The sequence below is a fragment of the Methanimicrococcus hacksteinii genome, assembly GCF_032714515.1.
Taxonomy (GTDB): Archaea; Halobacteriota; Methanosarcinia; order Methanosarcinales; family Methanosarcinaceae; genus Methanimicrococcus; species Methanimicrococcus hacksteinii.
The window spans coordinates 1-57396 of the sequence record NZ_JAWDKC010000020.1; the positions used below are offsets into that span (position 1 = coordinate 1).

General features: G+C 44.1%; 53 protein-coding genes, 3 tRNA genes, 1 rRNA gene and 3 pseudogenes. 28 read left to right on the forward strand and 32 right to left on the reverse strand.

Going from position 1 to position 57396, the window contains the following annotated elements:
* The 8 genes and pseudogenes from rrf to MmiAt1_RS06250 form a co-directional block, all read left to right on the forward strand.
* Window positions 1-102, forward strand: a 5S ribosomal RNA gene (gene rrf / locus MmiAt1_RS06215); the annotation flags it as partial.
* A 626-nt stretch (window positions 103-728) separates the two neighbouring features.
* Window positions 729-1769, forward strand: coding sequence for a DMT family transporter (locus MmiAt1_RS06220; RefSeq protein ID WP_318786030.1), 1041 nt, complete (start codon window positions 729-731; stop codon window positions 1767-1769).
* A gap of 10 nt (window positions 1770-1779) precedes the next feature.
* Window positions 1780-2088, forward strand: a complete 309-nt coding sequence (locus MmiAt1_RS06225) for a hypothetical protein (RefSeq protein ID WP_318786031.1) — start codon at window positions 1780-1782, stop codon at window positions 2086-2088.
* Window positions 2085-2234, forward strand: a complete 150-nt coding sequence (locus MmiAt1_RS06230) for a hypothetical protein (protein WP_318786032.1) — start codon at window positions 2085-2087, stop codon at window positions 2232-2234. Before MmiAt1_RS06225 ends, MmiAt1_RS06230 begins: the two co-directional genes overlap by 4 nt.
* Before the next feature lie 122 nt (window positions 2235-2356).
* On the forward strand, window positions 2357-2995 hold the full coding sequence (locus MmiAt1_RS06235) for a corrinoid protein (protein WP_318786033.1): 639 nt from the start codon (window positions 2357-2359) through the stop codon (window positions 2993-2995).
* A 15-nt stretch (window positions 2996-3010) separates the two neighbouring features.
* Window positions 3011-4417 (forward strand): annotated as a pseudogene (mtbB, locus tag MmiAt1_RS06240) ([dimethylamine--corrinoid protein] Co-methyltransferase).
* 413 nt (window positions 4418-4830) lie between these two features.
* Window positions 4831-5865 carry a methylcobamide:CoM methyltransferase MtaA gene (gene mtaA, locus MmiAt1_RS06245; RefSeq protein ID WP_318786084.1) on the forward strand — a complete coding sequence of 345 codons (1035 nt, stop codon included), beginning with the start codon at window positions 4831-4833 and terminating at the stop codon, window positions 5863-5865.
* Window positions 5866-5932: 67 nt separating this feature from the next.
* Window positions 5933-6271: a hypothetical protein gene (locus MmiAt1_RS06250; RefSeq protein WP_318786034.1), complete on the forward strand. Its 339-nt coding sequence runs from the start codon at window positions 5933-5935 to the stop codon at window positions 6269-6271.
* Window positions 6272-6273: 2 nt separating this feature from the next.
* Here the strand turns inward: MmiAt1_RS06250 and MmiAt1_RS06255 are convergent, their stop codons facing one another.
* The 9 genes and pseudogenes from MmiAt1_RS06255 to MmiAt1_RS06295 form a co-directional block, all read right to left on the reverse strand.
* A complete protein-coding gene (locus MmiAt1_RS06255) occupies window positions 6274-6921 on the reverse strand; it encodes a corrinoid protein (RefSeq protein ID WP_318786035.1) in 648 nt (215 codons plus the stop codon).
* A 15-nt stretch (window positions 6922-6936) separates the two neighbouring features.
* Window positions 6937-8400, reverse strand: a pseudogene (mttB, locus tag MmiAt1_RS06260) ([trimethylamine--corrinoid protein] Co-methyltransferase).
* Window positions 8401-9020: 620 nt separating this feature from the next.
* Window positions 9021-10391: a monomethylamine:corrinoid methyltransferase gene (locus MmiAt1_RS06265; protein ID WP_318786036.1), complete on the reverse strand. Its 1371-nt coding sequence runs from the start codon at window positions 10389-10391 to the stop codon at window positions 9021-9023.
* Window positions 10392-10829: 438 nt separating this feature from the next.
* Window positions 10830-12191 (reverse strand): monomethylamine:corrinoid methyltransferase, encoded by a 1362-nt coding sequence (locus tag MmiAt1_RS06270; protein WP_318786037.1) that lies wholly within the window; start codon window positions 12189-12191, stop codon window positions 10830-10832.
* A gap of 183 nt (window positions 12192-12374) precedes the next feature.
* On the reverse strand, window positions 12375-13040 hold the full coding sequence (locus tag MmiAt1_RS06275; RefSeq protein WP_318786038.1) for a hypothetical protein: 666 nt from the start codon (window positions 13038-13040) through the stop codon (window positions 12375-12377).
* Window positions 13041-13167: 127 nt separating this feature from the next.
* Window positions 13168-13581, reverse strand: coding sequence for a DUF805 domain-containing protein (locus MmiAt1_RS06280; RefSeq protein WP_318786039.1), 414 nt, complete (start codon window positions 13579-13581; stop codon window positions 13168-13170).
* Window positions 13582-13675: 94 nt separating this feature from the next.
* Entirely contained in the window at window positions 13676-14332 is a 657-nt protein-coding gene (locus MmiAt1_RS06285) for a histidinol phosphate phosphatase domain-containing protein (RefSeq protein ID WP_318786040.1), read from the reverse strand.
* A gap of 203 nt (window positions 14333-14535) precedes the next feature.
* Window positions 14536-14856, reverse strand: a complete 321-nt coding sequence (locus tag MmiAt1_RS06290) for a hypothetical protein (RefSeq protein ID WP_318786041.1) — start codon at window positions 14854-14856, stop codon at window positions 14536-14538.
* A gap of 541 nt (window positions 14857-15397) precedes the next feature.
* The gene (locus tag MmiAt1_RS06295; RefSeq protein ID WP_318786042.1) at window positions 15398-16330 is read right to left on the reverse strand and encodes a 23S rRNA (uridine(2552)-2'-O)-methyltransferase; all 933 of its coding nucleotides are present in this window, start codon (window positions 16328-16330) and stop codon (window positions 15398-15400) included.
* A 230-nt stretch (window positions 16331-16560) separates the two neighbouring features.
* Here MmiAt1_RS06295 and coaBC point away from each other — a divergent pair, with 230 nt between their 5' ends.
* The 4 genes from coaBC to MmiAt1_RS06315 all read left to right on the forward strand — a co-directional run bounded on the left by coaBC (window position 16561) and on the right by MmiAt1_RS06315 (window position 20569).
* Window positions 16561-18243: a bifunctional phosphopantothenoylcysteine decarboxylase/phosphopantothenate--cysteine ligase CoaBC gene (gene coaBC, locus MmiAt1_RS06300; protein WP_318786043.1), complete on the forward strand. Its 1683-nt coding sequence runs from the start codon at window positions 16561-16563 to the stop codon at window positions 18241-18243.
* A 25-nt stretch (window positions 18244-18268) separates the two neighbouring features.
* The gene (locus MmiAt1_RS06305; protein WP_318786044.1) at window positions 18269-19267 is read left to right on the forward strand and encodes a pantoate kinase; all 999 of its coding nucleotides are present in this window, start codon (window positions 18269-18271) and stop codon (window positions 19265-19267) included.
* A 93-nt stretch (window positions 19268-19360) separates the two neighbouring features.
* Entirely contained in the window at window positions 19361-20368 is a 1008-nt protein-coding gene (locus MmiAt1_RS06310; RefSeq protein ID WP_318786045.1) for an SPL family radical SAM protein, read from the forward strand.
* 63 nt (window positions 20369-20431) lie between these two features.
* Window positions 20432-20569, forward strand: a complete 138-nt coding sequence (locus tag MmiAt1_RS06315) for a hypothetical protein (RefSeq protein ID WP_318786046.1) — start codon at window positions 20432-20434, stop codon at window positions 20567-20569.
* A gap of 174 nt (window positions 20570-20743) precedes the next feature.
* Here MmiAt1_RS06315 and MmiAt1_RS06320 read toward each other — a convergent pair whose 3' ends face one another.
* The 5 genes from MmiAt1_RS06320 to MmiAt1_RS06340 form a co-directional block, all read right to left on the reverse strand.
* The gene (locus MmiAt1_RS06320) at window positions 20744-22399 is read right to left on the reverse strand and encodes an AMP-binding protein (protein WP_420891290.1); all 1656 of its coding nucleotides are present in this window, start codon (window positions 22397-22399) and stop codon (window positions 20744-20746) included.
* A gap of 69 nt (window positions 22400-22468) precedes the next feature.
* Entirely contained in the window at window positions 22469-23044 is a 576-nt protein-coding gene (locus tag MmiAt1_RS06325; protein WP_318786048.1) for a helix-turn-helix domain-containing protein, read from the reverse strand.
* Between the two features lie 253 nt (window positions 23045-23297).
* Window positions 23298-24542: an adenosylhomocysteinase gene (locus tag MmiAt1_RS06330; RefSeq protein WP_318786049.1), complete on the reverse strand. Its 1245-nt coding sequence runs from the start codon at window positions 24540-24542 to the stop codon at window positions 23298-23300.
* 142 nt (window positions 24543-24684) lie between these two features.
* Window positions 24685-24945 (reverse strand): hypothetical protein, encoded by a 261-nt coding sequence (locus tag MmiAt1_RS06335; RefSeq protein ID WP_318786050.1) that lies wholly within the window; start codon window positions 24943-24945, stop codon window positions 24685-24687.
* Window positions 24946-25066: 121 nt separating this feature from the next.
* Window positions 25067-25906 carry a metallophosphoesterase family protein gene (locus MmiAt1_RS06340; RefSeq protein WP_318786051.1) on the reverse strand — a complete coding sequence of 280 codons (840 nt, stop codon included), beginning with the start codon at window positions 25904-25906 and terminating at the stop codon, window positions 25067-25069.
* 264 nt (window positions 25907-26170) lie between these two features.
* Between MmiAt1_RS06340 and MmiAt1_RS06345 the strand changes: the two genes are divergently transcribed.
* Complete coding sequence (locus MmiAt1_RS06345; protein WP_318786085.1) at window positions 26171-27514, forward strand: amidohydrolase family protein; 1344 nt, start codon at window positions 26171-26173, stop codon at window positions 27512-27514.
* Between the two features lie 1040 nt (window positions 27515-28554).
* On the opposite strand, the gene argF is transcribed toward MmiAt1_RS06345, so the two are convergent.
* From argF to MmiAt1_RS06360, 3 genes are all read right to left on the reverse strand, one after another.
* Window positions 28555-29469: an ornithine carbamoyltransferase gene (gene argF / locus MmiAt1_RS06350; RefSeq protein ID WP_318786052.1), complete on the reverse strand. Its 915-nt coding sequence runs from the start codon at window positions 29467-29469 to the stop codon at window positions 28555-28557.
* Window positions 29470-29667: 198 nt separating this feature from the next.
* Complete coding sequence (gene purD, locus MmiAt1_RS06355) at window positions 29668-31011, reverse strand: phosphoribosylamine--glycine ligase (protein WP_318786053.1); 1344 nt, start codon at window positions 31009-31011, stop codon at window positions 29668-29670.
* Between the two features lie 265 nt (window positions 31012-31276).
* The gene (locus tag MmiAt1_RS06360; RefSeq protein ID WP_318786054.1) at window positions 31277-31561 is read right to left on the reverse strand and encodes a hypothetical protein; all 285 of its coding nucleotides are present in this window, start codon (window positions 31559-31561) and stop codon (window positions 31277-31279) included.
* Window positions 31562-31835: 274 nt separating this feature from the next.
* Between MmiAt1_RS06360 and MmiAt1_RS06365 the strand changes: the two genes are divergently transcribed.
* The 3 genes from MmiAt1_RS06365 to MmiAt1_RS06375 all read left to right on the forward strand — a co-directional run bounded on the left by MmiAt1_RS06365 (window position 31836) and on the right by MmiAt1_RS06375 (window position 34853).
* Window positions 31836-32360, forward strand: a complete 525-nt coding sequence (locus MmiAt1_RS06365; RefSeq protein WP_318786055.1) for an Rrf2 family transcriptional regulator — start codon at window positions 31836-31838, stop codon at window positions 32358-32360.
* 227 nt (window positions 32361-32587) lie between these two features.
* Window positions 32588-33124 carry a flavodoxin family protein gene (locus MmiAt1_RS06370; RefSeq protein ID WP_318786056.1) on the forward strand — a complete coding sequence of 179 codons (537 nt, stop codon included), beginning with the start codon at window positions 32588-32590 and terminating at the stop codon, window positions 33122-33124.
* A 670-nt stretch (window positions 33125-33794) separates the two neighbouring features.
* Window positions 33795-34853, forward strand: coding sequence for an NAD(P)-dependent alcohol dehydrogenase (locus MmiAt1_RS06375; RefSeq protein WP_318786057.1), 1059 nt, complete (start codon window positions 33795-33797; stop codon window positions 34851-34853).
* Between the two features lie 268 nt (window positions 34854-35121).
* Here the strand turns inward: MmiAt1_RS06375 and MmiAt1_RS06380 are convergent, their stop codons facing one another.
* From MmiAt1_RS06380 to tsaD, 4 genes and pseudogenes are all read right to left on the reverse strand, one after another.
* The gene (locus MmiAt1_RS06380) at window positions 35122-35649 is read right to left on the reverse strand and encodes a hypothetical protein (RefSeq protein ID WP_318786058.1); all 528 of its coding nucleotides are present in this window, start codon (window positions 35647-35649) and stop codon (window positions 35122-35124) included.
* A 106-nt stretch (window positions 35650-35755) separates the two neighbouring features.
* Complete coding sequence (locus MmiAt1_RS06385; protein WP_318786059.1) at window positions 35756-36337, reverse strand: XTP/dITP diphosphatase; 582 nt, start codon at window positions 36335-36337, stop codon at window positions 35756-35758.
* A gap of 25 nt (window positions 36338-36362) precedes the next feature.
* Window positions 36363-37007, reverse strand: a complete 645-nt coding sequence (locus tag MmiAt1_RS06390) for a Kae1-associated kinase Bud32 (protein ID WP_318786086.1) — start codon at window positions 37005-37007, stop codon at window positions 36363-36365.
* A gap of 24 nt (window positions 37008-37031) precedes the next feature.
* A pseudogene (gene tsaD / locus MmiAt1_RS06395) lies at window positions 37032-38168 on the reverse strand (tRNA (adenosine(37)-N6)-threonylcarbamoyltransferase complex transferase subunit TsaD); the annotation flags it as partial.
* Window positions 38169-38421: 253 nt separating this feature from the next.
* Here tsaD and MmiAt1_RS06400 point away from each other — a divergent pair.
* On the forward strand, window positions 38422-38643 hold the full coding sequence (locus MmiAt1_RS06400; RefSeq protein ID WP_318786060.1) for a hypothetical protein: 222 nt from the start codon (window positions 38422-38424) through the stop codon (window positions 38641-38643).
* Window positions 38644-38886: 243 nt separating this feature from the next.
* On the opposite strand, the gene MmiAt1_RS06405 is transcribed toward MmiAt1_RS06400, so the two are convergent.
* From MmiAt1_RS06405 to MmiAt1_RS06420, 4 genes are all read right to left on the reverse strand, one after another.
* Window positions 38887-39288 carry a hypothetical protein gene (locus tag MmiAt1_RS06405; protein WP_318786061.1) on the reverse strand — a complete coding sequence of 134 codons (402 nt, stop codon included), beginning with the start codon at window positions 39286-39288 and terminating at the stop codon, window positions 38887-38889.
* A 280-nt stretch (window positions 39289-39568) separates the two neighbouring features.
* Window positions 39569-41389 (reverse strand): hypothetical protein, encoded by a 1821-nt coding sequence (locus tag MmiAt1_RS06410; protein WP_318786062.1) that lies wholly within the window; start codon window positions 41387-41389, stop codon window positions 39569-39571.
* A 264-nt stretch (window positions 41390-41653) separates the two neighbouring features.
* A complete protein-coding gene (locus MmiAt1_RS06415; protein WP_318786063.1) occupies window positions 41654-43105 on the reverse strand; it encodes an aminotransferase class I/II-fold pyridoxal phosphate-dependent enzyme in 1452 nt (483 codons plus the stop codon).
* A gap of 239 nt (window positions 43106-43344) precedes the next feature.
* A complete protein-coding gene (locus MmiAt1_RS06420; protein WP_318786064.1) occupies window positions 43345-43545 on the reverse strand; it encodes a hypothetical protein in 201 nt (66 codons plus the stop codon).
* 231 nt (window positions 43546-43776) lie between these two features.
* Between MmiAt1_RS06420 and MmiAt1_RS06425 the strand changes: the two genes are divergently transcribed.
* The 4 genes from MmiAt1_RS06425 to MmiAt1_RS06440 all read left to right on the forward strand — a co-directional run bounded on the left by MmiAt1_RS06425 (window position 43777) and on the right by MmiAt1_RS06440 (window position 46031).
* Entirely contained in the window at window positions 43777-44193 is a 417-nt protein-coding gene (locus MmiAt1_RS06425; RefSeq protein ID WP_318786065.1) for an HIT family protein, read from the forward strand.
* Between the two features lie 37 nt (window positions 44194-44230).
* Window positions 44231-44668 (forward strand): DUF2769 domain-containing protein, encoded by a 438-nt coding sequence (locus tag MmiAt1_RS06430; RefSeq protein ID WP_318786066.1) that lies wholly within the window; start codon window positions 44231-44233, stop codon window positions 44666-44668.
* A 118-nt stretch (window positions 44669-44786) separates the two neighbouring features.
* Complete coding sequence (locus MmiAt1_RS06435) at window positions 44787-45599, forward strand: HesA/MoeB/ThiF family protein (RefSeq protein WP_318786067.1); 813 nt, start codon at window positions 44787-44789, stop codon at window positions 45597-45599.
* 153 nt (window positions 45600-45752) lie between these two features.
* Entirely contained in the window at window positions 45753-46031 is a 279-nt protein-coding gene (locus tag MmiAt1_RS06440; protein ID WP_318786068.1) for a MoaD/ThiS family protein, read from the forward strand.
* Window positions 46032-46153: 122 nt separating this feature from the next.
* Here MmiAt1_RS06440 and MmiAt1_RS06445 read toward each other — a convergent pair whose 3' ends face one another.
* Window positions 46154-46846, reverse strand: coding sequence for a TfuA-related McrA-glycine thioamidation protein (locus MmiAt1_RS06445; protein WP_318786069.1), 693 nt, complete (start codon window positions 46844-46846; stop codon window positions 46154-46156).
* A 25-nt stretch (window positions 46847-46871) separates the two neighbouring features.
* A complete protein-coding gene (locus MmiAt1_RS06450) occupies window positions 46872-48140 on the reverse strand; it encodes a YcaO-related McrA-glycine thioamidation protein (RefSeq protein ID WP_318786070.1) in 1269 nt (422 codons plus the stop codon).
* A 104-nt stretch (window positions 48141-48244) separates the two neighbouring features.
* Here MmiAt1_RS06450 and MmiAt1_RS06455 point away from each other — a divergent pair, with 104 nt between their 5' ends.
* Window positions 48245-48790 carry a hypothetical protein gene (locus tag MmiAt1_RS06455; protein WP_318786071.1) on the forward strand — a complete coding sequence of 182 codons (546 nt, stop codon included), beginning with the start codon at window positions 48245-48247 and terminating at the stop codon, window positions 48788-48790.
* 112 nt (window positions 48791-48902) lie between these two features.
* Here the strand turns inward: MmiAt1_RS06455 and MmiAt1_RS06460 are convergent.
* The 4 genes from MmiAt1_RS06460 to MmiAt1_RS06475 form a co-directional block, all read right to left on the reverse strand.
* A tRNA-Gly gene (locus MmiAt1_RS06460) sits at window positions 48903-48974 on the reverse strand.
* 69 nt (window positions 48975-49043) lie between these two features.
* Window positions 49044-49116 (reverse strand) — tRNA-Phe (locus MmiAt1_RS06465).
* 51 nt (window positions 49117-49167) lie between these two features.
* Window positions 49168-49241: transfer RNA gene (locus MmiAt1_RS06470), tRNA-Val, on the reverse strand.
* Window positions 49242-49627: 386 nt separating this feature from the next.
* A complete protein-coding gene (locus tag MmiAt1_RS06475; RefSeq protein WP_318786072.1) occupies window positions 49628-50077 on the reverse strand; it encodes a hypothetical protein in 450 nt (149 codons plus the stop codon).
* A 400-nt stretch (window positions 50078-50477) separates the two neighbouring features.
* On the opposite strand from MmiAt1_RS06475, the gene MmiAt1_RS06480 reads away from it, so the two are divergent.
* Together MmiAt1_RS06480 and lonB are read left to right on the forward strand one after the other, a co-directional pair.
* Complete coding sequence (locus tag MmiAt1_RS06480) at window positions 50478-50825, forward strand: hypothetical protein (RefSeq protein ID WP_318786073.1); 348 nt, start codon at window positions 50478-50480, stop codon at window positions 50823-50825.
* Window positions 50826-51157: 332 nt separating this feature from the next.
* A complete protein-coding gene (gene lonB / locus MmiAt1_RS06485; RefSeq protein ID WP_318786074.1) occupies window positions 51158-53191 on the forward strand; it encodes an ATP-dependent protease LonB in 2034 nt (677 codons plus the stop codon).
* A gap of 240 nt (window positions 53192-53431) precedes the next feature.
* On the opposite strand, the gene MmiAt1_RS06490 is transcribed toward lonB, so the two are convergent.
* Window positions 53432-53644 (reverse strand): hypothetical protein, encoded by a 213-nt coding sequence (locus MmiAt1_RS06490; protein WP_318786075.1) that lies wholly within the window; start codon window positions 53642-53644, stop codon window positions 53432-53434.
* 574 nt (window positions 53645-54218) lie between these two features.
* On the opposite strand from MmiAt1_RS06490, the gene MmiAt1_RS06495 reads away from it, so the two are divergent.
* From MmiAt1_RS06495 to MmiAt1_RS06510, 4 genes are all read left to right on the forward strand, one after another.
* Window positions 54219-54470, forward strand: coding sequence for an H/ACA ribonucleoprotein complex subunit GAR1 (locus MmiAt1_RS06495; protein WP_318786076.1), 252 nt, complete (start codon window positions 54219-54221; stop codon window positions 54468-54470).
* A 194-nt stretch (window positions 54471-54664) separates the two neighbouring features.
* Window positions 54665-55672: a transcription initiation factor IIB gene (locus MmiAt1_RS06500; RefSeq protein ID WP_316557838.1), complete on the forward strand. Its 1008-nt coding sequence runs from the start codon at window positions 54665-54667 to the stop codon at window positions 55670-55672.
* Between the two features lie 326 nt (window positions 55673-55998).
* A complete protein-coding gene (locus MmiAt1_RS06505) occupies window positions 55999-56736 on the forward strand; it encodes an SDR family NAD(P)-dependent oxidoreductase (RefSeq protein ID WP_318786077.1) in 738 nt (245 codons plus the stop codon).
* A gap of 333 nt (window positions 56737-57069) precedes the next feature.
* Window positions 57070-57309 (forward strand): hypothetical protein, encoded by a 240-nt coding sequence (locus tag MmiAt1_RS06510; RefSeq protein WP_318786078.1) that lies wholly within the window; start codon window positions 57070-57072, stop codon window positions 57307-57309.
* Window positions 57310-57396 lie beyond the last annotated feature (87 nt).

Consider the following 57396-nt stretch of genomic DNA (forward strand, 5'->3'; position numbering starts at 1 on the left):
GGCGACTCCTGTACCCATACCGAACACAGAAGATAAGCCCGCCAGCGTTCCCTGTTGTACTGAAGTGTGCGAGCCTTCGGGAAGCTTGGATCGCTGCCATGAGTCTTTCTTTATCTTTCTTATTTTGATGTTTTTTTTGAAAGGAAACGCGGAAGCACTTTGATTTTTTTGTTTTTTGAAATGAGGGGCGGAAGTGCTTTGATTTTTTGATAATTGTTGAAATGAAAGTGGAATCACTTTGTTTTTGATATTTTTTAAAAATGGGAATCGAAAGTGTTTTGATTTTTTTGTTTTTGAAATGAAAGCGGAATCGCTTTGTTTTTTGACGTTTTTTGAAATGGGAGCCGGAAGCGTTTTGTTTTTGTTTTTATGTTTGTTTTTGTTTTTGATCTTACTGATCCTGCATAACTTTGTTTGGCTTTAGCGGTCCTGTTTGATTTTGGTTCTCCGGTTTATTTTCAATTCCGGATGTTTTTACTTCTCTTCTTTTTTCATATGCAGATTGTTTTACGGATTATTTTTTGCAGATTATTTTTTGCGGATTCTTTCTTGTAAGGTGTTTGTTTTTTCTTCTTTTGTCATGATTATTTCTGTATTTTTTGTATTATTTAAATGTTTCTTTTCGAATCATTAAATTTAAATACAATGTTTTCTAATCTCTCTTTATTCGGGATTATAATTGGGAATAATCTCTGAACTTTTTGCACTATTATACTGGGGGCAATTCTATGGATATTGAATCCTTAAAAGTGAATGAATATAAAAAGAAAGTCAAGAAAGGCTATATGTGGGCCATTTTCAGCGCTTTGCTTTGGGGTATTTGGTATATCCCGGGCACCGTCATTTGGGTTTTGAATCCGTTTGACACAATGTCTGTTGAAATCGGCGGAACACATGGCGACACAGTTGCACTGATTGTGACGGCTGTTTTGATTTCGGCGTTCAGCGCCGCGATTATTATTTTAACGCTGGGGGTCTGGAACCTGGTCACCGGCAAATTTAAAGAAATCAAACGAACGGCGGTTCAATTCAAATCCTGTTCTAAATGGTTCATTCTGGCCGCATTCTGCGGCGGACCGCTTGCAATTTTCGGGTCCTATTTGGCAATGGGTTTTGTCGGCGGTGCTTTTGCCGCTGTCGCATCTCTTCTGTTCCCTGTTGTCAGCTCAATTGTTGCAAACAGGTGGTACGGCGAGAGAATCACAAAACGTGCTGCGCTCGGTATTTTTCTGATTATTGTCGGCGGCGTTTCCATTTATTTCGGCGGCATGATCAGTGAAATGATGAACGACGGTGTCAGATGGCTCGGATATGTCGGCGGCGCAATGGCCGCTCTCGGATTCGGTTTAGAAGGCGCTGTCGCCGGAAAAGGTATTGACCTTGCAGAACCCGATGCCGGTCTTTATGTCAGATTCCTGGCAGAAGCCGTCCTCTGGTGGGTGATTGTCATTCCGATTCTCTTAATCCTCGGATTCCCGATGCTCAAATACGCAATTTCAGCATTCGAACCGCTGACACTTGTCGTTTTGCTCTTTATCGGTTTATCCTTCGGTTACTGTTACGCGGCCTGTTACAAAGCTTTCCCGCTCATCGGTGTCGGGCGGGGGCAGGGCGTTGCCAATCTGTACGGTTTGTGTGCCGTGATTTTTATTCTCCTGTTTACGGGAGATTTCCCCGGCTGGACACTGCTCGTCGGCGGCGCACTTTGTCTGATCGGAAGCACGGTGATGTATTCGGAAAACGTCTCCGAAGAAGCCATCCGGGATTGAGGTGAACAAAATGACACAGCAGTTACCGATAAAATACAGAGTTTTGGAAATTCTTTCCGATGATAAACCGCATTGGAACAACGACATTGTTCGTCAGCTCCAAAGCGAATACACCGACCTGAAAGGAGACTACGGCAGAGATTCTGCAAATTTTGACATGATTGAACTGGCTTCAAACGGCCTGATCAAATCCGTAGACGTCAGAGTCGATGAAGAAGGCACCTACAAAAAAGGAGCTTTGCTTCATGAATACGCTTTAACGGATTTCGGAAGAGACCGCGCCGAATATGCCGGTGTTTACAAGGAGGGAAATAAATGACCCAGACTGAAGCTGCAATGGAAGCATACGACGCATTTTGGGTTAACGGACTTGTGCCGTACTCAGAATACATGTGGATGGTGGCCATTCTGATCATTTCAATTTTGGCACTCTGGCAGGCGCGCGTCTTTATCCGCGACTTCTGACAAAACAGATCACTCGATTCCGCAGCTTGCGGAATCTTTCATATTTTTTAAAAATTTGCAGAAATCCTGCAGATTAAAAACCTTTCAAAAATTAAAAAATTTAAAACCGAGAGATCACCGAAATGACATCTGAAATTTATCAAGAGTTAGCGGATGCTGTCGTCAGCGGCACGCGTGAAAATGTGATCGCAGCTGTTGAGAAAGCGCGGGAAACCGTTCACCCCGCCGACATTATCGAAAAGGGCTTGATTCCCGGAATGACTCGGGTCAGCCTCCTTTTTGAAAAAGGCCGGCTATTTTTCCCGCGTGTGATCCTCTCGGCAGAAGCACTTTCAGAAGGCATCGGCTACCTCAAAGCCGACCTTCCGAAAACTGCCGGACAACGAAAACCGGTCATCATCGTCGGAACCGTCGAAGGGGACGCGCATGATATCGGCAAATCCATTGTTTCGGCAATGCTTCAATTTTCCGGTTACGAAGTCATCGACTTGGGCAGCGATGTGCCTTTGGAGAACTTCATTGACAAAATCAAAGAAACAAATGCAGACATGATCGGCCTGTCTGCCCTCATGACAACGACTTTGCCCGAACAGAAAGAGATCATCAAAGCTTTGACTGACTATGGTTTGAGACGTCATGTCAAAGTGATGGTCGGCGGCGCTCTGGCAACACAAGCATGGGCAGACAAAATCGGCGCGGACTGTTATGCAGAAAACGCATCTGAGGCAATTATGAAAGCCAAAGAAATGTTTGGAAATTAACGGAGGAAATTCAAAATGACCACAGAATATTATACAAGAATGGGTGACGGCAGCAGATTCAGCCAGACAAAGGATGAGATTTACGAAGACTTAAAAACCGGAACCGCAATCGCCGCGGATCTTGCGGGCGTTTCCGAGCTCAGCGCGGACGAGCTGGACAAAATGGCTGAAATCATCATGGATCCGAGCATTTTTGTCAGTGTCGAGCGCGGCAAAGAGGTCGCGCTGACAATGGACGGCGGCACAATCCGCATTGATGCCGATCAGGGAAACAGCGGCTGCGGCATTCCGGCCAGCCGGCTGATCGGTCTGATGACGCACGAGCGCATCTTCTGTCAGGACACCATTGAACTCGGGCACATCGATTACAGTTTCAAGCCGGTCAAACCGATTGTTTCTCACGAATGCCAAAATATGGAAGTCATTCAGCAAAACACAATCGTTCCGGTTTTTTACGGCGCCATGCCGAACATGGGCCTTTATTACACGCCCGACGGCCCTTATCCGAATCCGTCCGACTTGATGCGGGAATTCAAGATTGAAGAAGCGATGGAATCCATCGACAATTCCGTCGAGCATCTCACCCGGGACATGGTCTGGATTATGCAGAAGCTGATGGGATCCGGCTCTGACGGCGTCAACTTTGACACCGCGGGCGCGGCAGGCGACGGCGACTTTTTGGCAACGCTTCAGGCGTGCGAACAGCTGCGTGCGGAATTCCCTGAAATTTACATTGAAATCGGCATGGCCGGCGAATCTGTGTTGGGAATGCACGGCAGCTTGGAATACAAAGGAAAGACATTGGCAGGCCTTTGGCCGCATGAGCAGGCAAAACTCTGTGCCAAAGCCGGCAGCAACCTCTACGGTCCTGCAATCAACACCAACACCGGCAAATCTTTTGCCTGGAACTTGGCCCGCGCCGTCACATTCACAAAAGCGGCCGTCCTTGAATCTCCGATTCCGGTTCATGTGAATATGGGGATGGGTGTCGGCGGCGTTCCGATGCTGGAGACGCCTCCGATTGACGCTGTCACGCGCGCCAACAAAGCAATGGTTGAAATTGCCGGCGTTGACGGCATATAGATCGGCGCGGGCGATCCGATCGGCATGCCGATTGCACATTCTCATGCGTCCGGCATGAAGGGTCTCCGCACAGCCGGCGACTTGGTTGCCAGAATGCAGTGTTCCAAAAACATGCGCCTCGGCGAAGCAAAAGAATTCGTTGCCAAGAAGCTCGGACTCGATGTCCTTCAGCTGACGGACGAACACATTATGAGAGAAGTCCGCGAAGAACTCAATATCGGCATCATCACATCCGTCACGCAGAAAGCCAAAGGGCTGACCGCCAAAGCCAACATCGAAGAGCTTCTCGGAATCAATGTCAACGGCTGCGAACAGCTCCTTCGAAAACAGCTTCCCTGATTTAGAATCGGGCGTTTTTTCAAAATTTAAATCTCGGACAATTTTTCCGGAATTTAAATTTTTTATTCGTGCAGAAAGTAAAATATGATTTTAATTTATGATTTTAATTTGTGATTTTAATTTATGATTTGAAATCTGCGCGATCCTTATTTTAACTTTCACAAGCAAACACTTTTCGGATTCGTTTTTTTCACTTAATTTTTGACATTTGGAAAAATTCAGCCTTACTTTTATATCTCTTTAAACCGTTTTTCATACAATTTCAGATCATTTAATTTCAAATCATTTAATTTCAAATCATTTAATTTCAAATCATTTAATTTCAAATCATTTAATTTCAGATTATTTTATTTCGAATCATTTAATTTCAAAATTTTATTCACATCGGCAAGGGGGACAATACTTTGAATCAAATGACAATGCTGGAGCGTTTCACGCGGTCACTTCTGAGAAAGGAAGTCGATAAAGTTCCGGTCTGCTCGGTCACGCAGACGGGCACAACGGGCTTGATGGAAATGACCGGCACAAGCTGGCCGAAAGCATTTACCGATCCGGAAGAGATGGCGGCGCTTGCAATGGCCGGCTACGAAATCGCAGGCCTTGAAGGCGTCAGGTATCCGTTCAGCTCGCCCGACATTCCGCAGGCGTTCGGCTGCACTTATTCAAAGGGCACGCACGATTCTCCGCCGCACCAATTGGATTTTCCCTGCAAAAATCCGGAAGATGTCAAAAATGTTGTCATTCCCGACAATTTGTACGAAAGTCCGGGTGTTGCAGCAATGATTGAAACAACGGACATCCTGCGAAAACAAATCGATGACAAGGGGTATGAACTGCCGCTGATTGCAGGCATTCTCGGCCCCGCTTCTTTTGCCTCCTGCGTTGCCGGCGTTAATAATTATCTGATGTGGTGCGTCAAAGAGACTGACGCTCTTTCCGAATTAATTCGCCTCGGCGGCGAAGTCTGCGCCGAATATGCCAACGTTCTTTACGATCACGGCGCCGACTCCGTTGTCATTATTGATTCCGAGTCCGGTCCGGATTTGTTTCCGCCGCCGCTTTTTGAACCGATGTTTTTGCCGGCTTATCAGAAAATGACGCGGACAATGAAGGGATTAAATATTCTGCATATGTGCGGGGACGCGACGGCCATTTTGGAGCCGATTGCAGAATCCGGATTCTTGGGCGTCAGCCTGGAAGAAAAAGTGCACATGGATTATGCGTCGCACGTTGTCGGCAATGAAATCTGTCTGATCGGAAACGTCTCTCCGGCAGACGATCTGCTTTTGCGCTCTCCTGCGGAAGTTAAAGCCGCCGCCAAAAAATGCATTGAAGACGGCACACGGATTTTAGCGCCCGGCTGCGGTATTGCGCCGTACACGCCGCTTGAAAACATAAAAGCATTCGTTGCGGCACGCGATGAGTATTATTCGGAACAGGAATCGTAAAGGATTTTTAATCCTTTATTTTTATTTTCATTTTTATTTTTACGTGTTTGTTTTTACGCTTACTTCTATGGTCGTTTTTACACATTTGTTTTTACGCTTATTTTTATTTTTTATTTTTACTTCTATTTCTGATATTATCATTCTCGTTTTTAGGCCTCATCTTCTTTTAATATCTCAAAATATTTCAGCGACTATTTCGATGCTGTTTTTCAAAAAAAGAGAAAAAGAAAAAAAGAAAAAAAAGAAAAATCTCTGCTTATTTCAAAAGGCGGTGGTTGGTACCTTTTTCAAAGCAGGGATTTTTCGGATTCGTGTTTGGTTTGTTTTTGTTGTGTTTTATGGTTGTGTGTCAGAAATAAAGATTCTGTCAGATGTTTTTGTTTTGAGGCTTCTTTTAAGCGTTTAAGCTTAGTTTAATATTGCTTTGCATTTGACGACAGCTTCCGAAGAGTCTTCGGCATAGATGTCGGCGCCGATTTTGTCGGCCCAGTCCTGGGTTGCGGGGGCACCCCCGACCATGGTCTTGACTTTATCGCGAACGCCGGCTTCTTTGAGCTGTTCTTCAAGTTTCATCTGGAGAACCATTGTGGTTGTCATCAGCGCGGATGAAGCGATGATCTGAGCACCGTCTTTGGCCGCTTCGACATACTTGGCAATCGGCACGTCTCTGCCGAGATCAATCACATTGAATCCGGCAATTTTGAGCATTGTCGCCACAATATCTTTGCCGATGGAGTGAATGTCTCCTTCAATCGTTCCGATTGCAACGGTTTCTTTCGCATCCATCTTTGAAGCCGATTTCTCGAGAACCGGCGTTAAAACTTTAACACCCGCGCTCATGGCGTCAGACGCAGCAATAACGTGAGGCAGGAATACAATTCCTTTTTCAAACTGATCGCCGACTTCGTTCATGCCGGCTGTAAATCCGTCCTGAATCAAAGAAACCGGATCCAATCCTTCTTTGATGCATTTTTCGGCAATTTCTTCCACCGCTTCGTCATCAAAAGACGTCACGGCATTTTTCCCTTCTTGATTTAATTCATCTTGTGTGACCATTTAATTCCCCCCTGTTTATTCGCCCAGTAATCCGGCGGCGTAATCTTTGTCTGCCTTGTCCATGATGGCCTGAATCGCCTTTCTGGTATCCGCGTCCACCGGATCGACTTCATAATTCTTCAGAACATCCGAAACCGTTTCATGAGCAACCGTGACAATGTCTTTAGATCCCTGCGCCTCCCAATCGCCGATCATATCTCTGTTGATATATTTTGGATTGGACTGGATGTTCATGTTTTCCCGCGTCGATTTATGCGCGATGAAATTGTTTCCGGCGCCGACTTTGAGGATGTGTTCAACGCTCAAAGTTTCAGGCGTCACTTCAATGCCTCTTGCGGCGTATTGTGCCATCTCAATGTAGTCGCAGTCCAAAATCAGCTGCTCCAATGAGAAAGACATACCGAGCTCGACCATTCCCATGCCGTAGATGGTTTTGGCGCCCGACAGCAAAGGCAGCATTCCCGTAAGCGTTTTCTCGTGTCCGAGCTGGGAGTCTGGAATTTTTGAGTCGGCCTAAAAGCCGGCCACATATGTCGGAAGGTTGTAATATTCGCCCATCTCAACAACGGCCGCGCTGATTAATCCGATCTCGGGAGCGCCGACAGGGGCTGTTCCTCTGCGGAGGTCAAAAGCAGTTGTCGAGCTGCCGTACCACACCGGCGCGCCGGGGACGGTTAATTGGGACAGAACGATGCCTGCCAAAACTTCGGCATTGTGTGTGACAATCGTTCCGGCCAGCTGAACCGGGCTGGATCCGCCGGACATCGCCATTGACAAAACGTTGCACGGCATGTTGTAGCGGGCGGCCTGGATAATGACCTGGCAGAAGTTTGTGCCGATTTCAAGCGGACTTGTCGGGCAGCCGGTCATTGAATAAATCGGTTTTTTCATGGCTTCTTCTTCGTCGCCGCCGTAGAAGGCTTTAATGACTTCGAAGTAAATCGGCATGAATGGGCCGACAGCATCAACCAAAATATTCTTGGACGTGTTGAAAACCGGTGTAATCTGTTCGTGAATGTTTTGTGCTTTAACACCCGTCAAATCTCCCGCAGCCACTGCGCTCAGATAAAAATCGATTTTGTCGGCGTAATCCACGACTTTTGCGATATTCATGATATCGGCTTCGGTTGAATTTCGTGTGTGGTATTTTCCGGGCGACACATAATCGCACATCTTAACGCCGACACCGAAATTATTGAATGTCGTTTCTCCGCCGTATCGGATATCTGTTGTTCTTTTTTTGTTGCGGCCGTAAAGTTTAAAGCCGGTCGGTGCGCACGAAAGCGCTTTTCGGACAACATGTTCCGGGATCTTTACCATATTCGTTTTTTCATCAACGATACAGCCTGCTTCTTTGTAAATGGATCTTGCTTCTTCATCCAGAATCATAACTCCGGATTCGGCAAGCACTTCCATTGTGGCGACATCAATCATTTTTCGCTCTTCCAACGAAAGCAGCCTGTAGGTATTCTTAATCATCTTTGATTTCTCCTTTGTAAATCATCGGTGGTGTGAAGAAAGACCCGTTCTTATCTTTCTTACCCTAACTTCTAATATTGTTTTTCATCTTATATAAATTCATCAGTTGCAAATAGTTAAATTTATATACGTGTTATTTTAACAACGTTTCTTGCTTTCGTATGGTGTCGATAGCAAGCGAATATTTGAATGAATATTCGTTATGTTTGTGTGATCTCGGATACAGCATTAAAATAAGAATAAAAAATAAAATAAAGCAAAATAAAACAAAACAAAATAAAACAAAAAAATAAAACAAAAAAATAAAACCAAAAACAAAACCAAAAACAAAACCAAAAGCAAAAAATTGAAAGAATTAGAAATTGGATGGATCTAAAATTGAATTGGATGGATCTAAAATTGAATTGGATGAATTAAAAATTAATTGGTTGTATCGAATAATTGAATCGGATGAATTGAAAAATTGAATTGATTTAATCGAATATTGAATTGATCGAATTAAAAAATGAATCGGCTGCGGCAATCAAAAAATGCGGTATGGATTTTCATCTTTTCAATCAGCCAAAGCCGCAGAAATCGTTTTTGGATCCGGCGGATGTTTCTCAACGGTCGTGTGCTTCTCAGCGACCGTGGGCGGTTCTTCTGTTTTTATGGCGGAGAATTGCGTAAACATCATCAATGGCCTGCTCGTACACATCCAGATATTCTTTTGTCGGTTCAATCGTTTCTGGATTGTAGCATTCGACGAATGATTTTCCGATGTCGGGTGAGTTTAATTTGTGCTGATATCTTGAAAAAAGTTCCATGCAGAGATAATTGGCATCTTTGCGGGAGAGCTCGGTTGCGAAACGTGCGATTTCTGCCATAAACTGCGCATCCAGGCCGGCGACATGATTGGACATGTTGCCGTTGTTCGATACGGGTCCTGAAAGAATGTCGCAGCCGCAGGCAACGTAGCCGATCGTTTGAACCGCCGTCTCATACATCATCATTTCCGTACACGGGCCCGCCGAATTATTAATGACGCTGCCGTGAAAACACAGACTGTTCTGAGAAATCGCCATCGAAGACAAGAATGAAGCCCATAATGTTTTGTAACAATCCGCGGGATTGATGTGAACCGGATATTTCAAAAAGACGGAAGCGCCGTAAATCACCTGCGATTTGAGTGCTTCGGCAACGATTTCAATGGCGAACTGCTCGGGTGAATCCGTCGTAATTCCGCGCAAAACCATCGGGCTGCACATGTAATTTGAGCCGGTCATTTTGTAATGGTAAACGCGGGACAATTCGTCCGAATTGATTTTTAAGTCCAGGCGAGGGATGATTTCCTGAAGATCGCCGGGCCCCATAAACCGGGGATTTGCAATCGAGACGGCGGCAATCGGATCTTCAATGTGCGGCGGCGTTACAATACACATATCCGGACGGCCTTCGGAAGCGCAGGCTTCTTTGACAAGCTGAACAGCCTGTCTTGCTCTCATTAAATTTTCAGGTCCTTTTTTGGCAAACGAAGCGGAGGTTGTCACATCCAATGATGCCGGTGCGATTGCGCCGATGTCTTTGTATTTGGAATAAGAGCGGTGAATCGGAATATACAAATCCGGCGTCACGGGGGATGCATTCGGGCCGCCCATAATCAGCGGCATTTTTTTATCGGCATTGTCCTGAAGTGTCAGAAGGTACCTGTCAATGCCTTCGCCGATGTTTAAATAATTGCGGGAATTCTGAATGCTTCTTAAAATGTTGTCGCGCGGAATCTGAAGAACTTTTTTTGTGTCAATTGAATAGACACCGACCAATTCCAAAAGATCAATCGCCGCTTCTAAAACACGATTGGCCATGTCATCGTCATTCGGAATCAGATTTTCAGGGTCATAAACAATTTCATAAGAATCGACCAGTTCCAATCCGACTTCGTAAATCAGTTCCTCGTGATCCTTTTCAGCCATTTTTGTTCCGTTTGCAATCATGTCAAGTATGTGCTGCATCTTATTAGCCTGCCCCTGTATCTGTTTTTAATGAAATAGTGCGTTTTTCGATTATTCGTTTTATTTTTATTGTACGCTCAATAGAATTGATTTCATTTTGTTTCTTTTCATATATTAAGAATTGCTTCAAAATAAGATAAATTTATATATTTGATTCAAAACGAAACACATTCAAACAGACAATTCGAAATGAAATGAGTTGGGCGGAAGATTCGACAGTGAAATGAATTCGGGAGGAAGATTCGAAACGGAGTGAGTTTAGAAAAAGCAGTTTAGAAAAGGCAGTTTAGAAAAGGCAGTTTAGAAAAGACAGTTTAGAAAAGGCAGTTTAGAAAATGCAATTTTAAGAAAACGGTTTAAGGGGAGCAGTTTAAGAAAAACATTTCAAGAAAGAATAGCTAAAAAAACAACCCAAAAAAGTTGAACAATTAAAAATTTTCATCGTCTGGAAATCCGCCGATTTTTCTGCTGTAAAATGTAGTAGATGTCGGCAATGACGGTTTCATACAGTTTCCAATATTCCTGTGTCGGCTCAATCGTGTTCATATCATAGCAGTCGACAAACGGTTTTCCGATTTCCGGGGCGTTTAATTTGGATTCATATCTTGAAAACAGTTCGTTGCAGAGGTAATTGGCGTCTTTTAAGGACAGATCCGAAGCAAATCGGCTGACTTCCGCCATAAAATGCGCATCCAGGCCCGAAACCTGGTTGGTAATGCTGCCGTTGTTTGAAACGGGTCCGGAAAGAATATCGCAGCCGCAGACAACGTATCCGATGGTTTGAACGGCTGTTTCGTAAAACATCATTTCGGTGCACGGGCCGGCGGAACTGGTCACAACGCTTCCCTGAAGGCAAATTTCATTTTTTGACAGGGCTTGGGTTGCCGCAAAGGATGCCCAAAGCGTTTTGAGCGGATCGCCCGTGTGAATATGGGCCGGATATTTAAAGAAAACAGAAGCGCCGTAAACCACTTGAGATTTTAAAGCTTCGGCGGCGATCTCAATGGCAAATTGCTCGGGCGTTGCCGCAGACAGGCCGCGGACCAGCATCGGACTGCAGAGATAGTTGGATCCCGTCATTTTGTAATGGTAAACGCGGGACAATTCCGAATAATTGACTTTTAAGCCTTGTTGAGGAATGATTTCCTGAAGATCGCCCGATCCCATAAACCGCGGATTTGCAACCGACACGGCCGCAACCGGATCTTCAATGTGCGGCGGTGTTGTGATGCACATGTCCGGACGCCCTTCAAGCGCGCAGGCTTCTTTGACCAGCTGAACTGCCTGGCGTGCTTTCATCAGATTTGCGGGCCCTTTTTTTGCGGATCCGGCCGGAACATCAAGATAGGCCGGCGCGATTGAATCAATATCCGTATATTTGGCATACGAGCGGTGAATCGGAATAAACATCTCAGGCGTTACGGGAGACGCATTGGGGCCGCCCATAATGGACGTTTTTTTCTTTTCGGAGCTGCCTGCCAGCGTCAGCAAATATTTGTCGCTTCCTTCTCCGATGTTTAAATATCTTTGAGAATTCTGAACGCTTCGGAAAATTTCGTCACGCGGGATTGTAAAAACAGATTTTGTGTCCACCGAATAAACGCCGACGGCTTCCAGCAAATCAAAAGCCGCTTCCAAAATCCGGTTTGCCGTTTCATCATCGGCCGGAATTAAGTTGTCGGGATCATATTCGATTTCATACAATTCAACCAATTCGGCACTGACTTCATTGATTAATTCATCGTGTTCGGATTCGTTCATTTTTGTTCCGTTTGAGATCATATCAATAATATGCTGCATGATTTACACCGCTTTTGAATCCGAATCGAATGTTTTATTTTTTCAACTTGTCTGATTGTTGATGATTTGATTGATGCTTTGGCTGACGATTTTGTTTGGCTGATGATTTTTTGGCTGATGGTTTTGTTTTGGCTGGTGATGATTTTGTTTGGCTGATGATTTGGCTTGATTAATTTGACTGTTTTATTCTTCTTCAATCTCGACTTCAATCGTTTTGCAGGTTTCTGTCGGATATTTGTAATATTCAAGCATTTTGAAAAAGAACATAAAAGCGTACCAGTCGTCGGTATTGTCAAAGCCGCTGCATTCCCGAATGTCCAGCCGGTTGTTTTTGTAAGTGACCTCGGCGCGTATGTCGACATCGTTTGTTTCAGATTCCAGGACCACGCCGGAGAAATCTTCTTTTAAAAATGTTCCTTTTCCTTCCAAAACATAAACGTCTTTGGGGGATTCCGGTTTTTTGACTTCCGAATCGCTTTCGGGAGATTCATCCGCTTCAGAGGCACAGCTTTGTTCACAGGGTTCGCCCTCGCCTTTTTTCCTCAAGGTGAGTTCTTTGAACATGTAATCTCTTTGTTTATACCAGTCCCGGCCGTGTCCCATATAGTCGGCGCGGAAAAAAACATCGTTGACGGTGAGGACAGCACCGTTGTCTAATTTTTCGAAGACTTCGGTAATTGTCTGATGTGACGGGATTACGTATTCGGTACTGGCGATATAATCCTGTTTTGTATATTCGCTGTCGCTGATTTCCCAATCCAGCCGTTTGTATCTTTTTGTTTTCAGATGACCTTGCGGCTCTTCAGCGTTATATTTGTTGGACCCGAATAATTTTGAAAATAATCCCATTAAATTCACCTCTGACAGAAAAGGGGCTTTAAGCTTTTATATTTTTACCGAAAAGCTTTATCCGCGTCTTTTCAATTCCGCCGTTTTTTCAATTCTTTTTGAATTTTTCAACCCATTTGCTGTTTTTTCAATTATTTCCGCCGCTTCTTCCTTTCGGATCTTCGCCGAATTTATTCGGACCGACCGTTCCGTCAACGAAAATCAGGTAAAGGTAATAGATGATGCTCAGAAAAGGAACAAAACCGAAAATCGCCCACCACCCGCTTAAATTGACGTCATGCAGGCGCTTGATTTCCTGAAGTAATTTAAAAAAGAAGAAGTAAACGGCAGCTGCAATAAATACCGCCGCCGCAATTAATCCTGTCAGAAAATAAGCTTCTTCGCCGATATTGAAAGTGATAAAGCTGAGCAGCATCACCAATCCGTAAAGAATAATTGTCACAAGAGCTGCGTAAAACCAGCGGCCGATTACTCTGATAATGTATCCTTTTCGTGTAATGCGCCCGTTATATGTGTGATATTCGTCAAAAACTTCAAACATGATTTTCACTGACTTCTTAACTTTTATAATTCTGTTTCTTTACATCCGGGTTTTTGTTCTCACTTTTTCGTTTTATTGTTTCATTTTTTCAGTTTCATCTTTTCTGTTTCATCTTTTCAACCAGTTCTTCCGAATTTTTAAAAGCCTGATCCGCCTGTTCTTTGGAAAGTCCCGCGCCTGTCAGAACATCATAGGCCGTTTCTTTTGTAATCATATCTTTGGGGTGGTGTGTGTCGGTGTTGCAGACCAATTTTGCGCCGATTCCGGATGCCAGCTTTGCAACGTGCCCGTTTGTCCGATTGTGTCCGCCGCGAGCGGTAATTTCCAAATATGTGTTTGTCATTTTCGCAAGTTCCGTTTCTTCCGCCGTTATGAATCCCGGGTGCGCCAAAATGTCCACAAATTCGGATTCAATCGCGGCGCGGTTTGTGCCGGCGGCGACAGGCTCAACCGGGGTTTCGCCGTGAACGACAACAATATCCGCGCCGATTTCTTTGGCGCGTTTGGCCAGCTTATTAATTTGTCCCGGCGGCACATGCGTAATTTCGATGCCCGCAAAAATATCAATTTCCCATTCCTCTTCGATGACTTTTGCCTTTTGAAGCGAAGAAATGATGTATTCAAAATTCGTAAAATCAGCATGATCCGTCATTGCGATGGCGCGGTAACCGTGCATAATCGCGCGGCGAATGTGTTCGGCCGGAATCAATTCCCCGTCGCTGAATAAAGTGTGAGTGTGAAGATCAATCATCAGAATTACCTTTAATTTTGTTTTATTTGATTTTGTTTTATTTGATTTTGTTTATTGTGTTTTATTGATTTTATTGATTTCAATTTTATAATGCATCTTTCTGTTTCGTTTTATTTATAAATTGTTGGTCGGGGTTGGTTTTGGGTGATAAAACGGGAGACTCTCTTTTGAATTTCTAACATCGGAAGGCGTTTTTTGATTTTTTATAAACGGGGGCGGCTCGTGGGCGGGCGGCAGGCGGCGGGCAGTAGCAGGCAACGGACAGCGGCAGACAATGAACAGCGGCAGCAAGCAGGCCGGCAAGTTGGCAACTGTATTTGGAAACAGTAAGGTAACAGTGGCAAACGGAAACCTGAAGGTAATCTGTGCCAAACGGAAACCTGAAGGTAGCAGTGGCAAACGGAAATCTGAAGGTAGCAGTGGCAAACGGAAATCTGAAGGTAGCAGTGGCAAACGGAAACCTGAAGGTAATCTGTGCCCACGCTCGCGTAGCGAGCGGATGTGATAAGAATGAGATGATGCACACGGAAACACATCCGCATCGCAAGCAGAACGGAAGTATGAAAACAGTGACAAAAACACAAAGAAAAGCAAAAACGAAAAGAAGAGTACAGAACAACACAGAACAACACAGAAGAGCAAAGTGGAAAAAGACGGTTTTTTGTTTTAATTGAGAATCATTTGGTCCATCTCCAATCCTCATTTTGCTCGCTTCGCTCACAAAACTCGGATTGGAGGGGCGGTTCACGGGATTTTCATTTCACTTAATTATAAACCGAAACATCGTTTTGTTTAAAAGTTAAAGAAAAACGAATCCCGTTTTCTATTTCTTTATTTCATGGAAGAGGGGGTTCGGGTTTGAAAAGTTATCAAAAATGATGTTTCGTTTTAAAAATTTCAAAAAAATCGTTTAACTCATTATGAAAAATAAAAAAACATGAAAACCGGAAAATGAAAAAACATGAAAAATGGAAAAGCTTGAAAAGTAAAAATCTGAGAAGTCAAAAGCCTGAGAAGTTAAAAACTTGAAAAGTAAAAAGTATGGAATAATGAAAAATAATGAAATCATTCTTCATTTTCTTCCGACTTCGGCGGCCGGTAATTGTCCCGAGCGGTATTTCCTCTCGGCCGGCTTTCTTCGGTCTCTTCTTTTTCAAAATCGGCTGACAGCGGTGTTTGCATTCTTTGCTGAACCGGATTGTTGTATCTCGGATTTTCGGGAAGCGCCTCGAGCTTTTCAACCACTTCGGCGAACCCGAAATTGGGTTTGACATCCTTCACCTTGATGTTGACGATATCGCCGACTTCTGTTTCTTTGACAAACAAAACGAAATCGTCGATGTATGCAATCCCGTCGCCGGAGGCGCCGAGTTCTTTGATTTCGGCGGCGTAAATCTGACCTTTTCGAATCGGAGCGGTCAGGAATTTCTTGGCGATGATATAAATTTCAGCACTCGTCGAGCGTGACGCCTGAGGCGTGTAAGCTTTCACATGCACGAATTCGCCTTTCACGTCGTCGAAAAAGTCTTTGAACATATCGCCCTGAAAAACCTTGACGACAAACGTTCCTTTCGGTTTGAGAATCTTCTTGGCGCACTCAAAAGCCGCGCGGTTGAGTTCGATTCCGCGCGCGTGATCCAGCGCCCAATTGCCCGTTAAGTTCGGCGCTGCGTCGCACAAAACAACATCAACACCGCCTTTGCCGGCAAATTCCAGGATTTTTTCAATCGTCGAATCCGCGGTAATGTCGCCTCTGTACGTGGAAACGCCCGGAATCTCCGCAATTTTCTGAAGGTCGACGCCCAAAACACGCCCGCCGGAAAGCTCCTTTGCCACCTGGAGCCAGCCGCCCGGCGCCGCGCCCAAATCGACAATCGTGTCGCCGCGCTTAATAATATTTGAGTGCTGCTGAATCTGTTTCAGCTTATAAGATGCCCGTGAGCGATAGCCCTCTTTTTGGGCCAAATCATAAAAATAATCCTTTTGGTTCCGCGCCATAAAATTCCCGCCTTCTTCAAATGTTTTTAATTCACTTAAATCTGATAATTCACTTTTTCTTTGAATACTTTCGCTTTGAACGGGCTAAACGTATTTATGATTAATGTTATTAATCTAAAAAACGTAAATCAATTACAGAATTTCAAATTTTTTAATTATTTTAATTTTTTTGATTTTTTCAAAATTTTCAAAATTTTCAAAACTTTCAATTTTATCCGGCGGGTTAAAAAATGGAACAGAATACAAAAACAACAAAGGTTTTCGATTCCGAAACAGCTGATTCGAATCATCCGACGCTTTGGATTCAAAATTCCAAAGGAACGGATTTGTCCGGCAAAACAATCGTTATCGGCGTTACGGGAAGCATCGCCGCCGTCGAAACCGTCAGGCTGGCGCGCGAACTCATCCGATACGGCGCTGATGTTTACGCCGTCATGACCGATGCCGCGCGCCAAATCATTCACGAAGACGCTTTGCATTACGCGACCGGAAATCCCGTCATCACCCGCCTGACCGGCCGCGTCGAACACGTTGAATTTTTCGGCGCAAAAGGAAGCGCCGATTTGTTTTTAATTGCGCCCGCAACCGCAAACACGGTTTCAAAAATTGCCGCCGGCATCGATGACACGCCCGTCACAACTTTTGCAACGACGGCCATCGGCGAAGGAAAACCCGTGATGATTGTTCCCGCCATGCACGAATCCATGTATCGCCATCCGAAAGTTTTGGAAAATCTGAACACATTGGAATCCTGGGGCATGGATGTCATCGGCCCGCGTTTCGAAGAAGGCATTGCAAAAATTGCAGGCACCGACGAAATCGTCTCCCGCGTTCTTCGTGCGCTCGGCGACCAATCTTTTGCCGGAAAAACCGTGTTCATCACCTCCGGATCAACCGCCGAATCCATTGATCCGATCCGCTTGCTGACCAACCGCGCGTCGGGCAAAACCGGCGAGGCGCTTGCCAAAGAAGCCTACGTCAGAGGCGCTGAAGTTTATTTGTTCCACCGCACCAAATCACCGATGGCCGGACTGCCGCATTTCCATGACATTCATGTTGAAAGCGTTTCCGAAATGATTGAAGCCGTCACCGAAAAAATTGCGCTTGCCGACATTCCCGTATCCGGCAAAAACATCCTAATCAGCGCGGCCGCCATTTCCGATTATACGGTTGATAAAAACAATTCCAAAATCAAATCCGGTGTCCGCGGTTTGACAATTACGCTCAAGCCGACGCAAAAACTGATCGAAGAAGCCTGTTACACCGACCCGAATCTTTTCATCGTCGGATTCAAAGCAGAAACGGATGTCACACATCAGCAGCTGATCGATTCGGCCGCCGAAAAAATCGAAGCCGGAATCGCCGACCTTGTTGTTGCCAACGACGTGAAAGAAAAAGGAATGGGAACCGACGAAAACGATGTTTACGTTGTCACCAAAGAGTATTCCGTCAATCATGATTTAAAAACCGTCGTTCCGATTTCGGGAAACAAGAACGAAATTGCAGCGGCTTTGTTTGATTTGATCAGCGATCGCATGGACGAAGAAGAGCCGTCCGTTTTTATTGATCTGGAAATTACCAAGACGGCACATCCTGATGAAAACGGTACGACTGATGTTGATTTTTTGAATAAAATGGGTGATGGTGCTGAATATGTAATTGACACCCCCCCAGGAAACGTAGAAAACCGGCTCAATCTGCTCGAAGAAACAATTGATGATGATTATTTGAATGAAGATGAGAATGATGAAATCATCGGCAGTGATGATTCCGGCGATGACGACGACGATGCCGGCAATGACGACGATAACATTGAAAACGGCAATGTCTCGGAAAAATCTGCTTCTAAAAAATCAACGATTCGCAAAAAACCCGCTCAGATGAGGGGACGCATTTTTAAAAAGAAACAATAAAGGAAATAGGAAATAAGGAAGCATTATGTCTGATTTTTCCCCGCGCACCGCTTTTTCACCCGGACACATCACGGGTTTTTTTCAAATCCGCAATCATGAAAACCCGCACATCAAAGGCTCTGTCGGCGCGGGTTTGGTCTTAAACAAAGGAATTCATTCGACCGTGACGCCTTTTCAAATGTCGGGAGACATTGCGGGGGACACAGTACGGGACACGGAACGGGACACAGTACGGGACGCTGAAATTTATTTAAACGGCGTTGCTGCCGTTAACTCTCATGACTCGACAAACGCGGTTTTAACGGTTGTTTCGGAACTTTCAAGAATTGCCGAAAAAAGATACAACACCTCTTTTCGGTTTAAAATTCAAGAAAACGGCAGTCTCCCCGTCGGCAGCGGCTTCGGATTGTCGGCGGCGGGTGCGCTCAGCACGGCTTTTGCGATCAACAGCTCTCTCTCCCTCGGACTTTCCAAAGACGAATTGATTGAGATTGCGCATTACGCCGAAGTCATCAACGGAAGCGGCCTCGGCGATGTCGCGGGCGAAGCCGCCGGCGGTCTTGCCGTTCGCGAAATTCCGGGCGGTCCGATGCACGGCAAATTTTACAGTATTCCGCTTTCGGAATCCGAGAAGCAAAAGAAAATTTATTGCCTGGTTTTGGGCGAACTTTCAACCAAAGAAGTCATCACAAACGAAGATCAAAGCCGGAAAATCAATCAAGCCGGCGCGTCCGCGCTTCAAAATTTCCTGAAAAATTCGAGTTTGGATTCATTCATGGACGAATCTCTGAAATTTACAAAAAACATCGGCCTGCTCAGTCCCGAGGCAGAAAAAGTGATTGATTCGATTGATGCCGCCGACGGCAAAGCAGCGCAGGCGATGCTCGGCAACACCGTTTTTGCAATCCCGTCTGATCGGGAAAATGCCGGTGAGTATATTTCCGAGTTAATGCAGAAGTTCGGCGACGTTTACGAATGCAAAATTGAAACGAACGGACCGCGAGTTTGTTTGTCGGCGTTTTGATGTTTTTTAATTTTTGGTTTAAGTTTTAAGTTTTAGATTTTAAGTTTTTGAATATTTGAATTGAAATGTTTTAACCTATTTTTGGCGATCAAAATGGAACCGGAAACCGAAACGGAAACAAAAAAACAAGCGCGGTATTTACCGATTCAATGTAAAACGGCGCTTCATTCCGTGAACGGCGGCTTTCCTTACAAAAAAGACTTAAACATTTACCGCGGCTGTGAAAACGGCTGTAAATATTGTTTTGCGATTTATTCTCACAAATATATGAAAGACAAAACAGTCGATGAGACAAATATTGAGATTGAAAATACAGATGAACAAAACAATTCCGACGGCTATTACGATCAAATTTATGTCAAAACAAACATCGCCGAACAGCTGGACAAAGAACTCAGCCGCTCGAATCGAAAGAAAGAAGTGATTAACATCGGCGGCGTTTGCGACAGCTATCAGCGCGCGGAAGCCGAATACGAACTCATGCCCGATATTTTAAGAGTCGTGCTCAAACACAAAAATCCGATTATTATTTCAACGAAATCCGATCTCATTCTTCGTGATTTCGATCTTATCGACGAGCTTTCCAAACACACTTTTGTGAACATCGCCGCAACAATCACAACAACCGATGAAAACCTGGTTTCAAAAATAGAGCCCGGCGCCGTCAGCACGAAACGCCGCTTTGAAATGCTTGAAAAATTCAAGAAAACGGATGCGACAATCGGCGTTCACACAATGCCGGTTCTGCCGTTTTTGACGGATTCAACGGAGAATTTAAGCGCGATTTTTGGAAAAACGAAAGAAATCGGCGCCGAATACATTATCGTACAAACTTTGTATCTTCGAAGTCAAACGAAGAAAACGTATTTGGATTTTATTCAAAACGAATTTCCCGAGTTGTATGAGCCGATGAAATTGCTTTACAAAACGGGAAGTTTGGATAAGGAATATAAACGGAAATTTTATTCGATGCTGAATCCGCTTTTGAAAAAATATGAGCTTTCAACGGATTACATGAAACCGGTAAAAGTTGCGATGGAAAAAGAAAACGGAAATTTAAATGAAAAAGAAATGAAGCAAAAGGCGTTGTTTGATTTTTAATTCACTCTTGTTCTGTTTTGTTTGTGCTGCTGTTGCTGTTTGCCATGCAGGGTGCGTTTTCGTATGTATCATCTCATTTTCATCACATCCGCTCGCTACGCGAGCGTGGGCACAGATTACCTTACCGTTTCCGTTTGCTGTTGCTACCTTACTGTTTCCGTTTGCTGCTGCCTTTCTGTTTTTTGTAAATACAGTTGCTGACTTGCCGGCTTGTTTGCTGCCGCTGCGGCTGCCGGCAGCATGCCGCCGCGTGCGAGCAGCTCCGCTTTTCCAAAAATTCGGCAAAAATAAGTCCTGTGTTTAAAAAATTGAAAATGTACTTTCGTTTTTTAAAAATTCAAAAATAAAAAAGAAAAAGAGAAGTGATTTGAAAATTCAAACCACGTCATACCCGTAATCTTTCGCAAGCTCCAAACTCATTTCTCTCAATTTGAACTTCTGAATCTTGCCGCTTCCCGTCATCGGGAATTCGTCGAGGAAGAAAACGTATTTCGGGACTTTGTAACGTGCAATCTGGCCGCGGCAGAAGTCTTTGACGTCTTCCGGGTGCATTTTCACGCCGTCCTGTAAAATGATGAACGCGCCGACTTCTTCGCCGTATTTTTCCGACGGAACGCCCGCGACTTGAACGTCTTTCACGCCTTCTAATTTGTACAGGAATTCTTCGATTTCGCGCGGGTAAATGTTTTCGCCGCCGCGGATAATCATGTCTTTGATGCGGCCGGTAATCGTGTAATTGCCGTTCTCATCCATCACGCCGAGATCGCCCGAATGAAGGTAACCGTCGCCGTCAATCGCTTCTGCGGTTGCTTTCGGGTTGTTATAATAGCCTTTCATCACATTGTAGCCGCGGCAGCACATTTCGCCGGCAACGCCGGGCGGGCATTCTTCGTACGTTTCCGGATCCAAAACCTTGACATCCGTGAATTCGTACGGGCGGCCGACGGTCAAATAACGGGTTTCGGGCGCGTCGTCGATGCGCGACTGACTCATTCCGGGAGACGTTTCCGTGAGACCGTAAACACTTGTGATGTCGATAAACATCTCTTCATTCACGCGTTTCATCAAATCCGACGGACAAACGGAGCCGGCCATGATGCCGGTTCGAAGGCACGTCAAATCAAACATATCAAACATCGGGTGATTCAATTCCGCGATAAACATCGTCGGAACACCGTAAAGCGCCGTGCATCTTTCCTTGTGAACCGATGCCAGCGTTAAAAGCGGATCGAATTTCTCAATCATCACCTGCGTGCTGCCGTGCGTGAGGCAGTTCATGGTCGCCAAAACAACGCCGAAACAGTGGAAAAGCGGAACGCAGATGCAAAGCTTGTCATCCGGCGTAAATTTCATGTGCTCGCCCGTTAAAAGGCCGTTGTTTGCGATATTGTGGTGCGAAAGCATAACGCCCTTCGGAAAACCGGTCGTGCCGGACGTGTATTGCATATTGACAACATCGTGGCAGTTCACAAGCGCTTTCGCATTTTCCAAAACATCATCGGCGATGTTGCTTCCGAGAAGCAGAACTTCCGCCGTATTGTACATGCCGCGGTGCTTTTCCTGGCCGATGTAAATCACATTTTTCATGCGCGGATATTTCTCGCTCTTTAAGTGGCCGCGCTGACAGGTTTTGAGTTCCGGCAGCATGTCGTATGTCATTTGAACATAATCGCTTTCGAATGTGCCGTCAATAATACAAAGCGTGTGCATGTCCGAGTCTTTGACCAAATACTCAAGTTCATGCTGCTTGTAGCTGGTGTTGACCGTCACGCAGACCGCGCCGATTTTCGCGCAGGCGTACAAAAACGTCAGCCAGTCGGGAACATTTGTCGCCCATAAACCGACATGATAGCCTTTCTGAACGCCGATTGCCAAAAGGCCTTTGGCCATATTGTCAACGCGTCTGTTAAAATCATTCCAGGTAAATCTCAAATCACGGTCGGAATACACGATATATTCCTTGTCGGGCGTTTCTTTCGCCCAATATTCGAGCCAGTCGCCCAAAGTTCTGTCGGAAAGTTCGATTGCCATGTTTTTCTCCTTTTCAGTCTTTTGCTTTTTGTGTCCTTTGTCTTTTTCTTCTCTTGACATCCAGACAAATTAAGCCGGAGCGTAAACGGCTGCAATGATTTTCGCGCCTTTTTCATCTGCGGCGCAGACAAGGTGGCTGACAATCGAGTCATAATAAATGCTGTCGCCCTCATTCAGGATGTATGACTCTTTGCCGTAAATCACTTTCAGCGTGCCTTCCAAAACGTAAATGAATTCTTCGCCTTCGTGCGCGGACATTTCAAGCGTTCCGTCATCAATCGCGTTGATTTCAATAAAGAACGGTTCCATGGAACGGCCCGATTTTTGAGGGGCGAGCGTGAAGAAATTGTTGTGCTTCACGGTTTTTTCTTCGGCGTTAGACGTGTGAATCGTCTCAACCGCTTCATTTTTGCGGCTGACGGCGGGACCGAGATTTTCATCGTCATCTAAAAATGTTCCGAGACGAACGCCCAGCGCACGCGCGATTTTAATCAGCGGCGCTAAAGACGGCACATTCATATCGTTTTCAATATTGTTGATTTGTTCTGTGCTCAGCTGGCTTCTTTCCGCCAATTCTTCGACCGTGATCTGTTTTGATTCACGAATGGATTTGATTTTTGTTCCGATGTTCTTATCGTCTGCCATAATTTCCCTCCTGTTTTTGATAGCCGAATATTTAATTGATGAAATATTCCCGCCGTTATATTCAAGGCGGAATATTTAAACTGAATGTTCAAAAATATTTTAAATGAACAATTAAACTGAAATTAAATTGAAATTAACTGAAATTAAGTTGAAATTAAGTTGAAATTAAATTGGAATTAAATTGAACTTAAGTTGAAATTAAATTGAACTTAAGCTGAAATTTAATTGAAATTAAACTGAAAAGCCGCCGCATTCAAGTGCCTTCTTCCCAGTCATCCATGTAATTGCGCTGCTTTTCGGTCAGCGTGTCAATAACAATATCCATGGACTGCAATTTCAGCATTGCCACGTAATTGTCGATTTCTTCGGGCACTTTGTGAACGCCGTAAGACAATTTGTTCTCGGCGATATATTTGACGCCGAGTGCCTGATTCGCAAAGCTCATGTCCATGACTTCCGCCGGATGGCCGTCGCCCGCCGCCAAATTGACAAGTCTGCCGTCGGCCAAAACATTGATTTTTTTGCCGTCCACAACGTATTCTTTGATATTTCGGCGGACGGTTTTTTCGGATGCCGCCATCTTTTTCAAAGAGTCTAAATCAATTTCCACATTGAAATGACCGGCATTTGCCAAAATCGCGCCGTCTTTCATTCTTTTGAAATGTCTTTCCGTTAAAATGTCGCGGTTGCCGGTTGTTGTGACAAACAGGTCGCCGATTTCTGCGGCCTGCTCCATCGGCATCACACGATAGCCGTCCATACGCGCTTCCAGCGCTCTGACCGGATCAATTTCGGTCACGACAACTTCAGCGCCGAGCCCGTCCGCGCGCATTGCAACGCCGCGCCCGCACCAGCCGTAGCCGCCGACAACGACGGTTTTTCCGGCAACAAGGAGATTTGTTGTTCTCATGATTCCGTCCCAGGCGGATTGTCCGGTTCCGTAGCGGTTATCAAACAGGAATTTTGTTTTCGCGTCATTGACCGCAAGCACCGCCATTTCAAGCGCGCCGTCTTTTTCCATGCCGATTAAACGGTGGATGCCGGTTGTGGTTTCTTCGCAGCCGCCGATGATTTTCGGAATCAAATCGCGTCTTTCTTTGTGAATTTTAAAAATCAAATCGGCACCGTCGTCAATCGTAATGTCGGGGTCGATGTCTAAAACTTTGTCAATCGCTTCGTAATATTCTTCATTCGTGCAGTCGTATTTCGCGTAGCAGGAAATGTTCTCAACCGTGTCGAGCGCCGCTGCGACATCATCCTGCGTGCTGAGCGGGTTGCAGCCGGTAATCGCGACAACCGCGCCGCCGGCAGCCAGCGTTTCAACGAGGACCGCCGTTTTTGCTTCCACGTGAAGCGCCATTGCAATTTTGTGTCCCGCAAGCGGTTTTTCCTTTTCAAAATCCGCGCGGATTTGTTTTAACACGGGCATATGACTGCGCGCCCATTCGATCTTTAAGCGGCCGGATTCCTGCATTTCTTTTAATGATAAATCAGACAATATAGACACCTGTCCATTGAATAATCAAAATTTGAATAAAAATAAAAAAGTATTAATGGAACTTGAAAAAGCAGTCATGAAATATAAAACAACTGTTCGAAACGCCGGAAAAATGACAGAAGAGCGGAAGTAAAAAAGTCAATCAAAAAAGCGGGATCGGTTTGAATTCATTTTTCAAAAAATTGTACGGCGTGCGCGGGCGGCGTGCTGCTGTCAGCTGCATTCGCAGCCGCAGCGGCAGCAAACGGGCCGGAAGCAGGCCGGCAAGTCGGCAACTGTATTTACAAGCAGCAAGGCAGCAGCGGCAAGCAGAAACGGTAAGGCAGCAGCAAACGGAAGCGGTAAGGTAATCTGTGCCCCCGTTTGCGAAGCAAACGGCTGCCTTAAAAATGAGATGATGCAAACGGCGCAGCAGCAAAATATGGGATAATGCAGACAGTGCAATAACAGAACACGGGGATAAAGACAACAAAAACATGAATCAGAGAGATCACAGATCAATCTAAAAAAGAAAGAAAGTAAAATTATTTTTTCAATCTCAATTTCATCGTTTCATCCTGCCATTCCAATCCGTTTCCGATTTTCTTGTAATAATAAAATTTAATCCTGTCTTCTTTTACAATTGCTGCGGCTGCGCGAACCGTCGGGCTGTCGTACGGGAACGTTGAATAAAGCGAAACCAGCCGGCTGCCGTGCCAGCATTTGGTGCCTTCCGTGTGTGACGTGTGTCCGCGGATGACGAGCTGAAGATTGTTTTGTTTGAGGAATTTTTGCGTCAAATCCGGTCCCACGCGATAAACGCCGCTGCCGCGCCCCGACAGCGCGATTCCGTCTTCCGGTCCCGGGTCGTTCCAAATGTAGGGTTTGGGATTCTTTTTGGAAATGTCTTTTAATTTTTCATCGGAGATTCCGGCGATATTTCCGTGAACGCAGAAAATTGAATCGTTTAAAACGGCTGCAATCGGAAGCCGGTCAAAAACAGTATTTGCGGTGTCAAACAATTCGGGATGATGAATCAAATCGTCGCTGAACTCAAACCAAGCGCTTAAACCGCGTGTTTCATGATTGCCGCGGAGCAGAATCACGCTTTTCGGATCTTTGAGCTTTAATTCAAAAAGCAAGTTGAGAACGGCAACCGATTCGGATCCTTTGTCGATGTAATCGCCGAGAAAAATCATGGCGTCGACTTTTTTCTTTTCGGCGAATTTTAAAATAAATTTGAGCGTCTGCAAATCGCCGTGAAGGTCGGCAACAATTAAGGTTTTCTTGAATTTCGGAAATAAAACGGCGTCCTCTTTCTTCAGAATCGGCTCGATACGCTCCAAATTTTTACGAAACCTTTCTTTTTCCCTCTGACTCGACATAGACATACCCGATTCGTGCTGTTAAATAAAATGTCATGCTGATTATATATATCGTTTTTCAGTTCACTTCATTTGAAATACGTTTCATTTCAAATCGTTTATTCCGAATTCTTATTAAAGTATAAAACTCATTTAATGCCTGTTATTTTGTTTATTATCTGGATTTATTATTTCGGTTTATTATTTTGTTTAATATTCCGGTTTATTATTCTTGTTTATTATTTCAAAAAAATCAAATTATTCTTTAACTTTCATTGAGTGATTCTGATGTCAATTCTCATAAAAAATGCTTACATCGCAACAATGGACAAAGACGGAACAAGCGAGATTCCAAACGGCTTTCTTTTGATTGAAGACAATTTAATTTCTCAAATCGGAGACAATTCAAACGGCGCCGCCGATAAGATTGCCGCCGATAAAGGGATTGGCAAAGTCATTGACGCTGAGGGCGCGATTCTTATGCCCGGCCTTTCCAACACGCACACGCATCTCGGAATGACGCTTCTGCGCGGCTATGCGGATGACATGGCGCTCAAAGACTGGCTGGAGAAGCAGATCTGGCCGGCGGAAGCGAATCTGACGGCAGAAGACGTGTATTGGGGATCGCTGCTCGGCTGCCTTGAAATGATCCGCTCGGGAACGACGGCGTTTTGCGACATGTATTTCTTCATGGACGAAACGGCCAAAGCGGTTGAAAAAGCCGGAATCCGCGGCTGTCTTTCTTACGGCATGATCGAATTCGGCGACGCCGAAAAAGGAACCAAAGAGTTAGCGGTCAACGAAAAACTTGTTTCGGACTGGCAGGGAAAGGCAAACGGCAGAATCACGACAATGTTCGGCCCGCACGCGCCCAACACCTGCAGTCAGGCATTTATCGCCCGCGCCAAAGAAGCGGCGGAAAAAGCCGGCGTCGGGGTTCACATTCATGTTTTGGAAACCGAAGCCGAGCTCAATTATATGAAAGAAAATTTCGATATGTGTTCGGTTCATCATTTGGATGCCGTCGACTTTTGGAACACGTCAAAAGTTCCGGTTCTGGCGGCGCATTGTGTTTGGATGTCCGACGGCGACATTAAGCTTTTCGCGGAAAAAGGCGTGACGGTTTCTCACAATCCGATCAGCAACATGAAATTGGCTTCGGGCATTGCGCCGATTCAAAAAATGCTTGACGCCGGCGTTATTGTCGCGCTCGGAACGGACGGCTGCGCTTCAAACAACAACCTCAGCCTGTTTGAAGAAATGAAAACCGCCGCGCTTTTGCAAAAAGTCGGGACGATGGATCCGACAGCGCTTCCCGCCAAAGCCGTTGTTGAAATGGCAACCGTCAGCGGCGCTCAAGTCATTGACAAACAAACGGGCGTTCTCAAAACCGGCGGCAAAGCCGACATGATCTTGGTGGATGTCAATAAAGCCAATGCGGCACCGATTTTTGACGTTTATTCCCATTTGGTTTACGCGGCCGCCGGCAGCGATGTGAAAACAATGATTGTGGACGGCAAAATTCTGATGGAAGATTACAACGTTTTGGTCATGGATGAAGAAGAAGTCATGAAAAAAGCAAAAGAATGCGCGTATTCGCTGGCGGAACGGGCAAAGCAAAAAGAATGAATAAAATCTAGGGTCATGAGTAGAATAGAATGAAGTTTTCATAGGAATTTCAGGAATTTATTTCATGATTTTTTACTATTTCCATTAATCTTGTTGCATTATAACTCCTCTCGGTACTGAATTTTAAATACAGGATTCGTACCAAATCCGGAACAGAATTTTTACAGACATTAATTTTTGTTTGCAAAAATTTTAAAACGATTTTTCAACAAATTTTTCGGTAACAGTGTGTTTATTTTATATTGGGATTGTTGTGCTGTTCTCATCTTGGCCCTAAAATTATTCAACTTTTGAAATTGACTCATTTGTTTATTTTAATAATTTTTCAACAAATTTATTTCAGTTTTTCATTCATCCAATTATATCAATAGCTTATGAATATAATTTGTTTTACTCAATCAATTATATATATTCTGTATTTTATAATCCTTAATGTCGATCCGAATTTAATCTGACAATTCATTAAATTCTTCCGATTGGCCGGCCGTTTTGTCTGATTTGGCGGCATCGGGTTTGATTCGCATAATGAATTTCGGAGTTTTGAAAAAAGCTCTCTCAAAAATTCTTTTTGAAACTCTGAAATATCTCTAAAAACCAAACACATTAACCCAAACCAACAATCAAAAACAAATCTTGAAGTAAAATCCGTAAAACAAAAAATCAGACATTTGTATTCATTCAAAAATTATTCAAATTTGTTCAAAATTATTCAGAATTATTTTAATTATTCAAAATTAAATTCGGCCGCACAACCCGAATTGAATAAAAACGTAAAACCAAAAACGGCTGTAAAACCTCTCTCAAAACGAATAACCACAAACACACACAACAAGCCCGAAAACAAACTGAAAACAATAAAAAGGCAAAACGAATAAAAACAATAAAAAACGAACAAAAGCAACAAAAAAACGAACAAAAGCAACAAAACAAAAACAAATTTAATAAACCGAAAAACGCCGTTTCAATTTAAGCAACGCGGAAACGGGCGTTTTTCGGTGTTTTCTGATTTTTAAAGCAATTTTATTTTTAAAACTGATTTTTTATTCTTCAATCATCATCAATTTTAAAAGAACTGCTTTTTGAGCGTGAAGTCTGTTTTCCGCCTGGTCAAAAACGACCGAATGCGGGCCGTCAATGGCGCCGGCCGAAATTTCAAGGCCGCGGTGCGCGGGCAGGCAATGCATGACAATGACGTCCGGCTTTGAAACGGCGATTAATTCTTCATTAATCTGATAGCCTTCAAAGTCTTTGAGGCGCTTGGCTTCTTCTTCTTCGTCGCCCATGGAAACCCAAACGTCGGTGTACAAAATGTCGGCATCGGCCGCAGCTTCCAAGGGGTTGTCCGTAATCGTTAAAACGCCGCCGAGCTCGCGGGTTTTGATGATGAATTCTTCGGCCGGCTCATATCCTTTCGGGCAGGCCGCAACGATTTCCATACCGACAATCGCGCAGGCGAGCATCAAAGAATTGCAGACATTGTTGCCGTCGCCGACCCAAACAAATTTCATGTCCGAGATTCGGTTTTTGTATTCTTTGATTGTTAAAAGATCGGCCAAAACCTGGCACGGGTGTTCCTTGTCGGAAAGCGCGTTGATGACGGGAACGCTGGCGTTTTCGGCAAGCTTGACCAACGTGTCGTGAGAATAAACGCGGGCCATGATGCCGTTTAAATAACGCGACAGCACTTTTGCCGTGTCCTCGACGGTTTCACCGCGTCCTATCTGAATGTCATTGGAATTTAAATAAACGGCATGGCCGCCCAAATCGTTCATGCCGACCTCAAAAGAAACACGCGTACGCGTCGATGATTTCTCAAAAATCATACCCAAACTTTTATTTCTCAAATGATCAGTAATTTTACCCTGGCTTCTTTTCTCTTTCATTTCTTCCGCCAAGTCCAAAATGCCGTAAATGTCTTCCAAAGACAAATCCGCCATCGAAAGCAAACTTTTCATTTTCTGTCACCTGTATTTTTAAACCTGCAAAACACAATACGAACGCAATACGAACATAATTCGAACACAATACGAACATAGTTCGAACACAATTTTGTTTGCAGCAACGTTTATTTTATCTGTAAATTAAAGTTTCGTTTATTCAGGAATAAAATTAAATTTTAAACTTAAATTAAAAAATTAAATTAAAAAATTAAATTAATTTTCCGAACGCAGTTCATTCATGTGGTCAATTCTTTTTTGAACCAAATCGGCGGTTCCGATATCTCTTCTGAAAAACAGATCGCCTTTGACTTTGGTGTCAAGCGCATCCTGCGCAATCTTTTCGGCCGCGGTAATCGTGTCCGCCAAACCGACAACGCCGACAGCTCTGGAGCCTGTCGTGTAAATTTTCCCGTCTTTTTCATACACGCTGGAATAATAAACAATCAGATTCGAGTCCGGTCCCGTTGTTCCGTCCGCAATGACGCCTTCTGTTAATACCGTCACTTCGGAATCCTTTTTCGGTTCATCCGGATAGCCCGCAGGCACGGCATATTTGCAGACCGTTGCTTTGCTTGAAAATTCAATCCCAAGCTGATCCAACGTCCCTTCGGCCACGGCTTTCATGATCTCGACCATATCGGTTTTTAAAAGAGAAAGCACATTCATCGCTTCAGGGTCGCCGAAACGGGCGTTGTATTCGATTAATTTCGGGCCGCGCTTGGTCAAAATAAACTGGCCGTAAAGAATGCCTTTGAATTCTTCTCCGGTTTCTTTCGGGAAAGCCGCAATCGTTTCTTTCATGATTCTTTTGGCAGTTTCATATTCTTCGGGCTTGAGGAACGGCAGCAATGCGCCGGCGTTGGTGTAAGCGCCCATGCCGCCTGTGTTGGGGCCGACATCGCCTTCATAAGCGCGTTTGTGATCCTGTGCGGTCGGGCAGAACGCCAAGTTTCTGCCGTCGACAAACGCCTGAAGCGTGAATTCTTCGCCGATGAATCTTTCTTCAATCACAACGCTGTCGCTTTTGAGAACTTCTTTGGTGTATTCTTTGGCGGCGGCAATATCGGGAAGCTGATCTCCCATCACTTTCACGCCTTTTCCGCCGGTGAGGCCGGCCGGTTTTACGGCAACGTCTTTTAACTTGTCAATAAATTCGGCGGCTTCTTCATAATTTGTAAAAACAGCGTATTCGGGATTGCCGTCAATGCCGTGTTTTTCAATAAAACGGCGCGCCCATGCTTTATCGGTTTCAATTTTCGCGCAATTCTTTTTCGGGCCGACGGCCGGAATTCCCGCGTCCCAAAGCGCGTCTGAAACGCCCGCCGAGAGCGGTGCTTCGGGGCCGATGAACGCCAGATCAATTCCGTTCTCTTTTGCAAAAACGGCGATTGACGCGGCATCTTTTTCATCGTGAATCAAAATCTCTTCTGAAAGCGCGGCGATTCCGGGATTCTTTTTAGACATCACCGTGTAAAGAAGCGGGTTTTGAGGGCTTCTTTTAACTGCCGATGCAATTGCATGTTCACGGCCGCCGCCGCCGACTAATAAAATCTTCATGACTGTTTCCTCAAACAATATAATTTATAAATTCAAAAAAGTGTCAAAAACAAATAACAATAATGAATCACAATCTAACGAATAACAACTGATACAATTGATAATGCAGAATTAAAATATAAGATTAAAAATTCACTCACTGATTATGATTTTTAAAATAAACGGAATTGATTAAACTTCTGATAAATTAAGAATGGAATAAATCCGTTTTACCTATTTAAGATTTCCGTGCCGGCCGGATTTGTTAAAAACAGTTTGCAGTCAGTTACTTTTCCGGCTTTTTTCGTCCTTTCTCAAATTCCATGTCTGCTGCTTTTTCACGGATGATACTTCTGAGAAGGGTCATTTCATCTTCGGTAAACATATTGCTGTCGGGAACGAATGAAGGCTTTTCGTCGTATTTGCTTAATAAATCCGAAACAGCCTGGTTCAAAAAGTCCGAAATGCTGGCGAATTCTCCGCTCTCCACGAGTTTTTCAACTCTCTTTTTGTGGACAGGACTGATTGTCCCGCTGATAACAGGTTTCTTGCGCGTGTATGCTTTCGCCATATTTATGAAATCGGTATTGGTGGTAATTAAATTCGATTCAGACAATTGTCTAACTATTGTATTTCCAAAACAACAATTTAAATAAATATATAATATTCAAACATATAATAATTTGATTTATATGGATTCATATTTTATGTTTTTTGATTGAAAGCATAAATTAAAATAGCATCTGATGACATATTCATATGAAATTCATTTAAAAAACAAATTCATATTTCTATCAATTCATCAATCATTTTATCAAACGCAGCGGCTTTTCGGGAGGGAACGGATGAAAATTTCAAGCAGATTCAGCATCGCAGTGCATATTGTTCTGACAATTGCCATTCTCGGCGAAAAACAAAAAATGACTTCCGACTTTTTGGCTTCCTGCATTTCCGTCAACCCTGTCGTCATCCGCCGGATTTTGGGACAGCTTAAAAAAGCAAACTTGGCCGATGTGAAAGCCGGCGAAGGCGGCGCCTATTTGATGAAAGATTCTTCCGAACTGACGCTGTTTGATATTTTTCAGGCGGTTGAAGTGGTTGAAGATATTTCCCTTTTTAATTCTCATAAACAGCCGGAAACATGCTGCCCGGTTGACTGCGCGTCCTGTCCGCGAATGACCGGCGCTTCTGAAATCTGTTCGCATTCTCCCGATGCGGGCGAGCCGGACAGTCTGCCGGCCGACGGCAATGCCGCATGCTGCTATATTCACGGCAAAATTGAAACGCATTTGGCGGCGGCGCAGGCGGCAATGGAGAATTCTTTGAAAGAGACGACAATTGAACAAATCATTCTTGAATTGTCTTCTTGAATTGTTTTTTGTTATTCTTCTTATTATCTTCTTAATTTGTTTTTAAAAATTTAAAAAATACAAAATCTTAAATAATAAAACCGGTTTAATTATATTGTTGTAACTGTTTCAGTTACAACGAAAAACGACTTTTCAAAAAACGGCTTTTCAAGTTTTAATTTTAAATGAATGCAATAATTTAGATTAATCAGATTAATGCAAAATAAATCACATTGGTGTGGATTATCATGAAAATTATCGGAATTACAGCCAGCCCCCATGAAAATGGAAACACAGCGACCCTTGTTAAAAAATCCCTGGAAGATGTTGCCGCCAAAGGCGCAGAAACCGAATACATCGACTTGGCAAAATTAACCATTCACCCTTGCAAAGGATGCAATTACTGCAAAGCGCATGACACCTGCGTTCAAAAAGACGATTTTGCCGGCGTCATGGAAAAATTTGTCGGCGCCGACGGCATTTTGATGGGAAGCCCCGTTTATTTCTTTGACATTACTGCTCAGGAAAAAGTTTTCATTGACAGGCTTTATGCTTGCGTCGACGGACAGTCCCAGTCCAGAATTCCGCCGGGCAAAAAAATGGGTTTCATTTATTCCCAAAGCACACCTGACAGAAATGCATTTGACGCCAATTTGGACAAATACAACCAAGTGGCAGGCATGCTCGGCATTGAGCCGGTCGGCAAATTTGTCTCCGTCGGAAACGTTTCGGAAAATCCGGCAGAAATCGACGGCGCGGTTGCGATTGCCGAAAAATTGCTGTAATTTCAATAAAAATCAAACGGCAGCTTCAGAATCATTTTGAATTTTTGAATCGGATCCGCTTTTGGCGATCCGATTTTTTTTGTAAAAGGAATTCCGATTTCTTTTCGGGTTTCGTTTTTTCTTTTTCGAATTTTTGTTTTCTTTCGGGTTTTCGTTTTCTTTCGGGTTTTCGTTTTCTTTCGGGTTTTCGGTTTTTCTTTTTCGAGTTTTTATTTCCTTTCGGGATTTTGTTTTTTTTGTTTTCGTTTTTTGTTTTCGTTTTTTGTTTTCGATTTTTTTTGTTTCTTTTCGAATTATTTGAAATTTTTCCGAACATTTTTTTCAAACTTTCTTTATAACTCTTGTCCTCGGGATTTTTTCTTCAAACAATTCGAATGACAAATCGTTATAAATAATCTGTTCTTTTTTGAATTTTGTTTTCTACTGTTTGATGTATCTTGTATTTGTTTTTATTTTTCTTATTTTCTTTGTCGCTCTTTTGCAGCTGTATTTTTGAAATTATATATCCAAAATCAAATAATGTTTGCGGAATCATTGTTTATTCTTAATCTATCATATTTGTTCATGTTAGTTCCGCAAGATATTTATAACACCAAAGAATCGACGAAAATGCAGGTTGAAAACTTGCGAGAGAGTTAGTGATTAAAAAAATTAAAGGAGAGTGTAAAATTTGAAAGGATTTGCCATGCTCGGCATCGGAAAAGTCGGATGGATTGAGAAAGATGCGCCGAAAGCAGGACCGTATGATGCGATTGTCAAGCCGCTGGCTGTTGCCCCATGTACTTCTGACATTCACACTGTTTGGGAAGGCGCTTTGGGTGACCGCAAAGATTTGATTTTAGGTCACGAAGCGGTCGGCGAAATTGTCGAAGTCGGCGATGAAGTGAAAGACTTTAAAGTGGGCGACCGCGTCATTGTTCCGGCAATCACGCCGGACTGGAGATCCGAAGCTGTTCAGCAGGGATTCCAGCAGCACTCGGGCGGCATGCTTGCCGGCTGGAAGTTTTCCAACTTTAAAGACGGTGTTTTCGCAGAAGAATTCCACGTGAATGATGCTGACATGAACTTGGCGATCATGCCCAAAGGTATGTCTTTGGAACAGGCCGTTATGCTTCCCGATATGGCGCCGACAGGTATTCAGGGCGCGGAATTGGCCCGCATTAAGCCCGGAGAAACTGTTGCCGTTATCGGTATCGGTCCGGTCGGTTTGATGTCCGTTGCGGGCGCCGCCATTTTGGGAGCCGGAAGACTGTTTGCCGTCGGCAACCGTCAGGTCTGTGCCGACTTGGCAACAGAATACGGTGCAACCGACATCATTGATTACAAAAAGGGCGACATCGTCGAACAGATTATGAAAGCCACCAACGGTAAAGGCGTTGACGCCGCAATCGTTGCCGGCGGTTCTTCCGATTCGCTCGGACAGGCGATTGAAATCACACGCCCCGGCGGAACAATTTCAAACGTCAATTATTTCGGATCCGGCGACACAATTCCGATTCCGCGTCTGGCTTGGGGCAACGGTATGTCCCACAAAGATATCCGCGGCGGACTCGTTGCCGGCGGCCGTCTGAAAATGGAACAGATGGTCGACCTTGCTGTTTACAACCGGATTAAACCCGAAAAGATGGTCACTCATGTCTTTGACGGGTTTGAAAACATGGAAAAGGCTCTTTTGTTAATGAAAGACAAGCCTAAAGACCTGATTAAACCGGTTGTATTGCTCGAATGAGCTTAAAACGAAAATCGGGAACATTTTGGGCAGTTCCCCAAAGTGGACTCAAAAATTCAACCCCCGAAAAACAATCCCCGTAAAAACAAAGCCGTCTGCGCTTGTCAGACGGCGTTGTTTTTTACTTTTTCTGCGCGGCTTGTCTTGCCGTCCCGCGCGCGAACGCATCATTTTTTAAAAAAGCAAAATCGAGTGTTCGATTTTGTTTTTATTTTTATTTTTATTTTTATTTTGTTTTTGATTTTTTAAATATGACTCTTTTAACATTTCAGTGCAAGTCATCGTTTTCTTCGCGATAATCGGCGTCGCTGTTGTATTCTTCGGAATCCCTGCCGGCTGAATTTGATGTGTTGTATCCGATTGTATACACCTGCAGGTTTTTTGTGCCGTAATTCAGCATTTTGATTGCGTATCCGGTGATGAAAAGGATTAAAACGGAAATCGTCGTCAGGCCGAGGCCGAACAGGTTGATGAGGGAACGCCAGAATGAGGGATCCGTCTCCATTGTCATGTAATTGTAAATGCCCAGAACCAGCGGCAGCACGGCGGCAATATACAAGGCGTATGAAACGAATTTTAAATTGTAAATGAAGCTTTCTTTATCGTTGTTCAGGTACGACGGGAAAGCGGTTTCCATTTTTTTGGCAAAGGCGGCAATCAGAAATAAAATTGCCGTCGGGATGTATAAAAACGGAAGCGGAAATATGAATATCGGAAATAAGAAGATTTGAATGACGGAACAGACGAGCAAAACCCATCCGGCCAGCGTCAGCATTTTGTAGAAATCTTTTGCCATGAAATCCCTCTCTTTATGTTTTTGATTTGTTTTATTTCGTTTGTTTTTTGTTTGGTTTGTTTTATTTTTGATTTGTTTAATCTATTTCTATATTGATTTTTGATTCTTAATTTTGCTCTTTGACCCATTCGATGAATTTGTCCAGCGCGCGCCTTCTGTGTGAAATCGTGTTTTTGAATTCGATGCCGAGTTCGCCGAATGTTTTGCCGTTGTAATCAAAAATCGGATCAAATCCGAAACCGCCGTCGCCGCGCTCTTCATGCGCGATTTTGCCGTCAACCGTTCCGGCAAACGTAAGCGGTTCTTTTCCGGGCTCGCAAAAAGCAATCACGGTTTTGAAATAAGCGTCGCGGTTTGTTTCATTTTCCATGAGCTTTAAAACGCGCGGATTGCCGAGATGGTCTTCAACAAAACGGGAGTAGGGGCCGGGAAATCCGTTCAGCGCTTTGATGAAAATGCCGGAATCGTCGACCAAAACGGGAATTTTGAGGTCTTCGGCGGCCGCTTTTGAGGATGCGGCGGCAATCGGCTCCAAATCATCGGCTTGAATTTCGGGATAATCCCCTTTGTTTTGAATCGCTTCTATTCCGACCGATGCCAAAATTTCTTTAATTTCCGCGAATTTGCCGGCGTTGCCTGTTACAAAAACAATTTTTTCATACGCCGGTTTTCGTTCTTCATTTTCCATTTTATTCCTCTTTCGCTTTTTTCGCTCATTTTCCTTCAATATACCTGCCGCGCATTTTGATTTCTTCGGCGCGTTTTAAAATGATGTCTGCATCCGTATAATTTTTCCGATAGCCTTGGGCAAATAATTCTTTCAGGCGTTTCGGGTTTTTGTGAGAACTGTCAAATGTTTGAAATAAAACGTGAATGTCAACGCCTTTGGATTCGACGCTGTTTTCCGAAAACGAAAGCCCGAAATCAATTAAATATAATTTTGATTCGTTTGAATAAATCATGTTTGACGTCGTCAAATCGCCGTGAATAATGTTGTTCGCGTGAAGCTTCCCGATTGTTTTTCCGACTTCTTCGGCGATTGTTTCATTTTCATCAATCACGAATTTGAGCGGGGCGCCTCTGATTTGTTCCATTTTGACGGCATAATCGGAGACGCCGTAAATGACGGGGACAGGAATGCCGCACCGGCGGGCTTCTGTCAGCATCCGGACTTCCGTTTTGGTTCTTTCTTTTCTCAGCTTGGCATCAATCTGAGGGAGGCGGTAGTTCTTTTGAATGCGTTCTTTGACAACCATTTCTTCGGTTTCGTCTTGTTCGTCCGCTGCCATTTTGAATTCTTCTTCAAATCCGTAGGATTTTGTTTCGGCATGAACAACGGCTTCGGCGCCGTTCTGCATTTTCTTGATTTCTTCGGCGCGGTTGATTTGTTTTTCCGGTTTCCACGACACTTTTACTTCGTCGGGACGGAATCCGGCGTCGACTTGTGATTCTTCAACGCTGAGCGTGTCGCCCGCTTTAAACATCAAAAGGCCGGTGTACGCAATCATCGCGCCGTTGTCGCCCATGAATTTCTTTTCGGGAACGAAAAACTTCGCGCCGCGGTCGGCGCACATTTGTTCGAGCATTTCGCGGATGCGGCTGTTGGCGCCGACGCCGCCGGCCAGCAAGACTTCGTTTTTGCCGGTGTGGGCAAGCGCGCGCTCGGTGACTTCAACGGCCATCGCGAACGCGGTTTCCTGATAGGAATAACAAACGTTTGCCAAAACGGTTTCATCATTTTCACCCTTCTCACCATTTTTTTCACCCTTCTCACCGTTTTTTTCACCCTTTTCGCCGCTTTTTTCACCTGTTTCATTCTTTTCATCAATATTGTTCTTGTTCGGATTTGATTTTTCTTTCAAGGCGCGCGTCGCGGCGGTCGAAAGTCCGGAAAAGAAGAAATCCATGCCTTTGACGGTGTAGGGCAATTCAATGTATTCGGCGGCGTTTTTCGCGTACTTCTCAACGAGGGGGCCGCCGGGATGCGGGAGTCCGGCCGATCTTGCGAATTTGTCGAGCGAATTGCCGAGCCCGATGTCAAGCGTTTCGCCGAAAACGCGGTACGCGCCGATTCCGGGCTCGTTTTCTTCGTAAGCCAGCACTTGAGAATTGGCGCCGCTCACGTAAAGCGTAATCGGATCTGTTGCGTCCGTCTTCCAAAGGCCGACTTCGATGTGCGCGACGCAATGATTGACGCCGACGAGCGGTTTTTCGAGCATTAGCGAAACCATGCGCGCCGCCGTTCCGACGATTCGAAGACACGGGCCGAGCCCGGGGCCTTTTGAAAAAGCAACGGCGTCAATGTCGGATTTGGAATATCCTTTTTCTTCAAAGGCGCGGAAAAGTTCGTCAATGACTTCGCCGACGTGCGCCGCGTGGTGCTGGGCGGCTTCGCGCGGGTGGATGCCGCCGGCTGCGGGCTTGTAGGTGCGCGTCGATTCGGCGATAACATCGTCTTCATTGACGATTGCGGCGCTTAAGTTCCAGGCGGTTCCTTCGATTCCGAGAACGATTGTCACAAAATTTACCTCATAATGAATCAAAATCAGTTTAATGAATTGAGTTTTGGGAATTAAAAGAATGTATTGAATTAAATCTTTTCTCAAAATTTGAAAATTCAGAAAATATAATTCTTAAAAATAAAACAAAAATGAAATTAAACATGACCTACTTCCCGAAAATATAAATATGTCCACATTTTCTTTACAATTGAAGAATTTTTGAAGAGCTTTCACTTCAAAAATTAAAATACAAAAATTTCGAGGTGAATTTATGTGGTCTGAATCAGTCGATGAAATGTTTACCTACATCGGGAAAGCGCCTGAAAAAACACCTGAAGAAGAGGAAGAAATAAAGAAACTCTTAAAGGAAGCCCAAGAAGATTGGGACCGTCAAATGCTGAGAATTAAAATGGGATATAAATTGGACGGGACGAAATACAAACCCGGTGAAAACTTCCCCGATGAAAATAATGAAAATAATGAAATTCAATAATTCAATATTGATACATCAATCCGCAATCCGAATTTCAATAAACCTGCATTAAACCGGAATATTTCATTCCGGTCAGCAGTTTTTGTTTTATCTTTTAGTTCGATTTTTCGTTTATTTTAACTCGGTTTTTGGTTTATTTTAGTTTCGATTTTAGTTTCGATTTTAGTTTCGATTTTAATTTCTTTTTTGTTTTTCGCATTGAATGAAATTTTATTTACGTTCGAATCCGAAAAACCAAAAACCTTAATTTTTGTCTTTGTACGCCCATGTGATTTCCGAAATCGTCGGGTCATCGCTTTCAAATCTTTCCGTATGCCATTTGTTTTCTTTGGCGATAATTCTCAGCATACGGACTTCGCCCGTGCCGTCTTTGAATGAAATTTCAATGTCTTCGAATTCTTCGAGGCAGCGGCCGTAAACAAGGAAAACATAATCGCGGACAATTCCTTCATCCCTTTGAAGATGAATGTGCCGAATGCCCGGAATGACAAATTCAAGCGTGTCATCTTCATTCACGGTGACGGCCGATTCATTGTCGCGGTCTTTATCCACACATAATTTGCCGGTAATCTTGCTTTCCGCAAGCACCTTTTTAAAATTGCATTCTCTGTTAAACGGCCTGTCTTCATGTTTTTTGCTGATCATAGTTTTTCATCTCTTGGTTTTGTTTTTGTTTATTTTTTGTTTGTGTTTTTTTATATTTTTTTACGTTTTTGTTTTTAATCGGCATTAGATTTTTTAATTTAATGCTACTGATATATTAATTTTTAATTATATATTTATTTTTATTGTTCCGGAGGAAATTCTTCAAAATTACCGAAAGAAATGAAAAATAAACAGCGAAGAAGAATGAAAACGAATGAAAAATAATAAAAAACAAAAATAAAAAACAAAAACAGAAAAATGAAACCTTTCAAAAAAGGTTTCAATTTTTCGGTTTAATCAAAAAAACATACCCGACAACACCCGCAATAACCAAAATCAAAAAGCCGCCGACCGCAATCCAAATCCATTGATTGCCGCTTTTTTCAGTCTTGTTTTCGGAACCGTTGTTTTCGGAATCTACGGTGTTGTCTGTCAAATCTGTTTTATCGGTCGAACCTGTTTTGCCCGAATCTTGGGTTGAAACGCCTCCAAATCCATCCTCCGTCTTTGAATCCGTCTTCACCGTCTCGGTTTCAGCCGTCACGACTTTTGCGCTTCCGAATCCCGAGCCGCCGCCGTTTGACTTTGAGGTAATTTCAGTCATATAAATCGGAATAAAAGAATTGCCGATTGTGTCAATGCGCGGTGTTGAAACAAGATGCTCATACGTTGTAACGTCTCCGTTGTAATCAAACGAAAAAGAAGTTTCCGTTGTTCCGTCGGAAGGCAGCCACATTGTCACCGTTCCTGTTTCATAATAGTCGGAACTGCTTCCGACTCGTGATTTCGCATCCGCTCGTGTTTCGGCTTTGTAAGCGCCGGCAGTTACAAGGACGTTTTCCAATTTGTTTTCGTCATTGTTGTTATCCATCACCGTAAAACTGATCGGATAAATCTCACCACCTGCTTCATTTTTAAATTCAGCCATTGCCGTCTCCGGCTGATCCAAAATCAAAACATTACCGCTTTCGATGATAACTTTGGCTTTTTCATCGTCATTATCGATTCCCACTCCGGGAGCACCCCGGCCGATTCCGCCCGAAACCGCAATAATGTCAGTTTTTTCGCCGGAAATTTGAATTGTTCCGGTGACAGAACCGCCGTTGCCGACGTGGTGAATAAATTCGTCGTCGGTGTAGACGTCGCCGCCGCCGCCGCTTCCAATTGCGGAACCGCCGCCGCCGCCGCCGCCGCCGCCGCCTGTTGCTGTAATATCACAATCAGTATTAATTAAAATGTTTTCAACAAAACCGCCGTCGCTGCCGCGGCCGCCGCCACCGCTTCCTACAGCAGCACCTCCTCCTCCTCCTCCTCCGATGCTGTCGCCGCCTATTGCTTTAATAACACAATTATCTTCAATTGTAATTGTTCCAACAGAACCGCCACTGCAGCTGATGCCGGTGCCGCCGCCACCGCTTCCTATGGCAGCACCGCCACCGCCTTCACTACCGCCGCCGCCTGTTGCTTCAATTACACAATTATCTTTTATTGTAATTGTTCCAACAGAACCGCCGCTGCTGCCGTCGCTGCCGCCGCCGCTTCCTACAGCAGCACCGCTGCCGCCGCCGCCGTGGCCGCCGCCGCCTTTCGCCGTCAATTTCCCTTTATTAGATATTTCTGTACTCAAAGAAGAAATCGTAATTTCACAACCTTCGGGAACTTCCAATCCGGCTTGTCCCGCATCATTTGCAGTTCCGCCGGTCAAATAATTGTCTCCTTCGAGAATGAGATTAACATTTGCGCCGTTTTTTAAAGAAATGGCAGGTAATGTTTCGTTTGAAATATTGAGGGCATTGATTTGAAGTTTAAGTTTCACACGGGTATAATCACCGTTATAAGAAATTGTGTTTGATGTTGTCGCCGTATCTGAATCTGTTTGATAAATATTGATTGTTTTATGTGTGGGAACCATATCGGACTGACCGGAACTATGAGCAAGTGATACGTTTGTATCATCAATAACGGTTATTATAATGTCTCCGTCTGCTAAATTAAAGCCAGATGGAACCGGATCTGCTGTTGATATACCGGCCATTAAAACAAACATTAAACAAGCGATTCCCGCAATCGTTAAAATTCGTGAAATTTTATTTCGTTTCATAATTTATTCCTTCAACAGATTTTTTGAAAAATATAATAGTTATACAATGGTTGTATTAATTAATCGTTATTTCAGATTTATTGTTATTAAAATTTGTGTCAAATGAACAATTAAATTAAAAATAATATGAGTTTTGTAAAAAATGGATTCTGTTGTTAAAAATAAGGGATAATAATAAAAAATAACAAATTTAAATGAAAAAATAAAATGAAAAAATAAAAACAAAAAGTAAATTGAAAACAAAAAAGTAAAAATGAAAAAAGATTATTCCTCGCCGTCATCGACGACGAGAATCTTATCGGCTTCTTTGCTGTCTTTTTGAACGCAGTTGCTGTTTTCCTGGCAGTAAAGAATTTCATCAATGGTTTCGGCGGTGATTAATTCGCCGGGGATGCAGATCGGAATGCCGGGGGGATAAATCATCACGGCTTCGGCGGCCACATGGCCGACGGCCTCGCCGATGGGAATGGAAATCTTGTCGGCGTAAAACGCTTGTCTCGGGGACATGATCTGCGGCGGGACATACACGATTTCTTCGGGAATGTCAAGCATTTCATATTTGCCGTAATACGTTTCCGCGAGATCTTTGAATGCGTCGGCCAATTTCCAAACCGTTTCTTTCGTGTCACCGACCCCGATGACGGCCAAAACAATCGTCGGCTCGGCAAGCTCCAATTGAATCCCGTATTTTTCAAACATAATGTCGTAAACATCAAAACCGTCCAAACCGAGTTTCGTCACGTTGATGACAATCTTCGTCGGATCATACGTCATCGACGTCACGCCTTCCTTTTCATCCAAAACCGAAAGCCCCGGAATCTTGGAAATCTCTTTCTTCACCTTCCGGCATTCATGAACAAGTTCGCTGAAAATTTCCTCCCCTTGTGTCGCCAAAAGTTTGCGCGAAGATTCCAAAGACGCCATCAGCAAATAACTCGGGCTCGTCGTGTGAAACATCAGAACACGCTTCTTAATCGAATGATGCTTGACCAAACCCTCATTGTGCAGAAGCATCGCGCTCTGCGTCAAAGAACCGCCCGTCTTATGCGTGCTCGCGACCACCAAATCCGCCCCGAGCTCCGCCGCCGACTTCGGAAGCGCCGACGAAAACGAAAAATGAGCCCCGTGCGCCTGGTCGACCATCACAACAATATCCTTGCTGTGCGCGTATTCAATAATCCTTTCCAAATCCGCGCACGCCCCGTAATACGTCGGGTAAACCAAGAACAACGCTTTTGCATCCGGATTTTCCTCAACATATTTCTGAATCGTCTTCAGCGTCATGCCGCTGGCAATCCCGAAATGCTGGTTAATCTCAGGCTCCATGAAAACCGGAACCGCGCCCGACAAAATCAGCGCATTCGTCACCGATTTATGTGCGTTCCTCGGAATCAGAATCTTTTCACCGTCATAACAAACCGTCATGATCATGATTTGAACGCCGCTGCTGCTGCCGTTCACCAAATAAAACGCGTGATCCGCCTTGTAGGCTTCCGCCGCCAGCTCCAACGATTCCTTAATCACACCCTTCGGGTGCGCGAAATGATCAGTGCCGATCGGAGAATTCACATCCATTAAAAAAACTTCTTTGCCGACCAATTTCTGGAAATCATCTTCACGAATTCCTCTCTTGTGGCCGGGGACATCATACGACGTGATTTTCTTCTTATCGAATTCACGTAATGCATCAATAATCGGGGTAGCATTTTGGTCCATCTACAGTTATAACCTCTGATTTATTTCAACAAAAAACAAAAACGGTATGGGGACAGTTTTGAAACAGATATTTAAGAACAGAAGTTTTTCGATATCCGCTTTCGCCTTTTTCCGTCAAAATAAATTAAACAAATTAAACAAAATGCATAATGGATTTCAATATTTAAAACTAGTCCTTCTTTGAAAAAATTGAGGTTGAAGTTTAATTCGTTTATTGAAAACCCCGGGTTGGAGTTTGATTATTTTTTTGAAAAATTGAGCAGCTCGCGCGCGGCGGTCACTGACGGTAGGCGGAAGCGGTAAGGTGGCCGGCAGCAAACGGAAACGGTTAGGTAATCTGTGCCCACGTTCGCGTAGCGAACGGATGTGCTAAAAATGAGATGATACAAGCGGCAACACAGTCTGACACCGGCGGCAATGCAAACTGGTGCAAACGGCAATGCAAACTGGTGCAAACGGCAATGCAAACTGGTGCAAACGGCAATGCAAACTGATGCAAACGGCAATGAAAAACGGAATGATTGACAGCAGCAATATTAATTGCAGTCATATGAAGTAAAATGATTACACGGCAAAAATTAATATGATTTTGAACGCATTATCCATTTAATTTATCAAATTCATCATTCAATATTCATTCATTCAATAACAAAATAAAAAGGTGTTTTCAAATGGATTGCATTTTCTGTAAAATCATCGCCGGAGAAATTCCGTGTTTCAAAATCTATGAAGACGACGACACGCTCGCTTATTTGGATGTTTTTCCCTGTGCCGACGGCCATACGCTTGTCATCCCGAAAAAACATTCAAACGCCTTTGCCGAAATGTCTCCCGAAGAGTCCGGCGCCCTTTTTGAAACCGTCAACAAAGTTTCCAACCAAATCTTAGACAAAATGGAAAACGTGACCGGCCTGACAATCGGCATGAACACCTACCCGTCGGCAGGACAGACCGTCATGCACACCCACGTTCATATTTTCCCGAGATACGAAGGCGACGGCGGCGGAACGACACATTCCATCGTCAATTCCGCAAAGTCATCCGACACCGAATATCTTCAAAAAATCTGCGAACAATTGACGAAATAATGACCGCATTTAAAAATTACAAAATCGAGGTGCGGAAATGAAAACTGAACCGGAATCGGAATCCGAACAAAATTCTGAGCAAAAACAAAATTTTGGACAAGAACAAAATTCCGGACAAGAACAAAATTCCAGACAAGAACAAAATTCCGGACAAGATTTCAAACAAGATTCCGAACAAAATTCCGAGCAAAAATTCGGAAAATACTTCGGTGTCTGCGCTTCATTTCACCATTCCAAAGCTTGCCTTTGTCCGTCCTGCGCGCTGCGCCCCGAATACGGAAACATTATGTACTGCGCCAAAGGCAGCTGCCCGACATACGGTTCCGGAAATGAAAACGGAATGCTCGGAACAGTCGGGTACGAATCCGAAAACGAAAAAAATACCGTTTGTTTATGCGCCGGCTGCGCCGTTTACAAACAATTCGCAATGGAAGGGTCGGATTTCTGCAAACCGGATTCATTAAAATCAGATTAAAAGCAGGTTAAAAAGCAAATCAGATAAAACCGGATAAATCAGATAAAATCAGATAATATCAGATAATATCAGATAATATCGACATAGCATCAGATTAATTACATCAAAGAGGGTCATCATGGATTCAAATCAACCGCATACGAAATGCGATTGCAGCACACCCGCTTCCGGGAGATACGCCCGTCAGCTGCCGCTTTTCGGACATCTCGGTCAGCAGAAATTGGCGGACGCTTCCGTCTTCATCGCAGGCGCGGGCGGTCTCGGCTCCCCCGCTGCCACCTATCTGGCGGCAGCCGGCGTCGGCAAAATCGTTCTGCTCGACTGTGACACAGTGGATCAGACCAATCTGAACCGCCAATTCCTGCATCACGAATCAGATGTCGGCCGAAAAAAAGCCGAATCCGGGGCGGACAAATTAAAAGCAATGAATTCTGAAATTCAAGTGGATTCAATTTGCGGTTTATTAACCAAGGAAAATGTTGAAAAATTAATCGGCGACTGCCAAATTATTGTTGATGCTCTGGATAATGATCAAACACGGGGCTTGCTTGCGGCTTTTGCGGTTCGGACAAAACGGCCGTATTTCCACGCCGCCGTTTCCGGATTTCGCGGCCAGCTCGCCTCTTTTTATCCCGAAGACGGACCGTGTTATTTCTGCGCGTTTCCTGAAGCCGAAAGTGAAGCCTATGAAACAAATGAAACAAATGAATCCAAAAAGCCCGTTTTTCCGATTGTCGGCGCCGCCGCCGGCATCATCGGTTCCATGCAGGCCAACGAAATTATAAAATACATTACAGGCGCCGGAAAAAACAATGCCGGAAAATTGTTTATCTGGGACGGACTGACAAATTGTTTCAGCACAATTGACGTCGAAAAAGATCCGGACTGCCCGGTTTGCGGTGCCGGCGGCGTTTGTGAAATCCGTAAATAAAACAAAAATGGGAACTAAAAGCAAAAATGAAAATTGAAATGAAAAACTGATATGAAATACGATATGAAATACTGAAAATGAAACACTGAAAACGAAACACAGATCAATAAAAAACGACACCGAAAACAAACTGAAAAGACGGGGATGATATTTATGAAAGTTTCAATTTTATTTTTGGGAGCCGGCAAAAACGAGTCGGAAAGTTCCGTCGAACTCGAAATTCCCGAACAGACAAGCGTTAAAAGATTAATTGCCGAATTCGCAGTCAATTTGCTGCCGGACCCCGAATTGGTTTTAGACAGCAGCGGCAGTCTCCGAAGACATCTGATTATTCAAATCAATAAAAAAAGAATTCTGCCGTCCAAAGCCGATGAATACATCTTAAAAGAAGGCGACGAAATCATCATCTACCCACCCGTTTCAGGCGGCTGATTTCTAAAGTTTATTTTTCTTTCGTTTTTATTTCTCTTTTCCTTTTTTGTTTTCATTCTTTTTTTGTTTTTATTTTTCATCTCTTTTGTTTTTTCCTTTTTGTTTTTCTTTCCTTTCGTTTTTTACTCTTCTTCCGTTTTCTGCCGAACAAAATTTAAAGCCGCAATCGCATCTTCTCTTTTGATTTCCGCGGCATTGCCTTCCGAAATCCATTTTTCAAAACGGTCAAGGGCGCCGGCATCAATCAATTTTGTTTCCCTTGCCTTTTCAATTAAAAAATCATACAGCCTGTCGGGATAATACGTTTCGGCCGCTTCTTTAAACAAAATCTCGCTTTCATCTTTTGTCAAAACCGATTCCAAAACCGCTTTTTCCAAAGTTGCCCGAATATTGACGAGCGCTTCCGAAACGGCGGCGTTTGTCAGCGGGTCGCAGATGACGGCCACCTCATCGTCCGATTCAATTGTTCCGGTTTTGTATAATTCATAAACTTTGCCGATTCCGATCATTCCGAAAAGTTCCGTCTCAGACGCGCGAAGCGCCCCCATGCTGGAAGCGCCGACGACGCAAATCCCTTTTTTCAGCGCGGCCAATATTTCGCGGTGGCCGACGGAGCACTGCTCGAAAAAAACGCCGTCAATCAAACAAATGATGTCCGGATTCTCAGCCGCCGCCTTTTCCAAATCGCCGCGGGCAGCAGGCGGCCGAAAGTCTGCGCTCGGCAAAACAGAGCGGGCAAAGTCAATTTCCAAGCTCGGCCCGAGAAAAACAATCACCGATTTTTCAGACGATTTTTCAGACAATTTTTCAGACATCTTTTCTTCCGATTATTTCAAACCCTCACGTTTCGCGGACATATTTGCGGACACGGCTTCCGGTCTTTGCCGCCTTCGAACGCGCCTCTTTGCAGCGCAGTCCCATGCGGTCGGAATCAATGGCGTATGATTCAATTCCCGGAATTATCACATGCACGACCGGAATTCCGAGTTCAGGGCGCGTTAAATCTTTGACGATGACCGTTTGAAGACCCACACGATTGAGCGCGCGAATTGTGTTTTTGATTTCATCCAGGAAATCTTCTTCCGAAATGTCTTTGATTTCATTCCAGGAAATCGTGTCGGATTCGTCAAACCATTTCGAATTCAAACGTTTTGTCCGGTCGTAACCGATTTGTTTTCGGACATCCGCAATCGTTGCGTCTTCGCGGGCGCCGTGAATTTGCGTGGCGCGGCTTTGAGCGACTTCCGTCAGCGCGCGAAGCGCCGCAATTTTCGGAGACGAATGCGTTCCCATGCCGAGGCAGAGGAGCGTCGGATCCTTAAGCGTCACATCGTCCGAAACCGCAACAATTGTCGGAAGACCGATGTCGCTGGTAATGTCGCGGAGAATCACGTCCACTCCCGCTTCTTTGAAAGAATTGATCAAATTTGAAATGTCGGCGTCATCAATGCCGACAATCATTTTGCCGCCCTTCTTCCCCGCTTCCGCAAGCGACCAGGCGTCGCGTTCAATCACTTCGCAGAGCGCGTGAAAAACAGCTTCTTCAAGTGCGTTTCCCGAAGCAATCCCATTTGTTCCGGTTCGAAATATCGAATAATAATGAGGCGGGAGCGGATGATAAACCGCCGCCGCGGGAACAAGCAGTTCTTCCGCCAGAAGCGTTTCGCCGTCGTCGGCAAACATAATTTCATAACCGGAAGTCCACGGAATAACCGCGTCGGGATCAACCGCGTCCGGCAAAATCAATTCAACCGGATCCAAAATCTCAAATTCCTCCGCCAAATCCGGATATTTGCCGGTAATGATTTGGTTCTGATCACTTTCCTGAAGCTCCGCAGAATAGCGTTCCAGCCCTTCCATAATCGCTGAAACACGCGCCGCAATCGGTGTCACGCCTTTCCCGTTATACACAGAAATGGCGCCGTCCGCCGCCCCCGGCCGGATGCACGAAAAAACAGGAATGTTCAGACGGTCCAGCTTTGTGATGTCGGCAACACGCGTAATGCCCGCCGTTTCCGTCAGCGCTTCCGCGACTTCAAACGTTTCCTCCGGCGATTTGATACGGTGTGTTTCTTTTAAGTATAATTTTTTACAAGATTTTAATTCCATGTGCCGTGAAAAAAGAATCGAAATGATTTAACAGTTTTCAATGACCAACAATGATCAAAAATCTGCACCCGCTTTAACAATCTTTCAAAAAACAGGGATCGGATTTGGTTTCGTTTTTTAAAATCAAGCGGTTCGCGCGCGGACGGCGGCAGCAGACAGGCAGACAGACAGACAGGCAGGCAAGTCGGCAACTGTATTTACGAAAACCTGATGCCAACAGCAAACGGAAACCTGATGTCAACGGCAAACGGAAACCTGATGTCAACGGCAAACGGAAACCTGATGTCAACGGCAAACGGAAACCTGATGCCAACGGCAAACGGAAACCTGATGTCAGCGGCAAACGGAAACCTGATGTCAACGGCAAACGGAAACCTGATGTCAGCGGCAAACGGAATCGGCAGGTAATCTGTGCCCACGCTCGCGTAGCGAGCGGATGTGCTAAAAATGAGATGGTACAGGCGGCAACGCATTCGACACTGCAGGCCGAAACGCATTCGACACTGCAGGCCGAAACGCATTCGACACTGCAGGCCGAAACGCATTCGACATTGCGGGCGGAAGCGCATTTGACATTGCAGGCGGAAGCGCACAAGGCATTGCAGGCGGAAGCGCACAAGGCATTGCAGGCCGAAACGCATTCGACATAGAAGCGCACAAGACAATATTATATATGCTGCAAAAAAGGGCAGTGTCAATATTAAAATTGAAAAAACAAAGAAAGTATTCTGTTTGCTGTTGAATTAAAAAGAAAAAGATAAGTACACTGGCCGGGACTCGAACCCGGGTTCGAGCGTTGGCAACGCCCGGTGATAACCACTACACTACCAGTGTCCTTCGATTAATGTTTTAGAAACAATCCTAAAATTGTTTCAAGTTATTAAAGGGTTTCGATACTGAAAATGCCCAAAGCCGGACTTGAACCAGCGACAACTGCCTCTTCAGGGCAGCGCTCTCCCAACTGAGCTATTTGGGCACATTGTGCCGTTTCTCGTTTTATTTTCGGCATACAGCATTCGAAATTTGATGGGCCCGCTGAGATTCGAACTCAGGACCTCCGCCATGTCAAGGCGACGTCATAACCATCTAGACCACGAGCCCATACGAATAAATTTTGAATAATTTGCTTGAAGTTTTGGCAGTCTGTTGCTGCCTGTTCCTTCACGGCTGTGCACTCCTCATAAATATGATAATCGTATATAAAGGTTTTGAGTTGCGGGAGCGGCTCTTTATATACGGGGTATGAAAACGGAACAAAGAGAACCCCCAAAAAACTTCAAAAACCCCCCAAACCCCAAACGAATTCAAAAAACCCCGAAAATCCGTAAAACGACCGGATTTCTTGAAAGTTCTGATAAGTGAATGCTGCAAATGAATACCGTAACGAATGCTGCAAACGAATGGCGTAACGAATGCTGCAAACGAATGGCGTAATGAATGCTGCAAACGAATGGCGTAGAATGCTGCATACGAATACTTTTATTTTATCATATGTCATAAAACGTGTTCGGCGTTCGTGTTGCATTTTCAAACGAAAGCGTCTTGCCGTCGGGATCATAAATTATCAAACGGCCGACTTCATATCCCAGCATATGCTGATCATGCAAATAATACGAGCCCGAAGGCCGTGACGCGTTGATCAGCTCAATCGTTGCCGTCGTGCCGTGGACCGATGTGATTTGATATTCGTCAAAATCATAAAGCAGCTGATCCAAATAAGGATCCAGATTCCGGCTCCCGAAAAAGAAAACATACAGCTGCGTTAAAAAACCGACTTCATATTCCACTTTGGCCGTCGCATTTTCATTCACAAAATGAATTTCCATCTGCCGGAATTGGATTTCCGTCTGTATGGGTGCCGTGTAATGGACAGTTGCTGCCGCTATCAGAATGCCGGCAATAATTGTGAAAAAGATTAAGAAGTGCTGCGCTTTCATTTGTATCTTTGAGGTTTTTAAAATTCTAAGGTTTTAATTTTAAGATTTTAAGATTTTAAGATTTTGAAATTTTGAGATGTTTTTGACCATTTACGATTCAGAACCGATATTGAACCGATATTGAATCAATCATTGACTCAATTCGTAATCAAATATTTATGATCATCTTTATTATACTTCACTCTCTTCATTTGATTCGTTTTTTAAATATATAAATTGTTCATTGACGGCTTCGTTTCAGATTTGTTTTCGAATTTGTCCAACATTTTTACTCAAACTTCAAATCGGGTCATTGAAGCGGAAACTGTTTTAATAAAAGAGTTTCAATTTCTATTTCTTGACTTGATTTTTGATTTGTTTCACAATTATCTCACAATTTATCTCATAAGGTGCCGCAAAAATGGAAAAAGGACTTGAAATGAAATTTATTATTGCCGGAATTGCCGGTCTTCTTCTCGGAATTCTGGCAGGGTTTGCCGGGAAAGCTGCTTTTTTACTTATTGCGGCGGCAATTCTCGTTTATGCGGTGTACAAATATTATAAGATCCGCAAAGGCGAAGAAATTAAACCTTACCAACTGATTCATCAAATCCAATATACTGCATTCGGAGGCGTCGCCTGCGTTATTGCTTATACGGTCATTTCACACAGATTCATACTCGGCATATTTGTCTGCTTCACACTTGTTCTTTTGGCGGCCGCTTTGATTCATGCCATCCGGACAGACGTTTTGGCAATGGATAACTGAAAAATTGAAAAATATTCAATCATTTTTCGTTTTTGTTTTTCATCTTTGTTTTTCATTTTCCATCTTTTATTTTCATTATTTATATTCAAATTCCCGATAATATTCGATAACTATCCTCATCTTTTTTTAAAATTCAATAATATATTTTAATTTGAGAAATAAGTTCATATATAGTAATATCGCTTTTATTGATGTATTGTATCGGAATACCGTAAAATAAATAAGAGAAAGAGCTTGTTTATTATTCCAAGCTTTTATCAGGTTTCGTTTTTGCAATTGATTTTTTAAATCAGAGAATCGATTTTTAAAATTTTAAATTTAGTGTGATAAAAATGGAAACATTTAATGAACTCACGGAACAAAAGCCGGACGACGGTCTGTTCTCTGAGGAAACCCCCGATTCGGAGACTCCAAAAACAGATGCCGAAATTTCCGGGCAAACAGAATCTTCTTCCGAAACCGCAGGTGACAGCGTCAGCGCCGGTCCGCCTGAAATCAAGGAGATTCCCAATGATAACGAAGACATTGAGCTCGGATACAGTTTCAGCAACACGGGTGAAATTAATGTTCCGCCGCTTTTGATTGACCAAATCTTGGGTCAAGAGCAGGCGGTCGAGATCGTCAAAAAAGCGGCGCGTCAAAGACGTCACGTGATGATGATCGGAACACCCGGTACCGGAAAATCTCTGCTGGCCAAAGCAATGGCCGAACTGCTTCCGAAAGAAGAATTGGAAGACATTCTCGTTTATCCGAATGCGGAAGACTCCAACAACCCGCGCATCCGCCGCGTGCCGGCCGGAAAAGGACGGGAAATTGTTGCAGCCCACCGCGCAGAAGCGCAGAAAAAGGCGCAGTCCAAAACAATGATTTTAATGTTCTTGATTGCCGGAATTGTCATCTATACGATTCTGACCGGTCAAAGCATTCTGATTGCTATTTTCATTTGTCTGCTGCTGCTGACATTCGGCCGCCAGTTTATCGGACGCGACGAAGCACTGATTCCGAAACTGCTGGTCACAAATTACAACAAACAGCAGGCACCTTACGTCGACGCGACCGCCGCACATGCAGGCGCGCTTCTCGGTGATGTCAGACACGACCCGTTCCAGTCGGGCGGCCTTGAAACACCGGCGCACGACCGTGTCGAAGCCGGAGACATTCACAAAGCTCACAAAGGCGTTTTGTTTTTGGATGAAATCAATATTTTAGGCATCGAATCCCAGCAAAGTTTGCTCACGGCACTTCAAGAAAAGGAATACGCGATTACCGGCCAGTCCGAAAGAAGTTCGGGCGCGCTCGTTAAGACCGAACCCGTTCCCTGCGACTTTATTATGGTTGCCGCCGGAAACATTGACGCGCTTGAAAAGATGCATCCGGCGCTTCGTTCCAGAATTAAAGGCTACGGCTATGAAGTGTACATGCGTGAATCCATACCGGACACACCTGAAAACCGTGACAAATTTATTCGTTTCGTTGCTCAGGAAGTCATGCGCGACGGCCACATTCCGCAGTTTGACGAAGACGCTGTTAAAGAAATTATCCGCGAAGCCAAACGCCGTTCCGGGCGTAAAGGCCAGCTGACGCTCAAGCTCAGAGATTTGGGCGGCTTGGTCCGTGTGGCCGGCGACTTGGCGCGTGCCGATAATGCGCCGTTCACGACGGCTGAACACGTTCTTCGGGCAAAGAAGATTTCCCGTTCCATCGAACAGCAACTTGCGGACCGCTACCTGGAAAACAAGAAAGATTACGAATCCTTCTTCAAAGACGGCGGCGAAATCGGCCGCGTCAACGGTTTGGCGGTTATCGGCGGCGACTCGGGCATTGTTCTTCCGATTCTCTCGGAAGTGACGCCTTCCATGTCCGGCGCTCAGGGCAACATCATTGCCACAGGTCAGCTGAAAACAATCGCGCGCGAAGCTGTGAAAAACGTTTCCGCCGTGATTAAAAAAGTGACCGGCAAGGATATTGAAGCCATTGACATTCACATTCAGTTTGTCGGCACCTACGAAGGTGTTGAAGGCGACAGCGCGTCCATTTCAATCGCGACAGCCGTTCTTTCGGCGTACGAAAAGATTCCCGTCAAGCAATCGCTTGCCATGACCGGATCCTTGTCCGTCCGCGGCGATGTTTTGCCGGTCGGCGGCGTCACGTACAAGATTGAAGCCGCGGCGCAAGCCGGAATCAAGCAAGTCATCATTCCGAAAGCAAACGAACCCGATGTCATGATTGAAGATTCCTACAAAGACATCATCGAAATCATTCCGGTCTCAAGCATCACGGAAGTCGTTGAACATGCTTTGGTTGACAGCCCGAAAAAAGAAGAATTCCTTAAAAAGCTGGAAGCCGCTTTAAAACCGGAAGAATAATTGTTAAATGTAAATGTTAAATGTTAAAAAGAAATCAGTCGATCTTTCGGCTGATTTATTTCTTCTTTTAATTTTTTGTTTCGTTTTTCATGTTTATTTTTAATTCTTGCTTCGCTTTTCATGCTTATTTTTAATTCTTGCTTCGTTTGTTTCGTGTTTTATTTTTAACCCTTGCTTCGTTTTTTCATATTTTTTTAGATTTTGTTTCGCATTGTTTTAATTCTATTTTCACGGTTCATTTTAATTGCTTTCATTTTTATTGGCGCAGTTCGCGCGCGGGCGGCAGCAAACAGGCCGGCAAGTCGGCAACTGTATTAATACAGAAATCTGATGGCAATGGCAAACGGAAACCTGATGGCAATGGCAAACGGAAACCTGAAGGTAATCTGTGCCCACGCTCGCGTAGCGAGCGGATGTGATAAAATGAGATGATACGCACAGAAACGCACCCACATGGCAAGCAACAGACACACATTGGCAGACTGCAGCACATCTCACATTAACAGACTGCAGCACATCTCACATTGGCAGACGGCAAAGTATCTCGGAAAAAACATATACAGCATTTTTTAATTTCTTCTAAATGTTTACCTTCATTTTTTGAAGAATCGTGAACAATTAATCCGAAAATTATTTGGAAAAAAACCGGAACAATGAAAAGTTTTTTTAAAAAAAGATATTTGAATTATTTAAATAAAATCCGTTTTCTTTATAACTGTTGCGGCAAGTTTAAATAGTATAAACTGACTTATACAATCATATACTCATTTACGGATTGTATATGAGCGCTGCCGCTTCGATTTTTAAATCTTATGCAATTATTCCATAAGCGATTTAAGGATTTAAAGTTATTGTTGCCGACTTTATTCGACCGGCAATGAAAAGCGATGTCGGGTTAACTCAAAATTAATCAGTTTCATTCAAAATTTACGGTTTGATCCAAAATTTGTTAATTTATTGTTAAATTTATTGTTAAATTTATTGTTAAATCATTAATATTATTCAATTTGCGTATTTTGAGGATTTCATGAAACGACTCGGAACTGTCTCTCACTTGCACGGAAAATCTTGCTTTGTTGTCAAATCTGACACGCCGGAGGATATGCCGCTTTACAAAATGATGAATCAGCAGGTGATTGATAAAAGCGTCCGCCCCGTCGGAAAAGTTGTCACGGTTTTCGGGTCGGAAAAACAGCCGTATTTTTTGGTGCGTATTTTCCGGGAACTGGATAATGCTCAGGCGAAAAAACTGGTCAAAGAAAAGGTGTACATCAAATAATAAAACAATTGAAATATTGAAACGATTGAAATATTGCGTCATACGCAGTACAATTGAAGTATTGAAGTGCATCGATTATCATATTATTTACATTTATCAATTTATCAAATATTTATCTAAAATCAACTGTCGAAATGAGCAGCATTTAAAAAACACTCCGCTCCAAAAACGGAATAAATCAAAAGGTGATGACAATGGTAGAATTAGAAAGGGTTCGATATTCTGAAACCGTCAACAGAGACAAAATTAAAGAGATGATCCGCGCCAAAAAGGAAAAAGAGACGCCCAAAGAAACGGAAGTCTATTCCTGTCCGGAATGCGGCAGCCAAAATCTTGTTCACGATTATGAGCGCGCAGAACTTGTCTGCGGCGACTGCGGTCTTGTTGTTGACGCGGACTTCGTTGACGAAGGTCCGGAATGGCGTGCATTTGACCACGACCAGCGCATGAAGCGTTCTCGTGTCGGTGCGCCGATGACGTACACAATTCACGACAAAGGTCTCTCAACAATGATTGACTGGAGAAACCGTGACTCTTACGGCAAATCCATTTCGTCCAAAAACAGGGCGCAATTGTACCGTCTCAGAAAGTGGCAGAGACGTATTCGTGTGAGCAACGCGACGGAAAGAAACCTTGCGTTCGCGCTTTCCGAATTGGACCGTATGGCATCCGCCCTCGGTCTCCCGAGAACCGTTCGTGAAACAGCATCCGTCGTTTACAGAAAAGCGGTTGACAAAAATCTCATCCGCGGACGCAGTATTGAAGGTGTCGCAGCAGCAGCCCTTTACGCAGCCTGCCGCCAGTGCGGTGTCCCGAGAACACTCGACGAAGTCGAAGAAGTGTCAAGAGTCAGCAGAAAAGAAATCGGCAGAACATACCGTTTCATTTCAAGAGAACTCTCGCTCAAACTCATGCCGACCTCTCCGATCGACTACGTCCCGAGATTCTGCTCCGGCCTCAACCTCAAAGGCGAAGTTCAGTCCAAGAGCGTTGAAATCCTAAGACAGGCGTCGGAAAAAGAACTCACAAGCGGCAGAGGCCCCACCGGCGTTGCCGCAGCGGCAATTTACATCGCCTCCATCCTCTGCGGCGAACGCAGAACACAAAGAGAAGTGGCCGATGTTGCCGGCGTGACCGAAGTGACGATTAGAAACCGTTACAAGGAACTCGCAGAAGAATTGGATATTGAAATTATTCTCTGATTTTAGAGAATAATTCATTTTTTCATTTTCTTCTTTTTCATTTCTCTTCTTTTTTCATTTTCTATTGTTTTTTTTCATTTCTCCGGCATTTTTTTAATTTTCCTATTTCATTTCTTTTCTCGTTTTTAAAAAAATTAATTCAAATTCCGTATTTTTTCTTTAGCTCGTTTACATTTATTGTTTTTTTGAATTTTATCTTTAATCGCCCGGCTTTCTTAATATCATTTCGGCAAAATAAAATGATTAGTTATATAAACCCCTTTTTTAAACAATATTATTAATCGGCGGCAAAGCCGATTGTTTAAAATTTAAGAGAGTGAAATAAAATGAAATTAGAAAACAAAGTTGCCATTGTAACCGGGGGCACATCCGGGATCGGAAAGGCGGCCGCATTACGGTTTGGATCCGAAGGTGCAAAAGTTGTCATTAGCGGAAGAAATATCGAGCGCGGGAATTCCGTTGCCGAGGAAATTCAAAAAAACGGTGGTGAAGCCTGTTTTATTCAAGCGGATATGAGCAAGCCGGAAGACATGGATACTTTGCTTGAAAAAATCATCGAAAAATACGGGAAACTTGATATTCTTTTTAATAACGCCGGTATTTCCGATGCGGTTCCGTTGGATGAATTCACGGATGAGAGATGGGATGCCGTTATGGATACGAATTTAAAAGCGCCGTTTCAATTGGCCCGAAAAGCAATGCCGTATTTGTTAAAGACAAAAGGGAATATCTTGAATACAGCATCCGTTGCCGGAATTCGGGCAACACGAATGGCTTATGCATACGGCGCTTCAAAAAGCGGTTTAATCATGCTGACAAAAGTTCTGGCGCTTGATTACGCCGAAGCCGGCATTCGCGTCAATGCCGTCTGCCCCGGCGTTACCGAAACGCCTTTGCTGGGGACGGTTCGAGACGATGCGCTCACCGCTTTAAAAGAAACAATCCCGATGAAAAGATTGGCTGAGCCCGATGAAATCATAAATGCCGTTGTTTTCCTGGTTTCGGATGACGCGTCGTATATTACCGGCCAAGCTTTATGCGTCGACGGCGGATTTACATTGTAATTTTTTGAATTTTTTAAAAATTTAATGAATATTGGTTTGTTTTGAAATCAATTAAAAAAATTTAAAAATAAATCGAAAATAAAATGAATCGAAAACGCGGCTCGTTTTTCTTTAACTTTTGAATAAAACGATGTTTCGGTTTATAATTAAATGAAATGGAAACCCCGCGAACCGCCCCTCCAATCCGAGTTTTGTGAGCGAAGCGAGCAAAATGAGGATTGGAGATTCGTTCCAATGATCTCAATTAAAACGAAAAACCGTTTTTATAGTGTGCTTCTGTCCGCATGTGCTTCTGTTTGCGTATGCTGCTTTCCATGTCGGGAGCGTTTCCGTATGCATCATCTCATTTTTATCACATCCGCTCGCTACGCGAGCGTGGGCACAGATTACCTTACCGTTTCCGTTTGGCACAGATTACCTACCGTTTCCGTTTGGCACAGATTACCTGCCGATTTCGTAAATACAGTTGCTGATTTGCCGGCCTATTTACTGCCACTGCCGTCGCTGTTGTCTGCTGCGTTGCCTTTGCATCGCCGCCGCCCGCGCGCGAGCCGCATCAATTCAAAAAAATAAACTAAACCCGACCACAGGTTTCTGAAAAATAATATGGCTGCCGTGTTTTTCGAAAAGCAAAGAAACGAAGCGAAAAAAGAATAAAAA

What these genes read in the sequence shown, in the direction of transcription:
- MmiAt1_RS06385 (WP_318786059.1), bottom strand. Translation starts at nt 36,337, where the DNA reads ATGGAAAATGAAGAACGAAAACCGGCGTATGAAAAAATTGTTTTTGTA.
- MmiAt1_RS06415 (WP_318786063.1), bottom strand. Translation starts at nt 43,105, where the DNA reads ATGGACCAAAATGCTACCCCGATTATTGATGCATTACGTGAATTCGAT.
- purD (WP_318786053.1), bottom strand. Translation starts at nt 31,011, where the DNA reads ATGAAGATTTTATTAGTCGGCGGCGGCGGCCGTGAACATGCAATTGCA.
- MmiAt1_RS06405 (WP_318786061.1), bottom strand. Translation starts at nt 39,288, where the DNA reads ATGATCAGCAAAAAACATGAAGACAGGCCGTTTAACAGAGAATGCAAT.
- argF (WP_318786052.1), bottom strand. Translation starts at nt 29,469, where the DNA reads ATGAAAAGTTTGCTTTCGATGGCGGATTTGTCTTTGGAAGACATTTAC.
- MmiAt1_RS06265 (WP_318786036.1), bottom strand. Translation starts at nt 10,391, where the DNA reads ATGCAGCACATACTTGACATGATTGCAAACGGAACAAAAATGGCTGAA.
- MmiAt1_RS06270 (WP_318786037.1), bottom strand. Translation starts at nt 12,191, where the DNA reads ATGCAGCATATTATTGATATGATCTCAAACGGAACAAAAATGAACGAA.
- MmiAt1_RS06235 (WP_318786033.1), top strand. Translation starts at nt 2,357, where the DNA reads ATGACATCTGAAATTTATCAAGAGTTAGCGGATGCTGTCGTCAGCGGC.
- MmiAt1_RS06500 (WP_316557838.1), top strand. Translation starts at nt 54,665, where the DNA reads ATGGTAGAATTAGAAAGGGTTCGATATTCTGAAACCGTCAACAGAGAC.
- coaBC (WP_318786043.1), top strand. Translation starts at nt 16,561, where the DNA reads ATGGAACAGAATACAAAAACAACAAAGGTTTTCGATTCCGAAACAGCT.
- lonB (WP_318786074.1), top strand. Translation starts at nt 51,158, where the DNA reads ATGGAAACATTTAATGAACTCACGGAACAAAAGCCGGACGACGGTCTG.
- MmiAt1_RS06305 (WP_318786044.1), top strand. Translation starts at nt 18,269, where the DNA reads ATGTCTGATTTTTCCCCGCGCACCGCTTTTTCACCCGGACACATCACG.
- MmiAt1_RS06250 (WP_318786034.1), top strand. Translation starts at nt 5,933, where the DNA reads ATGGTCGTTTTTACACATTTGTTTTTACGCTTATTTTTATTTTTTATT.
- MmiAt1_RS06440 (WP_318786068.1), top strand. Translation starts at nt 45,753, where the DNA reads ATGAAAGTTTCAATTTTATTTTTGGGAGCCGGCAAAAACGAGTCGGAA.
- MmiAt1_RS06315 (WP_318786046.1), top strand. Translation starts at nt 20,432, where the DNA reads ATGTATCATCTCATTTTCATCACATCCGCTCGCTACGCGAGCGTGGGC.
- MmiAt1_RS06475 (WP_318786072.1), bottom strand. Translation starts at nt 50,077, where the DNA reads ATGAAAGCGCAGCACTTCTTAATCTTTTTCACAATTATTGCCGGCATT.
- MmiAt1_RS06390 (WP_318786086.1), bottom strand. Translation starts at nt 37,007, where the DNA reads ATGCAGAACGGCGCCGAAGCCGTTGTTCATGCCGAAACAAAATCCTAC.
- MmiAt1_RS06435 (WP_318786067.1), top strand. Translation starts at nt 44,787, where the DNA reads ATGGATTCAAATCAACCGCATACGAAATGCGATTGCAGCACACCCGCT.
- MmiAt1_RS06325 (WP_318786048.1), bottom strand. Translation starts at nt 23,044, where the DNA reads ATGGCAGACGATAAGAACATCGGAACAAAAATCAAATCCATTCGTGAA.
- MmiAt1_RS06255 (WP_318786035.1), bottom strand. Translation starts at nt 6,921, where the DNA reads ATGGTCACACAAGATGAATTAAATCAAGAAGGGAAAAATGCCGTGACG.
- MmiAt1_RS06230 (WP_318786032.1), top strand. Translation starts at nt 2,085, where the DNA reads ATGACCCAGACTGAAGCTGCAATGGAAGCATACGACGCATTTTGGGTT.
- MmiAt1_RS06495 (WP_318786076.1), top strand. Translation starts at nt 54,219, where the DNA reads ATGAAACGACTCGGAACTGTCTCTCACTTGCACGGAAAATCTTGCTTT.
- MmiAt1_RS06225 (WP_318786031.1), top strand. Translation starts at nt 1,780, where the DNA reads ATGACACAGCAGTTACCGATAAAATACAGAGTTTTGGAAATTCTTTCC.
- MmiAt1_RS06340 (WP_318786051.1), bottom strand. Translation starts at nt 25,906, where the DNA reads ATGTCGAGTCAGAGGGAAAAAGAAAGGTTTCGTAAAAATTTGGAGCGT.
- MmiAt1_RS06370 (WP_318786056.1), top strand. Translation starts at nt 32,588, where the DNA reads ATGAAAATTATCGGAATTACAGCCAGCCCCCATGAAAATGGAAACACA.
- MmiAt1_RS06505 (WP_318786077.1), top strand. Translation starts at nt 55,999, where the DNA reads ATGAAATTAGAAAACAAAGTTGCCATTGTAACCGGGGGCACATCCGGG.
- MmiAt1_RS06285 (WP_318786040.1), bottom strand. Translation starts at nt 14,332, where the DNA reads ATGATTGATCTTCACACTCACACTTTATTCAGCGACGGGGAATTGATT.
- MmiAt1_RS06410 (WP_318786062.1), bottom strand. Translation starts at nt 41,389, where the DNA reads ATGAAACGAAATAAAATTTCACGAATTTTAACGATTGCGGGAATCGCT.
- MmiAt1_RS06310 (WP_318786045.1), top strand. Translation starts at nt 19,361, where the DNA reads ATGGAACCGGAAACCGAAACGGAAACAAAAAAACAAGCGCGGTATTTA.
- MmiAt1_RS06280 (WP_318786039.1), bottom strand. Translation starts at nt 13,581, where the DNA reads ATGTTTGAAGTTTTTGACGAATATCACACATATAACGGGCGCATTACA.
- MmiAt1_RS06380 (WP_318786058.1), bottom strand. Translation starts at nt 35,649, where the DNA reads ATGGCAAAAGATTTCTACAAAATGCTGACGCTGGCCGGATGGGTTTTG.
- MmiAt1_RS06450 (WP_318786070.1), bottom strand. Translation starts at nt 48,140, where the DNA reads ATGGAATTAAAATCTTGTAAAAAATTATACTTAAAAGAAACACACCGT.
- MmiAt1_RS06480 (WP_318786073.1), top strand. Translation starts at nt 50,478, where the DNA reads ATGGAAAAAGGACTTGAAATGAAATTTATTATTGCCGGAATTGCCGGT.
- MmiAt1_RS06220 (WP_318786030.1), top strand. Translation starts at nt 729, where the DNA reads ATGGATATTGAATCCTTAAAAGTGAATGAATATAAAAAGAAAGTCAAG.
- mtaA (WP_318786084.1), top strand. Translation starts at nt 4,831, where the DNA reads ATGACAATGCTGGAGCGTTTCACGCGGTCACTTCTGAGAAAGGAAGTC.
- MmiAt1_RS06320 (WP_420891290.1), bottom strand. Translation starts at nt 22,399, where the DNA reads ATGGCAATCGAACTTTCCGACAGAACTTTGGGCGACTGGCTCGAATAT.
- MmiAt1_RS06445 (WP_318786069.1), bottom strand. Translation starts at nt 46,846, where the DNA reads ATGTCTGAAAAATTGTCTGAAAAATCGTCTGAAAAATCGGTGATTGTT.
- MmiAt1_RS06510 (WP_318786078.1), top strand. Translation starts at nt 57,070, where the DNA reads ATGCATCATCTCATTTTTATCACATCCGCTCGCTACGCGAGCGTGGGC.
- MmiAt1_RS06365 (WP_318786055.1), top strand. Translation starts at nt 31,836, where the DNA reads ATGAAAATTTCAAGCAGATTCAGCATCGCAGTGCATATTGTTCTGACA.
- MmiAt1_RS06400 (WP_318786060.1), top strand. Translation starts at nt 38,422, where the DNA reads ATGTGGTCTGAATCAGTCGATGAAATGTTTACCTACATCGGGAAAGCG.
- MmiAt1_RS06275 (WP_318786038.1), bottom strand. Translation starts at nt 13,040, where the DNA reads ATGGGATTATTTTCAAAATTATTCGGGTCCAACAAATATAACGCTGAA.
- MmiAt1_RS06430 (WP_318786066.1), top strand. Translation starts at nt 44,231, where the DNA reads ATGAAAACTGAACCGGAATCGGAATCCGAACAAAATTCTGAGCAAAAA.
- MmiAt1_RS06295 (WP_318786042.1), bottom strand. Translation starts at nt 16,330, where the DNA reads ATGGCGCGGAACCAAAAGGATTATTTTTATGATTTGGCCCAAAAAGAG.
- MmiAt1_RS06425 (WP_318786065.1), top strand. Translation starts at nt 43,777, where the DNA reads ATGGATTGCATTTTCTGTAAAATCATCGCCGGAGAAATTCCGTGTTTC.
- MmiAt1_RS06360 (WP_318786054.1), bottom strand. Translation starts at nt 31,561, where the DNA reads ATGGCGAAAGCATACACGCGCAAGAAACCTGTTATCAGCGGGACAATC.